Consider the following 55,377-nt stretch of genomic DNA (forward strand, 5'->3'; position numbering starts at 1 on the left):
GCAGTTTCGAGGTCTATCCGCTGCAGGTGCGCACGGCAGGCGCCACCCCGGTCCAGGTGGCGCTGCGCGACCACACCCACGACCTGGACGCCATGCTGGCCGCGATCACCGACCGGACCCGGCTGATCTTCGTGTGCAACCCGAACAACCCGACCAGCACGGTCGTCGACCCCGAGGCCCTGGCCCGGTTCGTCGCCGCGGTCCCGTCGCACATCCTGATCGTGCTCGACGAGGCGTACATCGAGTACATCCGCGACGGATTGGCACCCGACAGCTTCGGACTGGCCCGCACCCATCCCAACGTCGTTGTGCTCCGCACGTTCTCGAAGGCCTATGGACTCGCGGGGCTGCGGGTCGGCTACGCCATCGCCGACCCGGACGTCGTGACGGCCCTGGGCAAGGTCTACGTGCCGTTCAGCGCCACGAGCCTGTCGCAGGCCGCCGCGGTCGCCTGCCTGGACGCCGCCGACGAACTGCTGGCCCGCACCGACACCGTCGTCGCCGAACGCGACCGGGTCAGCGCCACTCTGCGGGACGCGGGATTCACGCTGCCGCCGTCCCAGGCCAACTTCGTCTGGCTGCCGCTCGCCGAGCGCACGGGCGACTTCGTCGCGCAGGCCGCCGACAACCGGCTCGTCGTTCGCCCGTACGGTGAAGACGGTGTGCGCGTGACCATCGGCGCCCCGCACGAAAACGACGCGTTCCTCGAATTCGCCACGCGCTGGATAGGACAACGATGACCGACGCCCGCAACACGTTCGATGCGTTCAAGAATCGCGACGGGCAGATTCCCGATGCCGAACTCGACGCACTGTGGGCTGTGCTGACGCCTGCGAGCATCGATTTCATGCTCGGCGAGTGGCGGGGCGGGGAATTCCAGACCGGCCACAAGGCCAACGGATTCATGAAGCGCCTCAACTGGTTCGGCAAGACGTTCAACTCGGCGTCGGACGCAAAACCGCTGGTGTGTCTGGACAGCGACGGCAACAAGTTCTCCAACACCGAAGCCATGAACGGCGAGGCCAGCCTGTGGCTGGAGGAGTTCCGCGGCGAGGTGACCGCGACGATGGTCTACGACGGCAAGCCAGTTCACGACCATTTCAAGGTTGTCGACGACAAGACCGTGATGGGCATCATGAACGGCAAGGGCGCCGTCGTAGAGGGGCGTTATCTGTATTTCTTCCTGGAACGCCTCTAGCGCGGTCGGCGTCCGGTAAAGGCAAGCAGCCGATCCAGCGCCGACGCGTCCGCGGGCACCTCGATCGGATCGTCGAAGCCGGCGCGCACCCGACCGTCCGGCGTGATGATGCCCTGCGCCCACTGCAGGACCGATTCGGACCGCGCGTCGGGCACCTCGACGGGCTTTCCCACCGCCGCGGCGTAATCCCAAGCGTGGACCAGGAATTCCAGCGAGAGGATGCGAGCCATCATCGCTGCGGGAGCCTCGCCGTCACCGAACGGGACGGTGCCGTCGACCCCGCGCTGACGCCACGCCAGCACCGCCGGACGCGCGGCGGCGAGAACCTGATCACGCAGCGGCGCATGCGGGTCGCGCTCCGGGATGTCGGCGCCCGCGGCGCCGCCGATCACGGTGACGGAATTCAGCAAGTGATCGGTCAACGCGGCCACGTCGAATTCACGACACGGCGTCTGTCGCCCCAGATCCTCGTCGCTGATGCCTTTGAGCACCCCGTCCAAGACCCCTAGCGTGGCTTCGGCAGATTCGACTTCGTCCATATCCGTAGTGTGCCCCGCGCGCCGCGACCGACCTCGCATTTTGCGCGTCACCTTACGATGGGCGTTGCGCACCGCCGCCGCAATCTTCAGGACGGAGCCGCCATGGCTGCTCGAACCACTCTCCGTGGTCCGCTCAGCCGTGACGAAATCATCACGGCTGCACTAGATCTCGCTGAGAGCGAGGGCTTGGAGAAACTGTCGCTGCACCGAATCGCCGCGGCCGTGGGAGTCAAGACGACGTCGCTGTACCACCATGTCGCCGACAAGGCCGATGTGCTGGACGCTATGGCCGACCGGGTTTTGAGCTCGGTCGTGATACCCGATGTCGATTCCATGGACTGGCCCGACGCTGTGCGCGCGACGTCGTACGCGTTCCGCACCGCTGCCATGCGGTACCCGAGCAGCGCGCCGCTGCTGCTGGTGCGCAGCCCCGACCGCCCCGCCCTGCTGCCGATCGTCGACCTGGCGCTGCGAGCGCTGCGGCGGGCCGGCCTCGAGCGCTCGCTGGCCGTGCACGTTATGCGGGCACACATCGCATTTCTGGTCGGTTCCTTGCTGCGTGAAAGTGGCATCACGGCCAACGGATCCGCGGCGACGGTGATCTCCGGTCCGCACGCCGACCTGCTGTCCGTCGGTTTGCCCGCCGTCGCGGAGTCGGCGGACGAACTGGCATCGTGCGATCACGACGCCGAGTTCGAGTTCGGTCTCGATCTGCTGGTGTCGTCCGTGCGCCAGCGGCTGAATGCACGACCCGACCGACCGGTTGGGTAGTGTCACGTGCATGGCTGACACCTACGAGTCCGTTTCGGTCGACGTCAAGGACCACGTCGCCCAGGTCACCCTGCTGGGGCCCGGTAAGGGCAACGCGATGGGGCCGGCGTTCTGGGCGGAGCTGCCGGAGGTGTTCGGCACGCTCGACACCGACCCGGAAGTCCGCGCCATCGTGCTCACCGGCTCCGGCAAGAACTTCAGCTACGGGCTGGATCTGCCCGCCATGGGAGCCACTCTGCCCGGCCTCGACGCGGGCGCCAAGGCGCGCGCCGACTTCCACAAGAAGCTGCAGGCCATGCAGGCCGCGATCACTGCCGTGGCCGACAGCCGGACCCCGACCGTGGCCTCCATCCACGGCTGGTGCATCGGCGGCGGTGTCGACCTGATCAGCGCCGCCGACATCCGCTACGCCAGCGCCGACGCGAAGTTCTCGGTGCGCGAGACCAAGCTGGCCATCGTCGCGGACGTGGGCAGCCTGGCCCGCCTCCCGCTCATCCTGTCCGACGGGCACCTGCGGGAACTGGTGCTGACGGGCAAAGACATCGATGCCGCCCGCGCCGAGAAGATCGGCCTGGTCAACGACGTCTACCCCGACGCCGACGCCTCTCTCGCGGCCGCACATGCCACCGCCGCCGAGATCGCGGCCAATCCGCCGCTGACCGTCGCCGGCGTCAAGGACGTGCTCGATCAGCAGCGCATCGCGCGGGTGTCGGAGAGTCTGCGCTACGTGGCGGCGTGGAACTCGGCGTTCCTGCCGTCGAAGGACCTGGCCGAGGCGGTCACCGCGATGTTCCAGAAGCGCCCGCCGCAATTCACCGGCGAATAGGCGTCCACCCCAGCTCGGCCTTGGCTTTCGCGTTGGAAACCGGCAGCCAGGTCGTACCGAACGCGGTCGCCGGGTACGGCGCGAGCAGCCCGACGAGCCGATGCGATATCGGCCAGGGCCGCAGCCGGTGCAGCCGCGCGTTGAGCTCACGGACATAGTCGCCGAACGACTGCGGCCGGTCGTCGACGATGTTGTAGAGCTCGCCGCCGCGTCCCCGCTCCAGGGCGTCGGCGGTGGCCTTGGCAACGTCGTCGATGTGCACCCATGACAGCATCCCGGTTCCGGTTATCGCGGGCAGTGCCCACCAGCGGGCCAGCCTGCGAAACAGATCGTCGTGGGTGACGCCGGGACCGTAGAAAACGCCGTAGCGCAACACGATTCCCTGGGTGTCACTGTGCTCGCCCGATCCCATGACGGCGCGTTCCATGCCGCGCAATGCGGCGAGCATCTCCGCTCCCCCGCGCGGCGGCGGACCCGGATACGGGTCGGTTTCATCCATCAGGGCGGGGCCGGTCGCGCCGTAGCCGTAACCGAAGATCACCGATTCGGCGACCACCCGCGGCACCCCGGCCTGCTGGGCCGCAGCGAGCAGATTGCCTGCACCGCGGCTCCACAGGCGCTTGGCCGGCTCGAAGTCCTTGATCCGGATCGGCCCGAGCTTGGGCAGCGTGGTCAGCAGGCTCACCACCGCGTCGGGCGTGAATTCCTTGACCACCGAGGCGATCTGGGCACCGTCGAGAACATCGGCGATCACCGGTTTGGCACCGCGGGCAGAGATCTGCTCTGCCTTGGCCGCCGAACGGGTCACGCCGATCACCTCGTGCCCGCGCTCGGCGAGTTCACGCAGCAACGGAATGCCCGGCACACTGGTCGCACCGGCCACCAGGACCCGCATCTCACTGCCTCCTGTCATCGGACATGCTGGCGCGCAACGCCATTGCCAGCATCACGGTGGTGACCACCAAACCCGCCGCCTCCAGCCAGCCGACCCACGTGCCCGCCGCGTGGTGGGGGTCGATCAGATGGCTCAGCGCATGAAGGGCCCAGTGCGCGGTCGCGAAGGCCAACGTCGGCACCCGCCACGTCGGCCGGCGCAGGGCGCCCAGCATGAGCAGGCCGAGCGGCAGCTCGAACGAGGCGTTGTCGAATATGTAGTGGTCGTTTCGGACTCCGAAGGCTCCCAATGTGTCGAAGAACGCACCCGGCGCCGCGAGCATGAACAGGCCTAGCAGCACCGAATAGGTCCCGAACACCGCCAGGACCACCACGGCGTACCGCGAACGGGTGCGAACCGCTGTACTGACCATGCCAAATACGCTAACCCCGTAGTGGTCTCAGCGTAGGCTCCACTTCCATGACAGTTTCGGGTACCACTTCCGGACCCGAACTGCTTGTCGTCCTCGACCGCTCCAGCCGCGAACCGCTGCACCGTCAACTCGCCGACGGACTGCGCGCGGCCATCCGCACCGGGCGCCTGGCCCCGGGTGCCCGGATGCCGTCGACCCGGGTACTGGCCGTCGATCTGGGAGTGTCCCGGCGGCTGGTGGTCGATGCCTACGGCCAGCTCACCGCCGAGGGCTTCCTGCACAGCACCCAGGGCGCGGGCACCCGCGTCGCCGACCTGACATCGGTGTCGGGGGCACCCGATACGTCCGCCGAGTCAAAGCACCGTTACGACGTCGACTTCGCGCCTGGCGCACCGGATCTGGCGAGCTTCCCGCGCCAGGCGTGGCTGCGTGCGCTGCGTCAAGGGCTGGCAGGCATCGAGTCCAGCGCATTCGGTTACGTGCATCCGCACGGGCTGCCTGCGGCCCGCACCGCGATTGCCGACTACCTGCGCCGTACCCGCGGTGTCGTCGCCGATCCGCGGCGAATCGTGCTGTGCTCCGGGGCAACCCAGGCCATCGCACTGCTGGCCCAATGCACCGAAGGCGCGGTGGCCATGGAGGATCCCGGATTCTGGCTGCACCGAACGGTGCTTCGCCGCAACGGGATCGATCCGATAGCCATCCGCGTCGACGAACAGGGCCTCGACGTCGACGCGCTGGCCGACAGCCGGGCCGACATCGTCCTGACCACGCCGGCTCACCAATCCCCGACGGGCGTCGTGCTGTCCGCCGCACGGCGCACCGCACTGCTGGAATGGGTGCGCGGCGGAGGCCTGGTCATCGAAGACGACTACGACGCCGAATACCGCTACGACCGAGCCCCTGTCGGCGCGTTCCAGGGCGTGGCGCCCGACCGCGTGGTGTACCTGGGATCGACGAGCAAAACCCTCGCGCCTGGTCTGAGAATCGGCTGGATGGTGCTACCGGAATCGCTCCTCGCGCCCATCCGTACCGCGAAAAGCCTTGCTGACACCGGAAGTTCGGTCATGGACCAGATCGCGTTCGCCAGGTTTCTGACGTCCGGTGACTACGATCGGCATCTGCGGCAGATGCGCCGGCGCTACCTGGCGCGGCGCAACACCATGATGCTGGCGCTCGCCGAGTACCTGCCGCAGGCCACCGTGCTCGGCGCGGCCGCCGGAGTGCATCTGACCGTCCGATTCCCTGCAGATTTTCCGATCGACGCGTTGATCCAGCAGACCACGGCGATGCGGATCCGAGTCGAGGCGCTGGGACCCTGCTATGCCGACCCCGCGACGGCTCGGCCGGGGCTCATTCTCGGTTACGCCAACCAGCCTGAATCACAGATCATCACGGGCGTGCAAGCGCTGAGCCAAGCCGTCTCTGCCGTGTCAGGGCAGTAGGCGGTAGGTGAAGGTGAGGCGGAACTTGCCGATCTGGATCTGGTCGCCGCTCGACAGCGGCTGAGACTGCACCCGAACGCGATTGACGAACGTGCCGTTGAGGCTTTCGGTGTCGACGATCCAGTATTCGTCGTCGAGCCAACGGAATTCGGCATGATGCCGGCTCACGGTGATGTCATCGAGGAAGACGTCGCTGTTGGGATGGCGACCGGCAGCGGTGACCGGCTGGGTCAGGACGAACTGAGCGCCGACGATCGGCCCGCGGGTGACGGCCAGAACACCGGAGCCGAGGAACGCTCCCTCGGCCGCCGGCGCCCTGTACGGGCCGGGTTCGGCGGCGGGCTCGGAAAGAGCGTGGTGCACCGCGGTGGCGTCGTCATCCGGCTTCCGTGACGGGTCGGCTTGGCTCATGTCGGATTCCTCGTGTCGGTGGGTATGTGGAGGTTCCCCGGGTTTCGGGGATGGCGGGCCCGGCTCCTATCGGGGCGTACCGATAGGCGGTAGTATAGGAGAAAGGGCGAGGCGATCGCGTTGGGCGGCAAGGGTATCAGCGAGAAACGTCCGGGCGATGAGCAGCAGTTCGGCGATCTTGGGGTGGGCAAGCGCGTAGAACACGGCGTTGCCTGCGCGGTGTCCCCTGACGACATGGTGACGCTTGAGCACCGAGAGGTGCTGGGAGAGCAGGGTCGGTTCGAGATCGGTGGCGGCCAGTATTTCACTGACGGGCGTGGGGCCCTCACTCGTGGACAGGATCTCCAGTACACGGATCCGCGCCGGGTGCGCCAAGGCCTTGAAGAGATTGGCCTTGATCTCGTACAGCGGCCGGTCGGGACCGTCAAGGATACTGTCCACCACCGCTACCCTCCGTTATTGATGAATTGAGAAAACTCGCAATCCATCATACCGAGCGATACCCTTCAGCAATGCCCACCGGTCACACCCCGCGTACGAAACCGGGCCCACTCCAGTATGTCGCGTACTGCTACGGCAGACGACTACCTGATTCGATGCGCGACTGGGTCGCCAACGACTTGGCAGGGCCCGGTGCGACCGTCCGAATGATGATCCGGGTGGCGATCCCCGCGATCCTGGTCTTGGCGCCGATCTGGTTCATCCCGATGTCGCTGTACCTGCACGCGAGCATGACGCTGCCGATCTTCATCCCGTTCGTGTACTTCTCTCACGCGCTGAACAAGGTCTGGCGGCGCCACATGCTCGCCAAGCACGGCCTGAACCCAGGCCTCGTCGACGAGCTCTCCCGGAAGAAGAACGCCCACATCCACCGGGCTTACGAAGAGCGGTACGGGCCGCGCACCGGCCCCACCAGCAGCCACGACGTCTGACCACCACGCCATCAGCGGCGCCGCAGTCTCCACAGCCGAGCCCACCACCCCGACCTCCGGCTGACGGACCCCGCGTGCGCATCGCGTTTGTGCCGGCACACTGCGCCTGCCGCGGCCACCGCCTGCGGATCGAATCCCTGCGGCACCGGGCCGCCGGCCACCAGTGCTCGCACCAGCGCTTCTTGCCGCTGCGCCAAGTTGCCCGGGCCGGTCATACCCACACCTCACGTGCGGAGGCGGTGATCGACGCGGTGCCGGACGCCGCCGCGATCGCGTCGAGCTCGTCGAACAGCTCGGCGGCAGGCGGGTACCGGCCGTCACGTTCGAGCATGAACGGGGTGTCCACCCGCTGCCGCAGCGCCGTCACCAGGTCCAACACCTCCTGCGGAGTCCGGGCGGTGTGGGTGTCGTGGTAGAAGTCGCCGTCGTCATGCCCGCCCGCGACGTGGCTGTAGGCCACTTGCGCGACCGGCAGCCGCGCGAGTTCCCGCTGCGGGTCGCGCCCCCGGTTGCGGGCATTGGCATAGACATTTGCCACGTCGAGCACCAGCAGCACCCCGGTGCGTTCCACCAGTTCGCAGAGGAACTCCGATTCGGTGAGGTCCGATTCGGGCCACTCCACGAAGGCCGCGATGTTCTCCACCGCCAACGGCACGGGCAGCTCGTGCCTGGTGCGCTCGATGTTCGCGGCCAACGCATCCAGCGCCTCGCGGGTCCGCGGTACCGGCAACAGATGCCCCGCCTCGATGCCTCCGGCGCGGACGAACGCGATGTGTTCGCTGACCACCGGAGCGTTGAGCGCCTCGGCGCACGCCGCCAGGTGCTGAATTCGTTTGCGCTGCACGGGTTCAGCACCACCGAGGGACAGCGCCACCCCGTGCGGCACCACGGGCACACCCGCGCGGGCCAACTCGGTCAGAGCCGAGTGCGGCCGCGCACGGCCGCGGCGAACGGGCACGGACTCCGCGATCACCTCGCAGAATCCCGGCCGCAGATCGCCGATCACTCCGGCGATCTCACGCCGCCACCCGATACCAACGTCGCCCAGCGCGGGCACGTTGCGGCACGCGACGCTCATCCGCCGCACCCTCCACCACAGCCGCCACCGCATCCGCTTCCGCAGCCGCCGCCACCGTCACTCCCACACGACGTGCCGCAACCGCCTCCGTCGGAGCCGCCCCCTGCGGACGAGTCACCCGACAGTTGCACCGCGCTCGAGTAGTCGGCGTCGACCAGCCACAGTGCGCCGGTGCCGAACAGGGCCGCTGACAGTGCCACCGCGGCCGGACCGTACGTGCCGAACGCCGGGCGCTGCGCCGGCCGCAGGTACGCCAGCCGCTGTTGCTCCCCGGCGAGCAAACGGCGACCCGCACCGGTGAGACGATCCACCCTGAGCAGGAAAGGCAGCACCGCTGCCGCGTACACCACCGTCGCGGTCAGCAGCACCGCGAACGACGTAGCAGCATCGGACAATTCGGACAGTCGCGTCGCCAGGTACCCGCACGCGCCGAGTCCCATCGCCAACACCGCGACTGCGGGGCCCGCACCCCAGCGGATCCGGCGGCGTTCGGCTCGACTCCGCATCAGCCCGCGCCGGCTCAGTCGTTCCTCGAGGGCAGCCAGATCATCCTGGGCTTCGGCGAACAGGCTGGGCACAGTGTGCTTCGGATCGCCGGCCACCCGCTGCAGCACCTGCACGGTGAAGTGGTCGGTTTCCGGGCCGGGCGGCGCGGAATGGTCCACCCGTCCCCGCTCGGTGATCCGCCCGCCCGCGCGCAGACCCGCCAGCGCGGCCACCACCGGGGCGACTGCCGAGCGCAGGAAGGCCAGCTCCGTCGGGCTGATCGGCTGGGTCACCGCGGGTCGCCGCGGCGTCACCAGGATCCGCCACAGCACCCCGTAGACCGTGGCCACGGCGAGCGCAGCCACATATCCGACGGTCGGTCCGGTCACCTGGTCCGAGTACCTCTCGATCACGCCGCCTCCTGTGTGTCTGAGTCAGTACATCTTGACCGGGTCGCCCTTGCTACCGGTCCCAACTTTTCGCAGAGACTTCGCCATATGTATTCGCCTGGACGCAGCCAAGATTGGTGCGCAAACCCCGACGCAGCCAGGCACGGTGCTCGACAGTGACGTTAATATAACGGAGTGTTTGCTCAACATCCGTGCGGCAGGCCAGTGTGACGAGCCGGTCCGACACCGGCGATCGACATACATCGGCCGGAAACACCATTGAAGGCCAACCACTTCGGGATGTCAGTTTTCCGGGTATGACGATCGGCTTCGTCACTCAGCAGTTCGAGAAAATCGTCGAATGGTCGTTTTCTGCGACGCAACCCATGGTGCTGGTCTGGCGGCGCGGTGGCGCGTCGTCCAAAGAGGTCGACTTCGAACAGGGCCCCGCGGGGCGCATCACCCCACGGACGAGCAATGTGTGGGTCATACCCGCCGACCAGCGGTCAGCTGCCGAGGCACGGAATGTGGCCTGCGAATTCGCGCAACTGACGCTCTCGCCAACCATCCTCGGCGACAGCGATTTACGGTCGGCGGCCGACGAGCAGGACCCGTTGTTATATCACCTGATAGAGAGGATCGCCCACGTCGCCGAACGCGGCGACGTTCTGGCTCGATTGTTGAGAGATACGCTGGCCCAAGGGCTTTCACTGCATATCCGTGATCACTACGGGCAGTTGCCATCCACTCCACCACGAGCGCGGTTCCTTGACTCCGACGAGCAACGGCGGCTCATCGAATTCCTGCACGACAGCCTGGACACCGACATCGACATTCCCACTCTCGCAGGGCTTGTCGGCATGACCGTGCATGGCTTCCGGCGCGCCTTCATCCGCAGCTTCGGCGTGACGCCGTACCGATACGTACTCGACCAACGTGTCCAGCGAGCCAAGACACTGCTGGCAACCACGACTCTGCCCATCACCGAGGTCAGCCTTGCTCTCGGGTTCGCCACCCCCAGCCACTTCACCACGATGTTCAAGCAACGTGTCGGTGTCACCCCAACGGTCTACCGGCGCAACACCTGAGGCCGTCGTACCAAAAGGCACCTACCCCGCGGCGGCAGTCGGGTCCGCCCAAAAGATCTGCCACGCATGACCGTCTGGGTCGCTGTAGCTGCGGCCGTACATGAAATCGAGATCTTCGGTGTCTCCCGCGGTACCGCCGGCGGCGATGGCGCGGTCCACCAAAGCGTCCACGGCCTCACGGCTCTCGACGCCCAGGCAGACGACGCACTCCTTGATCTTCGAGGCATCCGCGGTCTCCAACGGGTGCAGGGCGTCGAATGCGTCGCGCTGCAGCAGCATCGCGAATCGGTTCTCACCGAGCACCACCGTCACAGCCGTCTCGCCGCTGAACTCCTCGTTGAACGTGTACCCGAGCTCGCTGAAGAACTTCCGCGACCGCTCGATGTCGGCGACGGGCAGGTTCACGAACATCACAGTGTGCATCGGCAGGCTCCCTGCGGTCCGCGGCAGCCGCGGTCGGCTGCCGTCACATGGTCGGACCAGGTACGCCGCCGAAACTCATCGCAACCCAGAGCATTACCTCGCCGTGGGTGGATCAGAAGGACCAGCTGCCCGATGGCTGCAGGACGAAACCGTGCACACCGTTGGTGCAGGCGGTCACGCCGCCTGCGAGCACCCCGCACACGCTCGGCCCGTAAGTCACCTTCTGCCCGGGACTCAGGACGGGATTGGTCGCCGGCCCCCGGCACGCGTCCCTGCCGCGCTGCATCCGCGCGAGGTCGGGCTCGCCGCTGACATAGTCCACCTCGCAGGGGCCAGTCTCGTATCCCACGCTCACCGGCACGCCCGTCATCCCCGGCAGCACTCCCCCGCAGGACACCATCGTCGCGCCACCGCTGCACGCGTAGCCGTCGGCGGTGAACACGAAGCCGTCCACCGTCGATGGGTCATGCGGCGCGCGCAGCTGATGGCTGGACGTGACGTCGGTCAGTCCACTCAGGTCAGGGAAACCAGACGGGTCCGCTGCAGCGATAGGGGCGCCGGCGACGGCAAACCCGGCGGCAACCACCACATGGAGGACAGCGCAGATGACGGCCCGGAAGGTCATAGCCGTCACAGCCTACTCGCGGTAATCATCGTTTTGGTTGCGGCTCAGGTCATCTGGGTCAACGTCATCTCACACCGAGATTTCTACCGTCCAACGGCAGCACTACAACGCGCCGAACACGTTGTGGGCGGCCATCCAATCATCGATATGAGCCATTGTCGTCGGCAATACCTCTCCGGAGAATACGAGATGGTCGCAACCTGGAATCTCGACATATGTGCCGTTCCGATACCGGGCCGCAGTCTGACGCCCGAGCCGAGCGGGCACTATACGGTCGGCCCCGGCACCGATAACCAGTACCGGACCCGTGATTGCGGTGAAGTCCACCTTGGCCGACTTCGCCCTGTCCAGCCACGGAAGTGCCAGCTCGAAAAACAACATGCGCCCGGATTCGCAAACCAACCCGTCGAACACCTCGCGGGCGGTGTCGGCAGTGTGGGCGTGGGCAATGCCCTGTCGAAACTGTTCCCAGGACGGCGGATACACCGGCTTTGACCACGGCCGGGGTTGCAACGCATGCGGGAGAGAGATTCTGGCCGTGGTGCGGTTCAGCCCTGACGGCCCTACCGCAGGTGGGCATGCCGCGATCAGGCCGGCGTGTGAGGTGCGCGCAGCGACCAGTTGAGCGATGAGACCGCCCTGGGAGTGTCCGACCAGAAGCGGCGGCGAACTCAAGTCTGCGACCAGTGCCACAAGGTCGTCGGTGTAGTCGCGAATGCTCAGGGACGCGATCTTGCCGGCACCTTCGTGCAACGGCAGCTCGTGGTGGCGCAAGGTGGGGCTGTGCACGACGTATCCGCGGTCTTCGAATGCCGCCCGGGCGGCGGCCAATTGGTCACCACGGCTCCATGAGCCGTGGATGAGTACCACGTGCTCGCCGGCGGACATGCACATCAGCGTGGCACCGATCGGCTCAGATGTCCTTGGTATCCGTCGCTCTGGTGGCGGAAATCGTTGCGGCATACCGCGTAGCCGTTTGCTGCATCTGCGAGTTCTGCTGGGCGGTGGATAGACTCCGCCGCGTGCGTGTTGCCAGAGTCGTGGGCCATGTCAGCTGGTGGGTGTTCGTCGTCGCCCGACTGATGTCGGACTGGGGACTCGCGACGGGCGGGATGCCTAGGCGCTACGCCGACTACGGCTGGAGCGCTTACGAACCGCTCACTGATCGGCCACCGTCGGGCATCAGCGAGCACTTCTTCAACACGAACGTCATCGCGACCGTCGCGGTGGCCGCTCTGGCGGCGACCGTCATCGCAGCGGTGGTCGAGGCGATTCTCTGTCGGCGATGGCTCCTGGGCGCCGGGACCGTTCTGGCCCCGGTCACCGGGGCGGCGATCATCCTGACCGCGCTGTACGAACGAGCGGGATACCTCGGCGGTGGCCAACTCCACCTACCGCTGCTCACGGTGTTCATGCTGGTGCTGCTCGGTGTCGCCGTACGCGAGGTGTGGAGTCGGGGCGTCGTACCGCGGTGGTTCCGGCCCACCTGAAGGCCGTTTCTCGAAAGGCTGTGATTTTTCTGGAAGCGAGCCGGACTTTCGCTGGATACGGTTCAGGCTCTTTGCTCGGGCATCTGTTCCGGGCCACGAGGCTGAGGAGAGATCGCATGCTGAAGAGATTGGCCGCTGCGGTCGCGGTCCTCGTAGGCTCGCTGGTCGCCCCGGCCGTTGCCGACGCTGACGAGATCCTGACCGTGGGACCGAATGGGGTCACCTACATCAGGACCGAGTCGGGTCACACGTTGTGCGGCGTCGAGGGCGATCACGTGAACTGCACGGTGCAGTTCGTCAATCCGCCGACGACCCGCACGGGCGACGCCGCGAACTCGCTGACGCTCAACCAGAACGGCACCTTCACCTACCTCGCCGCCGATCTCGGAGTGATCGACCCGCCGCACCTCATCCGCTACGACCAGACCTACACCGTGAATGGCTGGGCGGTGGAAGCGTTCAACGACGGAACCCGATTCACCAGCAACCGGACCAACGAAGGCTTCTGGGTCAGCGTCACCGAGGTCGACGCGCTCGGACAGATGTGACCGCAGGGATCGGTGTCCGTCAGGCGGTTGGGCCCGGAATGCGGACGACTCCGCGACCTTCGGTGCGGTCGATGCGCCAGATCGAGTCGATTTCGAGGTGTGGATCGGGCGCCTCAACACCCGCAGCCGGCCCTAGGGGCACATGAATTGCCAGGGCTGACACACGAATGTGCCTTCCGGCAGTCCCCCTTCGACCACGTGCGCTTCCGGACCATTGACCACCTGATACCAGTCGTGGCAGACACTCTGATCCCACGTGTTCGCGAGATCGCGGATCAGGTACTCCACCGGCTGCCCTGGGCACCAGGTGCCGTGACAGCTGGGATTGCAGATTGCCTGCGCCGTGCCGAGTCCAGGCCCCAAGGTCGCCAGACCGACGGCTGCGACCGCGCCGAATGCGGTTGCCGCAGCGGCAGCGAAGGTTCGCCTCAGAGGGCGGAAGATCGTCATCGTGCTACCTCTCATGCGGGTTCGGGTCTTCATCGCCACTCGATCCAGCTGTGAATCGTCTGAGCGAACGCTGTCACCGGGCAGGCCTCTCCGACAGTGTGTGTGGCGGATCGGTGACAGCGCATGAGGTATTTGCCGCATTTTGGCGACCGGGAGGGCCCACCAGCTGCACTTCGCGCTGACGCAACGGTGCCGACGCCTCATCACGGCAACAGCACGAGAATGTGCCAAATCGCCCCCAAGAGACACACCGCAGCCGCTTTCATGGCAGCTTGTTCCAGTACAAGCGGCATGGCGAAGACGGAGAATTGCTTGAGTAGGGCCGAGTTCAAGTTTGCTACGGACGCTCTGCGTGACGGCCGGTTCATGAGCGCCTTCAGTACGGTGACGGCGCTGAGCTGTTTCGCGCTGGCGGGGTTGGGCATCGTCGTCCAGTTCAATCCGGCAGGGCCGACCGGTGTGGTGTCCCGATCGGTGCAGGCCGCGGCGGTGATCTCGGGTGCCGTGATCGGGTGCCGGTGGTTGCGGCGGCCCTGGCCGCAGTACGAGGCCGCGGTCGCCTTCGTGGTGTGGGCCGACGTCACCGCGGCCGCCGTCGCAGCGACCATGTCCACCACCGAGGCGCGTCTGTGCACCACCGTGTACCTCGGGATGACAGGAATCTTCGTCGGATTCCTCCTCGGGGCGCGACTGCTGGCCGTGCACTGCGCCTTCGGCGCCATGGTTATCGCCGGCATCACTGGCTGGGCAGTCCTGCGACAGGACGTCAGCCTGTGGGGTCTGTTCACGATCTACATGCCGGCACTGATGTGGGTGGTGCTGCTCCCGCTGACCGGTTGCGTCCTCATCGAGAGCGGCCGCCGCGCGGTCGCCCAGGTCGCGCGGTCCGCCCACCGCGATCAGTTGACCGGGCTGCTCAACCGTCGCGGCCTCCACGCGGCCGTGCGTCGAGTCGTATCGAGCAGGACGCCGCCGACGAACCTGGTGGTGGCGGTGTGCGACATCGACCGGTTCAAGCGGCTCAACGACGACGAGGGCCACGCGGCCGGCGACGTGGCGCTGATTGCGATGGCGCAACGACTGCGGTCCATCGTCCGCCCAGGGGAGATCGCCGCGCGGCTCGGTGGTGACGAACTGGTTCTGGTGACGATGATCGACGACCCCGCCATGTCGGAACTGCTGGATCGACTAGAGGTACTCACCCGTATCGACGTCGGCGACCGGAAACTGTCCGTGAGCGTCGGTGTCGCGTCGATGGCCGCGACGGAACCGCACTTCTCGCTGGACAACGTGATCCGTCACGCCGATGCCGCCATGTACGGGGTGAAGCGGTCCGGCGGCGGGGCGTGCGCAGTGCACCGCCGGGAGACCGACGGCACCGTTCAGGGTTTCCACGCCGGCGCATAGCCCCGCACCGGTACGACGAATCACCCTGACCGACAGTATCTTTCACGCGAAAGCATGCACATCCGCCCATCCTCGTCGAACATTGTTCCGTGGCTGACCAACCAATGGACACATCGACCCGGCTCGCGGTGGAACGCACCCGCCTGGCACTTGAACGCACCACCATGGCGTGGATCCGCACCAGCACGTCACTGATCGCGTTCGGCTTCACCATCTTCAAGTTCTTCCAATACCAGGCCGAGCAGAATCACCGCACCGTGGTCAGCCCGTGGATCGTGGGCATGGTGATGATCGGCATCGGGCTGACCGCGCTGATACTGGCCTGGTTTCAGCACCGCCAGGAAGTCGCGGCGCTGCGCGCGCAAGACCGCAACCTGCCGTACTCCCTGGCCGGGATCATGGCCGGCCTGATCGCGATGCTGGGCGTCCTGGCCTTCGTCACCGTCGCCTGGCGGCTGTAGCGGCCATCGCACGCACCTGAACCGCTTGAGCGCCAAGGTGTTCCACGGCCACCTGGTCAGTCCCACGGTTCCCGGCGGAGCCACCACGGAGCAGAGGCCCAGGCGTCGCGCTCCACGGTGACCGCGCGGAAGCGGCCATCGAGGCGCTGCACCTCAACCCGGAGCTTGTGGGCGTGCTTGCCGCGACGTCGGATCAGGGCCTCGAGCCGGTCACGGGAGTCATCCCAGATCTGCCCGTCGCAGCAGGGGCAGCCGATGGGGCCGCGGTAGACGTAGCCACCGGACCGGTGGAGGCGTTCGGCTCTCTCGACTTCCAGCCGCCACAGCGCGAGGTACCGCAGAGCTGCGCCGTCTTTCCGAGGACGGCGGGGACGATGCCGGTTCACCGGCGTGGAAGGGGTTGCCCCTTCGTTTCGATGCGTGTCATGCGCGGCGCCGTGACGTGGCGCGGTCGGTGAGACGGGACACGAACCCGGTCAGCCTACCGCCGCAAGGACTTCCGTCGATAGCCCGCCTTGACAAGTTCGATAGCCCCCGGTTTTCGAATAAGTTCGAGAGTGCAGCCTTGACCCTCACGCGACGTGAGGCGCCAGTCTGATCGATGTGACGCAGGAGCAGCAGGTGGACGAACTGACGGTGGGCGAAGTCGCGGAGCGATTCGGCATCACGGTCCGGACGCTTCACCACTACGACCAGATCGGGTTGTTGACACCCAGCCGCCGTGCTGCCTCGGGCTATCGGGTGTACACGGCGGCGGACCTCACGCGCTTGTCCCAGATCATCGTCTACCGCCGGCTCGAGCTGTCTCTCGACGAGATCGCGAACCTGCTCGACGAGGGCAACGAGGTCAGCCACCTGCTTCGCCAGCGCGAACGCGTCATGTCCCGGCTCGATGAGATGAAGAACCTCGTCGAGGCAATCGATCAGGCATTGGAGAAAGCGATGACCAACACCCCCATGACCGACGACGACATGCGCGAACTCTTCGGCGACGGCTTCGACGACTACCAGGCTGAGGCCGAGCAGAAGTGGGGCGACACTCCGGAGTGGAAAGAGTCGCAGCGCCGAGCAAAGTCCTACGGCAAGGACGAGTGGATTCAGATCAAGGCCGAGGGGGAAGCCGTGGAGAAAGCCTTGGCCGATGCCTTCCGTGCCGGGCTACCACCCGACTCCGAAGAGGCGATGAATGCGGCGGAGCAACACCGGGTTCAGGTAAATCGCTGGTTCTACGACTGCCCGCCGGCCCTCCATCGCAAGCTGGGCGACATGTACGTGAGCGACCCCAGGTACGTCGCCACCTACGACGAATCAGTCGGGCTGCCAGGCCTGGCGGCCTACTGCCGCCAGGCGATCCACGCGAACGCGGACCGAACGGGCCACTGATGTGATCGCGGGGTGGCGACGTGATGTTTGGTTGATTCGAGCCGCGCAACGCAGCACGGCTCAGAACCCGCGCGACACGTACCCGCGGAGATGCTCAAGCGACGACCGCAGCCCCTCCAGGTGGTCGGCCTCGCCGATGCCGGGCGGCACGTCCGAGGCGGTCACCGTGACGCGGGTGCCGTCGCCGTCGGGCTGTGTCGTCCACGTCATTGTCATCGTTCCGGCGAAGCGGGCGTCTTCCGAGTCGAAGTCGACCTGCCACACCAGCCGCGCGTCAGGGTCCACCTCTGAAATCCGCGCCTCGACCACGTCAGCGTCGGCACCTGACTTCGGATCGGCCCCGGCCGGGTCCTGGTACGTGAGCACGATCCGGAACTGCCCGCCCGGACCGGGCACGAAGTCGGTGAGTGTTCCCGCCATGCCGTCCGGCGGCAGCCACGCGGCGAGGGCGTCAGGGTCGACCAGCGCAGCGAAGACCATGCCGGGTATCGCCGGGATGTGGATAGAGGCCGTGTCGGTTCGGGTCACCAGGTCCTCCTCTGAGTGAAGCGCAGCCATCGCACGCCGCGCTCCTCGGCGGCCTCCAAGTCTTCCCGGTCTGGGGTGCGGTCGGCCAGCAGACGGATGCCGGCGTACTTGACATGGGTTCACCTCCGCCGCCGCGGTGACGTGCCGTTCGGTCAGCCCATGCGGGCGTCGAACCAGGCGATGAACCTCTCGGAGAAGGCACATGCCCCTGCTGCGGGCACGCAGATCTGCCCTCTCCCTCCGCCACACAGTCGCCGATGCGGCGCCACCGGAATGCACAGCGGCGCACCGGATTCCACTCCCGAACGCCCGCGCTCACCGCCCTCGAGCTCACGGTAGGTCCGAATCGATTCCAGCCCAACGAGTTTCGACCTCAAGCTGCTCGACGAAACCCTCGGTCTGCTCAAGGCCGCCCCGTACGCGGTCCGGAGCTGTCCGAGTTGGCGGAGCCGGAACGCTGACCGCGTGATGATGCGTATGGCCAGCCGCCACCTCGGGAAGCATGAGCAGGTAACAGCACCTCACGACAACCATTCTGAAATCCAAGAGGCGCTGTAGAAACCGGCTGCCCCAGGATCCGAAATCCTTCCCTGACCGGTGGGAGCAGTTGACTCCCGAGGAAAGGTGTGGCTCTACTCCCAAGACGACTTCATCGGCAATCACGACGGTATGCCGTTCGTGGACCGGAACATGTTCAAACACAAGGCATCTCGGAGACCGAAACCCGCCGCACAGGCCGAAGTCGACCGATTGCGCGCCGCGCACCGGGACTGGGCAGCCGGCAACACACCCACCAACAAGGGAAAGGGCAAATGGAAGCAGTGGAAGCGGCGTGGGACAACTCGATGAAATGCCACGTTCGTCCCTGGGACGGGTCGAGACCTCACACGGCTGGAGTTCAGCCGGATAAGTCCAAGACCATGTACGAAGAGCAACGGTGTCTCACTGCCGGAGTAACAACCAACGTGGAGATGGACGATGAACTTGAAGTCAGTACGGCGGTCCGTTCTCCACGGCGGCAAGGGCTCATCTGGCAATCCACGGATCTGGGATCGTTCTACAATGCACCTGTGTCGGGCTATACCCACGTCGTCGAATACAACGGTGGTACGAGCATTGCCGAAATCGGGCATGCCGACGTCCGACGCTTCGCTCGGCCATTGCACGCCTTCAACTGCTCGGACCGGTTTGCCCTGACGCTATGGGCCCTCCCAGACGGCATGGACTACGAGAAAGCGCGAGCTACCGGTCACGACGCGTTGGCATACCTCCAAGCGGGCGGCAGCGCCGATACGTTGACCCTGGACATTCGGAAAGACGGCGGTTCGGAGTGGGGAGCCGACTGGGTGCGCTACGTGGTGGGTCACCCGCCTGCCGAGGAACGTCCGCGTCTTGTTGTGCCAATCCCTTTGCCGCGTGGCGCCGAGATGGTGGCCCAGAATGAGTTGTTTGGCGCTGATGAGGCTGCCGACTTGTTCTACAGCTACTTCAAAACCGGTGATATTCCTGGTGAATACAGTCTTCGGCCCGTCGAGGGGTATACGAAAGACGGCGGGTTGATCGACCTGCGAGATGAGGTTTCGAGGTCTGTCTAGCTGAATGCTTCTAGGCCACTGGGGATTTGGTTGAGTGGCCGCTCATCGGGGGTATTCGTCAGGCACACCGTCACCCATGACCGGAAGGTCAGGATCGCCAGCCATGTGTCCGGGCGGATACACCGACATCGGACCCATCGGCTCCGGCGCACCAACCAGTGGTGGCACCGTGCTGTCGAAAATCCGCTGAGTACGGGTTAAGTCGGCGCCGCCGGACTTGACCTCGAGACCAACGAACTGTCCCGGCTTACCGGTTGGGTCAAGCGCGTCATAAAACCCAGCCTTCCCTCGGGCAGCCATGGCCGACTGTCAGTCGTCGCGCAAGGGGATGGCCTCCGTCAACTCCCCGGACAGCCGCCACCGGGCCTGGTGGCCGTCAGCAACCGAACCCCCGGTGCTCAGAGTGATATGGGCCGCGACGCAGAAGTCATCAGCAGGATTCCACTGCACTCCGGTCCTACCGAACGGCGACAAAAGTCGCCTTCCCCCGAGGGCGGCCCACCGTCGATCGAGAAGCTGATCCGGTAGCGTCTCGCTCGATCCGAGCCCTGCCTCCTCGAGCCGCTGGGCTTCGACGTGTCCGTCGGAGCCCTCGTGGCTGTGATAGGCGCTGATGATGCCGTCCAGCGTCGGCTTGACGATGTAGACCAACGAGTTCGCCGGCCTGGTCTCACTCGTGTCCGTTACATGGAGGTTCAGGAGGAATTGCGATGGCGCACCGGCTGTCTCGACGGGTGGCGCCGCGAAATCCCGGATCGCCTTCCACACCGCCGCAGGCTTGTCGTCGACGGAGCCCACCGGGACGCCGTTGAACGCGGCCAGCTGCCTTCCCGGTCTCCAGAACTCGAACGCGTTGTCGCGTGCCTCGCGGTAGCGCTGGTAGTGCAGGGCCGCACCTTCGGTCAGCCCACTCGCCGGCGGTGGCAATGGCATCTCGTAGCCGCGTTCGAAGGTCACCGAGCGTGCCATCAGCGGCCGGAGCGCGCCGCTGCCCACGTTGTAGAGCAACACGTTCTCGGTGTCGACGAACGCGCCGTCGTCGGCTGCGCTGTACACGGCGTGAAGGCGCCCACCCGATCTGGGAGCTGAGTCCCGCAGCGCTCGACATAGGTCGTTACGCATATCGAGCACCCAGTCGCGCGGTTGATACGGCAAGCGGACCGGTGACCACAGTTCGACGACGTCGGGTGCGGCTCGCAACACGTAGGGGGCTGGCGGCATGTGGGGAGCTTGCCACGGACCGGTGACACGGTCGGTCTGCTCGTGGAGCGGCCCTACTGACCGTAGGTGTAGCGCAGGTTCGCGTGGATCAGCGTGTTGATGCGCCTACGCATGTGGCCGGTCATGCTCTCGCCGGGCGCCGGCTCGTCGACCGTCAGCGTCCACCGCAGGTCGGTGCCACCGCCCGCGCCGCCCCGCGCTCGCTCGAAGATGATCAGCGTGTCAGCCCGACGCGGCCACAGCGAGGACCACACCACCCGACCCGGTTCCTCGGACTCCAGCACCTCGGGTGCCACCTCGTCATCGAGCAGGTTCAGCCACGGACGGATACCGGCGCTCCGCGGCGACACCAAGTCGCCGAACACCACGCGCGGCGGTGCGGGGAGGTTCCGCTGCCGGGAGCCGATCTCGGGCATGCACCGGAGCATGGCACGGCGAGGTGGCGGAGGCGAGGGAGTTTCGAGGTCACCCACCGCAAATCCGCTGTCTTCGTGGTTTCAGAGAAGCTGGTTTCAGAGAAGCCCTCGTATAGCCACGAAGTTGTTCGCGGCCAGCAGACCTTGACGGTCGCCGATATCGAAGTACTGACCGTCAGTCACATGCACGACGGGCGGCAGGCCAACGTCCACCAGCCGCAGTAGTGCGTCGGTGATCCGGCGCTCTCCACTGTGCGGGTCGACTGGCAACTCGCGCACGAGATCTATAACCGCCGATGGAAGAACGTAGCGACTGATGTTGACGAGGGGATCGTAGGTGAGATCGGACGGCGAGACCTTCTCCCGAACCTCGGTCAATACCAACCGATCGTCCCGTTGCGACACTTCGACGACTCCGTACCGTCCCGCCTCAGGTCGATCACATGCCCGGGCGACGACGCCGCTGCCGCCAACCTCTACCTTTTCGGCGAGATTGTGCAGCGTCGATGTGGACGCGGCATCGATGAGGACGTCGTCGCCGGAGATGTAGTAGAACGACTCGTCGCCGACGAAATCCTCCACCAGGAGCAGGGGGACCGCCGTTCCGTAGTCATCGACATCAAGGCGCTGATGGAAGAACTCGAAGTCGATTCCCCGGCCGATGTCGTTGAGCACCTCTCCCTTCGACTGCCAGGAGTGCCGTGCCAGCAGCGATTCCAGGTTCGGATCTGGGGTGTAGTAGTCCTGCACCTGTGATGATCCGGCCCGTACAACGACTGCGATCTGGTCGACACCCGCAGTCCGGCACTCGTCGATGATCAAGTCGATGGCCGGCCGCGAACCGATGGGGAGCATCGCCTTGTCGATCGTCTTGGTGATCGGGAACATCCGAGTACCCAGCCCCGCGGCTGCGATGACGGCCTTGTGAACCTTCATGGCCAGAACACTAGGGAACCAGTCACGCCGACCGCGGGACGCAGCTCCGGGTGAGACGAGAGATCGACATGGCAGTGGAGGCTGGGGGTACCTGTCAGGAGCGTCACCTGTCCAAACCTTGACGGCCTGTCGGGCGCATCGGCTCCATTGGTATCAATCGACCCCCTCCCAAGCCTCTCAACGATGCTTAAATGGGAGGGGCCTTTTCCTATCTGGGGTGCCTGTGAAGCCGAGCCTGTCGTGGGGCGAGCAAGTCGCTCTTCTGGTCGGGCGCGGTGTTGTCGTCGGTGACGAGGGTGCGTGCGCTGCGTTCCTCGCCGCGCACAACTACTACCGGTTCTCTGGGTACATGCGGTACTTCCAGACGGCGCCGCACCTGGGTGACAACACGTTCCGGCCAGACACCCCCTTCGACGAGATCCGTGAGATCTACGACGCCGACGAAGCGCTTCGGGCGGCAGTCGCCCGGCAGCTCGCCCGGGCCGAGATCCTGCTCCGCACCCACACCGCGCATGTCATCGCCAACGAGCACGGGCCCAGCGGCCGGTACCTCAAGGTGGACTTCTACACCGATGCCGCCAACGCGGAACCCACCGTCGAGTCGTACTTGAAGGACATCGAGCGCAGCAGCGAACGACACATTCTGCGCTACACGGCAGGTGATCGCGGAGTGCCAACTTTCACAGACCTACCCGTCTGGTCGGCAGTCGAGGCGTTCTCGTTCGGCACGTTGTCCAAGTGCATCGAGCGCGGCGGGCAGGGGACGCTAGCGGATGCGGTCGCGACCAGTCGGCGTCGCCAAGGCCGGTTTCCCGTACCGAGTTCGAGCGCTGGTGTACCTCCGCAACCGCTGCGCGCACCACAACCGGTTGTGGAACCACTCCGTCATCGACGGCGGCCCGACGCCAAACAACGTGCGCGTGAAGGCCAAGAGACTCGCCGGACAGTTCGCGCCGAGATCCGTGCTCGACGTCATCGCTTCACTCGACGACATCGTCGTCCGAGGGAAGGCGGCTGACTCCGTGTTGCCGAAATTGCTTGAGCAGCACGACCGGAACTCCGCGTTCTGGAAGGGGCTGGGCCACCCTGTCAACCCGCGCGACCGCGGGGCGTAGTCCCCGACCGCGAACTCAGTGTTGTCCCGCGCCTCTGGCCGTAGTCTCCTCCCTGTGAGAACCCAGGATGTGAAAGATGCCGGCGACGAGGGCGATTCCGCTGGCGCCACCGCTTTCCTGACACTCGGCCACGTGCTGGAAGCGATCGGCGCCCAGCACGACCCGCCCATCGGCCTGCGCGACATCCGCGTGATACGGCACGCCTTCAACACCGGCCAAGAGTCGAGTCTGCGCGGGCCGGAGGAGACCGAGGACAAGGTCCGCGAATACACACGGTTCCAAGGCACCGCACCCCGACAGTTCCCTGCCGAACCTGAGCGGTACTGGGTGGTCCTGGTCGCCGACGGCAAGCGACGGTCCCGGTTGTGGGGAGTGTTCGAGAACCACGGCGAGATCACCGCCGAGCGCACGGCGGAGAACCGCTTCTTCGATCTGCGCCGCAGCGACATCCTGGAGCCGCTCGTCAACCGACTCGTCGTGGAGTGGGACACTCCGCGGGTCTGGCACCGCCGCGCCGCCAGCACAGCGGCCATGCCCGTCCTCGAGATCGCCGACCGCGATCACGTGCCGTTCCCGACCACGCCCGGCATTTTAGATTCAGCATTCTGCGGGTGTTCGGCCCCAGCACATCTCCTTCGGAAGTGGATGACGCCGAGTCCCACTACAAGCGAGCGCTGATGACTCGCGAGTTCGGCCTCAACCGAAACTGAGATAGTCCGCAGCGGCGCTGAATCGCCCGTCCACTTGGGGTGTACCCCAACGCGTGGCGCACTCGTTCCTGTCAGTGCGTACACCTAGAGACCGAATCACATTGTTCGACAACGTGTCTACGCAACTCCTCGACGTCACCTGTACGGGAGGGCCGCGATGGGCGAGCGTGTCGGGTACCAGCGAGTCAGCACCCTGGATCAGAAGCCCGAGCGGTAACTCGAGGGGGATCACGGTGGATCAGATGTTCACCGAAAGGGCATCGGGAAATGCACCGACCGGGCGGCGCTCGCCGAAGCCCTGCGGTACCTGCGCGACAGCGACACGTTCGTGGTGCACTCGATGGACCGCCTCGCCGCCGTCCGCGTGCTCACCAGCCGCGGGGTGCGGGTCGAGTTCGCCAAGGAGGCGATGACGTTCACCGGTGACGACTCCCCGATGGACACCTTGCTGCTCTCGATGCTCGGCGCCGTGCCGAGTTCGAGCGCTCCGTGATCCTGGAGCTCCATTGGGAAGGTACCGCGTTGGCGAAGGCGAAGGGCGTGTACAAGGGACGCAAGGCGAAACTAACCGAGGACCCCACTGCCGGTAGATACTCCGGCATCGCAAACCAACCGACTGAAGGAGTCCACTGCCGGATCCACCGCAGCTGGCTGAACCGCTACCTGGAGCAGTCGCGGTGACCACCCTCGACCCCGCGACCTCCGGCCGCGCTGTGTCTTGACCCGTTACGCGCCGCGTCGGGATGCCGCCGCCGTCGCGGCGGGGGCGGTTCCCGGTAGAGGGCTCGGTTCCGGGGTACGCAGACCGTCCAGGAGCAGGGTGAGTATTCGCAGCGGGGTCTGCTCGCCGGCGACGAGCCCGAGGCAACGGGAGCCGGAGGCAGCCGACTTCGGCAGGAAGACGACGTCGGTCCAACTCACGTCGGGCCGCAGTGCGCCCGCGCTTTGCGCCCGCTGTGTCAGCCGGCGAATCAGGCTGCGCACCTTGCGCTGACCGGCCGACGCGGCGGGTGTCGAGACCGATTCCAGCGCCTCTGCCAGTCCGGAGTTCTGCACTGTCATCTCGGTGATCGCGGTGACGAAGTCGACGAACCCCGACCACGGGTCCGGGTTCTCCAGTGCACGCTGGCCCGCCGCATCGAGTCTGGCGAACACGTCGAGCAGTATCTGCTCGATCAACGCCTCTTTCGTCTCGAAGCGCCGGTAGAGGGTCGCGACTCCTACACCGGCGCGTTCGGCGATGTCCAGAGCGGCGACGGACAGTCCTCGTTCGGCGACACAGACGGCCGCAGCGTCCAGCAGCAGTTGCCGATTGCGGCGGGCGTCGGCGCGTTCGGCCGGCGCGCCGTGATCTTCGGTGGCAGGCATCGAGCTAAGTGTACGACGCCCGTCCGTTTCCGCTACCGTGGTAAACGGACGGTAATCATCCGCTTTCTGGTGAATTGAAAACCGTCGCGCAAACACGCGGCGGCACAAAGGCGAATGGAGAAGTCAGTGCGAGTTGTCACCGCGTTGGAATATGGTCCCGCCGAGGTGCTGCACATCGAGGAGCGGCCGACCCCCGCACCGGCAGAAGACGGGGTCGTGGTCGCAGTGAAAGCCGCCGGGGTGAACCTGATGGACACCTACTCCCGGCGTGGCCTGGTCCCGGGGATCCCACTACCGCTGGCGGTGGGTGTCGAAGGCGCCGGGACGGTAATCGCCGCCGGTGACAGATCCGGCGCGCAGGTCGGTGACCGAGTTGCATGGGAACGCGTTCCGGGCAGCTACGCCGAGCGGGTGGCAGTTCCGAATACTCGACTCGTGCCCATCCCCGATGGCGTCCCCTTCGAATCCCCCGCCGGTGGACTCATGCAGGCCCTGACTGCTCACTATCTCGCGTGCGTCGCGGTTCCGGTGCCCAAAGGCGCTCGGGTATTGATCCATTCGGCGGCCAGCGGCGTCGGACGGATGCTGACACAACTCGCAGCCCACCGCGGTGCACAGGTGCTCGCCACAGTGTCTCAACCCCACAAGGCCGGCGTTGCACTCGAAGCCGGCGCTCACCACGTACTGGTCCGCAACGACGTCGCAGACCTCGGCGCCGCCATCGCGGACCTCACGGGCGGACGGGGTGTGGACATCGTGTTCGACGGCACCGGGAAAGCCCTGTTCGAGACCAGCGTGGCAGCACTGCGCGTCGGCGGGACCTTCGTCACTTACGGCTACGCGGGAGGCCACATCCCGCCGATCCGGCTGTGGGACCAGCCCCATGGAGTCCATCTTCTTCGCCTCCGTGGCGATGCACCGGAGCAGTCAGCCGAGCAGTGGCGCCGACGCGCCGAGCAGGTCATGAGCTGGATCGCCGACGGCACCCTCACGGTGCTCATCGACCGCACCTACTCCCTGGACGAGGCCCCTACCGCGCACCGGGACATCGAGTCCCAACACACCACCGGCAAGCTCCTCCTGATTCCCGGAACCTGAGCGCTCGAAAGTACCTTGCGACCTCATATCCGCATCGCCCGCCACACGAACAGAAGCACCCCGCCACCGGGGAGGTCGCGGGAACGCATCACGGGTGCGCCGAGACACCCCGTACTCGGCGGCGACGGCGGCGAGGGATTCGCCGGCCAGTGCCCGCTGCGCGATGCGCAGGGGATCGTTGGGATCTGTGACTTGCGTGAGGGAAGTACTTCCCGGGCAGCCCTTCTGGAATCTGAGCCATGCACCAGCGTGACATGCTGCGTACCACATCTCCAGTGCGACAGCGCATTTCGGATGCAGGCGCGTTCCGCCGGGATTCGACGGGGGCACTGTGGTGTTCGGGCTACCGGTACTCGACGGTGCAGCTGGTCCAGCCGTCGCGGGGCAGGGAGTGGAGCAGCGCGTGCACCACGGCGGTCTGCGCATCGCCCAGCTGCACCAAATATGGCTGTTCGTCCGTCATCTCGGTCTCTGCCCGATGCCGACTCTGGTGGCCGCACGTACCGTCATGGCGCTCCGAGGAGCTGGTACTGCGTCCAGGTCCCGTCTTTCCAACGGAGATAGACCCCAGTCGGCGTCCCGTGAAAGTCGCACGGACGGCCATCCGGGCCTCCGACCACGTCCGCGGCGATCGGGTAATCGAACGGGAACATCGTGTCGATGATGCAGTAGTGCGGTGTCGGCGGGTTGTGGAACCGGCCTCGCTCGTAGTCTCGGCCGAGAACCTTCACGAAGCGGGGCTGCGCGGACCACCAGTCGAAGACGCCGTAACGCTGCCACATCGAGTACTGCCCCCACATCGCGGCGAACGCAATGAGGATCACGCCACCGGCGAGGATGCGGTTGCGGCGGCGCACCGATCGCTGCGTCATCGCCGACTCCTGATCGACCGCATCAAGGGCTGCACCGATGCCAGGTCATCTGATGTGTCACCCATGACCCGACTCATCACAACAGCGGAAGGACCGGGATGGCTTTCGAACCTGTCTCCGGAGACGAAACGCCTGCTAGACGGGCACGCCCGGTCTTGACAGATGACGGTGGGCGGTGTCCACCAGCCTCAGCGCGTCGCTTCATCAACTCCTCGAGCCCAACGCTATGAATTGCACGGAACTGGAACTGAGAACCTCGTTCATCGGCGACGCCAATGATCAATAACCCCGACGAAGCTCAATGAAATGCCACGTTCGTCCCTGGGACGGGTCGAGACCTCACACGGCTGGAGTTCAGCCGAATAAGTCCAAGGCCATGTACGAAGAGCGGCGGTGTCTCGCTGCCGGGGTAACAACCAACGTGGAGATGGACGATGAACTTGAAGTCAGTACGGCGGTCCGTGCTCTACGGCAGCAAGGACTCATCTGGCAATCCACGGAATCTGGCGTCGCTCTACAATGCACCTGTGTCGGGCTATACCCACGTGATTGAACAAGACGGGAAGAGCGTCGTATCGATCGCAGGCTGGGCTGACGTTGACGAGTTCCGCCGCCGCCTTCAACGATTCAACGGTGTGGAGCGGTTTACGTTGCTGCTGTGGACGCTGCCGTCTGACATGGACTATGTCGAGGCGGTACGTGCAGGTCTCGACGGATTGGCATACATCCAGGCGGCGGGAAGCGCCGATACGTTGACCGTGGAACTGCGCAAACCCGGTGGACAGCAGTGGGGAGCCGACTGGGTGCGCTACGTGGTGGGTCACCCTCCCGCCGAGGAACGTCCGCGTCTTGTCGCGCCAATCCCTTTGCCGCGTGGCCCCGAGATGGTGGCCCAGAATGAGTTGTTTGGCGCTGATGAGGCCGCTGACTTGTTCTACAGCTACTTCAAAACCGGTGATATTCCTGGTGAATACAGTCTTCGGCCCGTCGAGGGGTATACGAAAGACGGCGGGTTGATCGACCTGCGAGATGAGGTTTCGAAGTCTGTCTAGCTGAATGCTTCTAGGCCACTGGGGATTTGGTTGAGTGGCCGCTCATCGGGGGTATTCGTCAGGCACACCGTCACCCATGACCGGAAGGTCAGGATCGCCAGCCATGTGTCCGGGCGGATGCACCGGCATCGGACCCATCGGCTCCGGCGCACCACCCAGTGGTGGCAACCCGAGCGGCGGACTGCCCACCCGCGCCGACGGCACCGGAGCTTTTGGTTCAACCGGAACCGCAGGCGCAACCGCCGTAGTACCAGCCCCGCCGCGTGCTGCTCCGCCAGGGCCCTCACCGGGCGACGCGGATGGTGTGTCGGCGGGCATGTACAGCGGCGCGCGCAATTCACGTGCACCGATGATCTGGATCGGTTGACCGTTCAGTGTGCCTGTCGCTGGTTTGCCGGAGTTCACCGTGCTATCGAAAATCTTCTGTGTCCGAGTTGGTTGTGATTCCCCAGATTTGACTTCGATACCGATATAGCGTCCGGGTGTTCCAGTCGGTTCGAGCGCATCGTAGAACCGATATAGAGGCTTGCCTGTTTTTTCGTCCACGATAGGTTTGCCGGTTGCTGGATCGATGATGGCCACTCGAATCTGTTGCCGGTCGAAGGTCTTGCCCGTGTTGACCTCTTCCTCGGCAATGCGGCGTTCGGCTGCAATGGCACCGTCCAAAGCCCCCGAATTGTTCGGAAGGTAACGGCCTTTGACATCCCGGCCCGGAAAGTCAGGGTGAGGCTCACGGCCCGACCCTCCAGGATCGTCGGGTGTTCCAGGCGTCATGTATGGCGACTGCTTGAACTCGTTGCTCACCAGCTGCACGTGGCCGGACGGCCCGTCCTCGCCCTCGAACCGGATACCTTCGAGCTCACCAGCTTTCGTCTTCAAGCGCTCACCGACGAGAGCGTCGGCCTGTACCAGTCGCTCGGCGTTCCAGCGGATGTCCTCGGCGTGTTCAGCAGCCGCGGCGTAGCGGGCTTGGGCATTGGTGAGATCGACTTTGCGGGTGTCGGTCACTGATAGGTCTTCGCCGACACGGAACCCGTCGTCCTCAGTTTCCTGGATCGCCGCGAGCACATCACGCTTGGCAGCCTCGATATCACCGGCGCCGTTCTCGGCAATGCCGGCTGCCTCCCGCAGAACGGCGCCGTGGCTTCCGACCACCCCGATATCGTTGGTGACGCGGTCGAGGGCGGCGTCCTTGGCATCACCCTCCCAGGTGGTTCCGCCTGGCGAGGCGATGTTCTGCCGGTGCTGGTCAAAGGCACTCTCGGATTCGATGGCTGCGGTTCGCCAGTTGGCTGCAGCATCGGCGAGGTCGGTGGTGCTCCAGGCTTCGAGCTCAGAGCGAGTCGGAAGCGCGACGGCGCTGGCGGGCGTCGCGCTCACACAGATACCACGGTGATGGCGTCGGAGCCGTCGGAGTCCGTGGTGTCGTAGCGGGCGCTGCTGGTCGACATAGCATCGGACTGGCCGGTGATTCGGTTCGCGTGGCGACCACGGACGGAGGCGAGCGCGGCGTTTACCGCAGCGATGCCGGCGCTGCTCGGCTGCGAGGAAGACGCGGCATTAGAGACGCCGCCGGCGAGCGTCCCTGAGATGGTGTAGCTGCTGGCCGAGGCCGACCTCAGGCCTGCCGCATCTACTTGCAACTCGTTTGCCATGACTATCCCCCACGGGCTCACTTGCTGGCAGTGAACTTACCGCAGCGTTGCTGCGGTAGGCAGCCGCGAGGCAAGCCGGAGTTGCCAACGTCGGCCGCCAACACGCCAGCCACCCAGACCGCAACCACTGGCCCAACCAACAAAAAACCCCGACCAAAGGCCGGGGGTTTCTGTAACCGATGACGCGACTCATGTGTAACCCATGACCCGACTCATCACACAGCGGTGGCGGAGGGATTTGAACCCCCGGACGGTGTTAGCCGTCTCTCGCTTTCAAGGCGAGTGCATTAGGCCGCTCTGCCACGCCACCGCCGATAAGCGTAAAGGGTCTATACGCGGCCCAGCTTGGCGGGCGGCGCTCCGGACTGCAAAGCGACGCTGATGCGTCGGCAGTTCTCGCCCATGGCCGCGATCTGGGGCCGCGACAACCTGCCGAGGAAGTGCGCACGGACGCACTGCCCGTAGGTGACCATCGCGCCCCGGACCGCCATCCGGCCGTCGTCGGTGATGGTCGCGACCACGCCGCGGCCGTCGTCGGGGCTCGCACACCTGGTGACGAGGTTCTGCACCTCCAATCGACGGATCTGTCGCGTGACCCGGCTGGGGAGGGACATCAGGCGCTCCGCCAGGTCCCCCATCCGTGCCGAGCCGGTGGCGGACTTATCGAGCATGTCGAGAAGCCGGACATCGTTGAGCGTGAGGTGATGCTCATCGACAAGCGACCGGTTCAGAGTCGCGTACAACCGCAAGGCCGAGTCGAGATAGTGCTGCCACGATCTCTGCTCGGCAATATCCAGGCCCGGCATATCGCCCGCCGTGCGCCCGGCAATCATGCCTGACATGGGCGCAATCGTAAGCGACGTCAGTATTGCTGGGTGCCCGAAACCGAAGGGTTGTAGCGTTCAAGAAATGCATGCAATTTCCGCCGCCGCGGACGGCTCGCTGACCTGGGAAAACGTCGCTGACATCAGTCCCGGCAAAGGTGAGGTTCTGATCCGCGTCGGTGTCGCGGGTGTCAACCGCGCGGACTTGCTGCAAGCAGCCGGTAAGTACCCACCCCCTCCGGGGGCCAGCAGCATCATCGGACTGGAGGTCTCCGGCGTCGTCGCCGCCCTCGGCGACGGGGTCACCGAGTGGGCTGTTGACCAGCCCGTGTGCGCGCTGCTGGCGGGCGGCGGATACGCCGAATACGTCGCGGCGCCCGCCGCACAGGTGATGCCCGTGCCCGACGGCACCACCCTCGACGAGGCCGCTGCCCTGCCCGAGGTGGCCTGCACCGTGTGGTCGAATCTGGTAAACACGGCGGGTTTGTCCGCGGGACATCTCGTTCTGCTGCACGGGGGCGCCAGCGGCATCGGAACCCACGCCATCCAGGTCGCCCACGCGCTCGGCGCGAGGGTCGCGGTGACCGCCGGATCAGCCGAGAAGCTCGCCCTGTGCCGCAGTCTCGGGGCCGACATCACCATCAACTACCACGACGAGGATTTCGTGGCGGTCGTGCAGGCCGAGGGCGGCGCTGACGTGATCCTCGACATCATGGGAGCGTCCTACCTGGACCGCAACGTCGACGCCCTGGCCGTCGGCGGCCGGATCGCCATCATCGGCATGCAGGGAGGCGTGAAGGGCGAGCTGAACATCGGCAAGCTCATCGCCAAGCGGGCCGGTGTGATCGGCACGTCACTGCGGCCGCGGCCGGTCGACGGCCCGGGCGGTAAGGCCGAGATCGTGGCGGCCGTCGTCGACAACGTGTGGCCGATGGTCGCCGACGGGCGGGTGCGCCCGATCATCGGCGCCGAGTTGCCGATCCAGCAGGCTCAGCGGGCCCACCAGCTGCTGGCTTCCGGCGAAATTGCTGGGAAGGTGCTGTTGAGGGTGTGATCAGCCCAGCGAGGCCAGTGCTCGAACCAGCTGGTCGACTTCGGCGATGGTCGAGTAGTGCGACAGGCCCACTGTCACCGCGCCACCGATGTCGTTGACGCCGATCACGTCGAGCACGCGCGAGTTCACGTTGGAGACCGCCAGGATGCCGTTGTCGGCCAGCCGCTGCACCACCCGCTCGGCGGGCACGTCGCGCACTGCGAAGCTCAACACGGGAATGTGGGCCTCGGGCCTGCCGATCACCATCACCAACGGCAACGAGCGCAGCGACGACAGCATGTAGTCGAACAGCCGGCTCAGGTATGACGATGCGGATTGCATTGAGACGGCGAGTCTTTCGCGCCGAGTGCCCATCGCGGCCTCATCGAGGTTGGACAGGTACTCGATGCTGGCGACCACCCCGGCCAGCAAGCCGTACTGATGCACGCCCATCTCCAGGCGCTCCGGCCCGGTCGCGTACGGGTTCAGCGACACCGAACCGAACGAATCGATGATGGACGGGTCGCGGAAGACCAGTGCGCCGATCGGCGGACCGCCCCATTCGACGGCGTTGAGCGCGACGACGTCGGCGTCGGTCTCGTCGAGGTCGAACAGCCGGTACGGCGCGGCAGCCGAATGGTCGACCACGACGAGGCCGCCGACCTCGTGGGTCAGTTTGGTGACTTCGCCCAGGTCGGTGATGGTTCCCAGGGTCGACGACGCCGATGCGATCGCCACGAGCCGGGTGGGCTTGTCGATCAGCCCCTCCCACTGCCAGGACGGCAGCTCACCGGTCTCGATGTCGACCTCGGCCCACTTCACCTTGGCGCCATAACGATTCGCGGCCCGCAGCCACGGCGCGATGTTCGCCTCGTCGTCGAGGCGCGTCACCACCACCTCGTAACCCAGCCCGACGCGGGCCGATGAGGCCTCGGCCAGGGCGGTCAGCAGGTGGGAGCGGTCGGGGCCGAGCACAACACCGCGGGGATCCCCGTTGACCAGATCTGCAACCGCCTGGCGAGCCGCGATCAGAACGGCCGCACTGCGGCGAGCCGAAGGGTGGGGTCCGACCGGTGTGGGCATGGATCCGCGGAATGCGGTCGAGACCGTCGTCGCGACCGCGTCCGGAACCAACATGCCGTTCTGGGTATCGAAGTGCACCCACCCATCGCCCAACGACGGATGCAGACCACGCACCCGGGCGACGTCGTATGCCATGCCAGCCACCTTAGAGCGTTCGCAAACAACACAAGCTGAGACGATCGGGGTGAGCGCCCGACCGCGAGTTTCTGCCGCATAGGCCGCGCCGGACCAGGTCGCCCTGGGCAGCCATACTAGTCCAGTGGGCTTCGGGTTCGGAGTGCTAATCGCACTGTTGTTGCTAGTGATACCCGGGGCGCTGACCGCACGTGCGGGTGGCCTCACCCTGCCGGCGGCCGTGGCGATGGGCCCGGCCTTGACCTACGGCATCGTTGCGCTGTTCATCGTCCCGTTCGGCGCCATTGGCGTGCCCTGGAACGGCTGGACAGCGCTGTTTGCTGTGGCCCTCACAACGGCCGTTGCGGCCGGATTGCGGAGACTGCTGGGGCGGTATCGGGACCGCGACGCCGAACAGCTGACGCCGTCGCGGGGGCCTGTTCTGATCGTGGCTGCCGGCGTCGTGCTCGGCGCCCTGCTGATCATGTGGGCGGCGGTGGCGGGCCTGGTGCACTGGCAGTCCGCCCCCAGCACGTGGGACTCCGTGTGGCACGCCAACACCGTGCGGTTCATCCTCGAAACCGGTCAGGCCTCCCCCACCCACATGGGTGAGCTGCGCAATGTGGAGACGCACGCCGTCTTGTACTACCCGTCGGCGTTCCACGCGCTGGCCGCGGTGTACAGCCAGATCACAGGGGCCGCGGCGACCACCGCGTACACGATCGGGACGGTCGCGGCATCGGTGTGGCTGTTCCCCCTCAGCGCCGCGATGCTGGCCTGGAAGATGGTGCGTCCGCTCATGTGCCCGACGCGCACCGCCATCGTCGCGGCGACGGCGGCCGCGCTGACGGCGTCGTTCACGGCGGTGCCCTACGTCGAGTTCGACGTGGCGGCCGTGCCGAATCTGGTGGCCTACGGCCTGGCGGTGCCCGCGTTCGTGCTCGTTGCCTCGACACTGCGGCACCGCGACCGCATACCGCTGGCGATCCTGGCCCTGGTCGGGGTGTTCTCGGTGCACATCACCGGCGGCGTCGTCACGGTGCTGCTGGTGGGCGCGTGGTGGCTGCTGGAATGCCTGCGCAATCCCGTGCGTGGACGGGTGCCCGACTTCGTGACCCTGCTCGTGGTCGGGATACCTGCCCTGCTGGTGATGCTGCCCCAGTTCCTCAGCGTGGCCGACCAGGCCGACATCATCGCCGGGCACGCATTCGTCAACCATCTGGGCCGCAAGCGCTCGCTGTTCGCCGCGGTCGTGCAGCACACGCGTCACCTCAACGACTTCCCGATCCAGAACATCCTGATCGCGCTCGCCGCCATCGGCGGGCTGGTCATGCTGATCAAGAAGATCTGGTGGCCGCTGGCGCTCTGGGCCCTGTTGATGGTCGCGATCGTGCATTCCGGCGCGCCGTTCGGCGGCCCTGTCGGGGCCATCACCGGCAAGTTCAGCGACCTGTTCTACAGCGACCCGCGCCGGCTGTCGGCGGTGGTCACCATGCTCTATGCGCCGATGGCGGCGATCGGGCTGTGCACCCTGGTAGTGGGCCTGACGATGCTGCTGGCCCGCGTGACGCAGCGGCAGACGGTGCTCCGCGCGACCGCAGGCGTCGTGCTGGTCGCCGCCACGGTCGGGCTGGCGTGGCACTACTTCCCCCGGCACCGGTTCCTGTTCGGCGACAAATACGACTCGGTGATGGTCGCCGACCACAAGCTGCGCGCCTTCGCCTACCTGGCCGGGCTGCCCGACGCCCACACCACGGTGATCGGCGACGCCAACACCGACGGCAGTGCCTGGATGTACGCGATCGCCGGGCTGCACCCGCTGTGGACGCACTACGACTACCCCGTGCAGCAGGGTCCTGGGTATAACCGGTTCATTTTCTGGGCATACGCCGATGATGCCGACACCGATCCGCGGGTTGCCGAGGCCGTCAAGGCCCTCAACATCAAGTACGTGCTGACCAGCACACCGGTGGTGCGCGGGTTCACGATGCCCGACGGGCTAGTGTCGCTAGACAAGTCGAAGTCGTGGGAGAAGATCTACGACGACGGCAAAGACCGCATCTACCGCTGGCGCGGAGACCAACAGACGACGGGAAGGCAATGACCATCAACCCCGATGACGACAACATCGAGATCCTGGCCGGCAACGTCGATCAGGACGCGGACGCCGAAGCCGACGGCAAATCGCTGACCGACCTCGTCGAGCAGCCTGCCAAGGTGATGCGCATCGGCACGATGATCAAGCAGCTGCTCGAAGAGGTGCGGGCCGCTCCGCTGGACGACGCCAGCCGCAATCGGCTGCGCGACATCCACCGGACCAGCATCCGCGAGCTCGAGGACGGGCTGGCGCCCGAGCTGCGCGAAGAGCTTGAGCGGCTGACGCTGCCGTTCACCGACGACTCCATCCCCTCGGATGCCGAGCTGCGCATCGCGCAGGCGCAGTTGGTCGGCTGGTTGGAGGGGCTCTTCCACGGTATTCAGACCGCGCTGTTCGCCCAGCAGATGGCCGCACGCGCCCAGCTCGAGCAGATGCGCCAGGGCGCGCTGCCGCCCGGCATGGCCGGGCCGGGCGGACCCCGTGGCGGATCGGCGCACCCGGGCACCGGACAGTACCTCTAGGTTCCGCCGTTGTCTGATCCACACATTTCCACGCGCGAGGCGTGGGTCGAGTTCCCCATCTTCGACGCGAAGACGCGTTCGCTGAAGAAGGCGTTCCTCGGTAAGGCCGGCGGCGCCATCGGGCGCAACCAGTCCAACGTCGTCGTCATCGAGGCGCTGCGCGACATCACGATGTCGCTGGAGATGGGCGACCGGGTGGGGCTGGTCGGGCACAACGGCGCCGGGAAATCAACCCTGCTGCGCCTGCTCTCGGGCATCTACGAGCCGACCCGCGGTTCGGCCACGGTCCGCGGCCGGGTGGCGCCGGTCTTCGACCTGGGTGTGGGCATGGACCCGGAGATCTCCGGATACGAGAACATCATCATCCGCGGACTGTTCCTGGGGCAGACCCGCAAGCAGATGCTGGCCAAGGTCGACGAGATCGCCGAGTTCACCGAGCTGGGCGAATACCTGTCGATGCCGCTGCGCACGTACTCGACCGGTATGCGGGTCCGGCTGGCGATGGGCGTGGTCACGAGCATCGACCCAGAGATCCTGCTGCTCGACGAGGGCATCGGCGCGGTGGATGCCGACTTCTTGAAAAAGGCCCAGTCACGGCTGCAGAGCCTGGTCGAGCGCTCCGGAATCCTCGTGTTCGCAAGCCATTCCAACGAATTCCTGGCCCGGTTGTGCAAGACCGCGATGTGGATCGACCACGGCACCATCAAGATGACCGGTGGTATCGAAGAGGTCGTCCGCGCATACGAGGGCGAGGACGCAGCGCGCACCGTGCGTGAGGTGCTGGAGGAATCGGCGCGTGGCACCTGACACCGTCTGCGCGGTGATCGTCACCCATCGACGCCGCGAACTGCTGGCCAAGTCGCTCGAGGCCGTGGTGAACCAGGAGCGTCGTCCCGACCATCTCGTCGTCGTCGACAACGACGACGACCCCGCCGTGCGGGAACTGGTGACCAGCCAGCCGGTGCCGTCGACCTATCTCGGTTCCCGCCGGAACCTCGGTGGCGCAGGGGGTTTCGCGCTCGGCATGCTCCACGCGCTGGCGCTGGGGTCCGACTGGATCTGGCTGGCCGACGACGACGGCCGGCCCGCCGACGCCACCGTACTGGGCACGCTGCTGGCCTGCGCCGAGCAGCACTGCCTGGCCGAGGTGTCGCCGATGGTGTGCAACCTCGACGATCCCCGACGGCTGGCCTTCCCGCTGCGCCGCGGCCTGGTGTGGCGCCGGCTGGTCTCGGAGCTGCAGACCGACGACTCATCCCGCTCCGGCGATCTGCTGCCGGGGATCGCGTCGCTGTTCAACGGCGCCCTGTTCCGGGCCGCCACCGTGGAGGCCGTCGGCGTCCCGGATCTGCGGCTGTTCGTCCGCGGCGACGAGGTGGAGGTGCACCGCAGACTGGCGCGCTCCGGGTTGCCGTTCGGAACCTGTTTGACAGCAAGCTATCTGCACCCCTGTGGCACCGACGAGTTCAAACCGATCCTCGGCGGCCGGATGCACACCCAGTATCCCGACGACGAGACCAAGCGGTTTTTCACCTACCGCAACCGCGGCTATCTGCTCTCCCAGCCCGGGCTGCGCAAACTCCTCCCACAGGAATGGATGAGGTTCGGCTGGTACTTTCTGGTGTCCCGCCGCGACCCCGCGGGTCTGCGCGAATGGATCCGCCTGCGGCGCTTGGGCAGACGCGAGAGATTCGGAAGGACCGGACAATGACCTTCACCGACGCTGCGGCGCAGTCCAAGACCATGACCCGGGCCTGGCGCGACATGGCCGAAGGATTCGGCAAACGCGAGCTGTGGCTGCACCTGGGCTGGCAGGACATCAAGCAGCGCTACCGCCGTAGCGTGCTCGGGCCGTTCTGGATCACGATCGCCACCGGCACCACTGCGGTCGCGATGGGCCTACTGTATTCGAAACTGTTCAAGCTGCCGCTCGCCGAACACCTGCCCTACGTGACGCTCGGGCTCATCATCTGGAACCTGATCAACGCGTCCATCCTCGAAGGCTCCGAGGTGTTCATCGCCAACGAGGGCCTCATCAAACAACTTCCGACCCCGCTGTCGGTGCATGTCTACCGCCTGGTGTGGCGGCAGATGATCCTGTTCGCGCACAACATCGTGATCTTCGTGGTGATCGCGATCATCTACCCCAAACCGTGGAAGTGGATCGACCTGGCGGTCATCCCGGCGCTGGGTCTCATTGTGCTGAACTGTGTTTGGGTGTCGCTGTGCTTCGGCATCCTGGCCACGCGGTACCGCGACATCGGGCCGCTGCTGGCCTCGGTGGTGCAGCTGCTGTTCTTCATGACCCCGATCATCTGGAACGAGTCCACGCTGCGGCAGCAGGGCGCCGGATCGTGGGCCAAGATCGTCGAATTGAACCCGCTGCTGCACTATCTCGACATCGTGCGCGCGCCGCTCTTGGGTGCCGATCAAGAGGTCAGGCACTGGGTCGTGGTGCTGGTGCTGACGGCGGTTGGCTGGGGCTTCGCGGCAATCGCCATGCGCCAGTACCGCGCCCGCGTGCCCTACTGGGTGTAGCCCGTTACGAGAGGCCCTCGGTCGAGGCCGGCACACTGGCGCGGTCAGGCGATGACGATCCATAGACCGAAGGCCATTTCGGTGAAGTGCACTGTGCACACGCCGACGATCGCGCAGGATCGCGGTATGAAACTGGCTGCCATGCTTGCCATCGGCGGGTTCGCGTCCCTCGCCATCGCCATCGCCGTCCCGACCGCTGCCGCCGCACCGCCGTGCTCGGCGAGCGGGCTGGCCACCACCGCCAGCGGGGTGCTGGCCCAGGCCGGGTCCTACCTTGACGCACATCCTGACGCCAACGATGTGCTGACCGCGGCGGGTACGCAGTCGACCGGCGAGGCCGAAGGAGCCATCCGGGCGTACTTCCTTGCTCATCCGGGGGAATTCCTGGACCTGCAGAACATCGCGCGTCCGCTGACCTCGCTGCGCGGACAGTGCGGAGTCTCGGTGTCGCCGGGACAGCTGGCGACATTGTTCGACGCGCTGGCCTGAGCCCGCGACACACGCTAACCGTTCGTTCCCTTGGCGTTTCGTGCTATCGCGTGACGCCCAATCGCGGGCCGCGCCCGGGTAGCGCTGCGGCCTGCAGCAAAACCAGGTGCGGGAGAGCCCGCCTACACCATTTGCACCATTCGCGCCCGCAATAGACGCATTTTTCGCCCGATGCCGGGGTGTTCGTGAGGGCCATAACTTTGCCTTCAAGCCAGTCAGCAAGCTGGCAAAACACCTGAAAGGCAAGGGAATTCATGAGCACCATCAGCACTTTCAAGAAGCTCACCGCATCGGGTGCCATGGCAGGCATCGTCGGCCTGGGCGCGCTCGGTCTCGGCAGCGGCTTGGCTGCCGCCGCACCGGCAGCACACTCGGGTGTCGGCCCCACCTCGTCGGGCAGAAACTCCGCGCGCAACAGCTGGGACCCGAACAGCCCGGTGACCACGGGCGACGAGGCTCATCCGGCGGCGCACCTGGTGTTCCCGAGCCGCCCGGCCAGCCCTCACGCAAGCCATGGCCACAAGGGGATGAACGAGCCGGTCGCCCCGGTGGGCATCCACGATTCCTTCACGTCGGGCAAGGACATGACGATGCAGACGGCCACCCCGTCGACCACGGGTGACAAGTCCGGGCCCAAGAAGTTGGAAACCTTCCCTGTTCAGCTCGGCGACATGACGTTCAACTAGGCGATTTTGGAGTCCGAACGAGCGCTAGTACAGCCCGTTCGGACATGTGACATCGACATAGACGGTGTCGCCGGGCAGCGGCTCCGGATTGGAGGAGGGATTGTTGACCCTCACCACAGTGCAATCCGACAGCTGCTGATTGGCCCCGTTGACCCAGTTGATGTTGACGTTGTACCCCTCGGCCTGCAGATCGGCGATGACAGCGTCGGCTCCGTGGGCGGCGGCGACCGGCGCGCCGACGCCGGCACCGACAAAGGCGGTGCCGACCACGGCGAACACCGCAACGGATCTGGCTCGCAGTGCCACACCGCGATGATGACTGACGTCGTCGTCAGTCATCCGGTTTCAACCAAATTCGCCGTCGGTGGATCAGCGCCGCGGTGGCGGCATCTTCACCGCCGCATTGATCCGGTTCCACGCGTTGATGGTCACGGCCATCGAAATCACCTGGCCCAGTTCCCGTTCGGTGAATGCCGCGGCGGCCCGGGCGTAGACCGCATCGGAGACCGGGCCGTGGCTCAAGTCGGTGATGGCTTCGGTCAGCGCGAGGGCTGCCTGCTCCTGCTCGGTGAACAGATCGCCTGCCTCTTCCCAGGCCGCGACCAATGCCAGGCGCTGCTCGGTCTCGCCCTGCTTGCGCGCATCGTGCACGTGCATGTCGAGGCAGAAGGCGCACCGGTTGAGCTGTGAGGCGCGGATCTTGATCAGCTCGGCGATGGTCGGGTCGACGTCCTTCTTCGAGGCATTCGACAGCGTCATCATCGCGTCGTACAGCTCGGGTGAGGCCTTGTAGATCTTGACGCGTCCGGTGGTCTGGGCGGGTTCGAGTGTCTGTGTCATGTCTCCAACGCTAACGGCGAAAGACCCGTCTAGATGGTTCAATCTGATAGTGATTTCGCGGGCCAATTCTGGTAGTCGAGACCTTCACCTGGGATTGCGGGCCGTCATCGAACCGGGCAGCCGCACCGCACGTGAGCAGCTGATCAACGCTCTGCGTGATGGCATCCGCTCGGGCCGGCTCGCCACCGGCGCGGCGCTGCCCCCGTCCCGCGCCCTGGCCACCGACCTCGGGCTGGCCCGCAACACCGTCGCGGAGGCCTACGCCGAGCTGGTCGCCGAGGGCTGGCTGGTGTCGCGGCAGGGCGCGGGCACCTGGGTGGCCCGGGCCAGCACACCCCGCCCCGCACCGCGGCCGCGCCGCATACCCGTCACACCACGGCACAACCTGATGCCCGGCTCGCCCGACCTGTCGGAGTTCCCGCGCAGCGGGTGGCTGGCATCGGCCCGTCGCGCCCTGACCGAAGCGCCCGTGGCCGCGCTGCGGATGGGTGATCCACGCGGGCCGCTCGCGCTGCGCGAAGCACTCACCGAATATCTGGGCCGGGTCCGGGGTGTACGGACCACACCGGAGTCCATCGTCATCTGCGCCGGGGTGCGCGACGGCGTCGAACTGCTCGCACGGGCCTTTGGGTCCGGTCGCCCCATGGCGGTAGAAGCCCACGGCCTCTTCATCTTTCGCAACGCGATCACCGCGACCGGTGTACCGACCGTGCCGATTGGACTGGACGACGACGGGGCCGTCATCGACGATCTGGATGCGCTCGACACCCCGGCGGTGTTGCTGACGCCCGCTCACCACAACCCTTTCGGCATGGCCCTGCACCCGAAACGGCGCAGCGCCGCGGTGGCCTGGGCGCAGCGCACCGGCGGGTACGTGCTCGACGACGACTACGACGGCGAGTTCCGTTACGACCGCCAGCCCGTCGGCGCGTTGCAGGCGCTGGATCCCGAACGGGTCGCCTACCTGGGCTCGACGAGCAAGAGCATGGCGCAGACGCTGCGCCTGGGCTGGATGGTGCTGCCCGAGGCGCTGATCGATCCGGTGATCGATGCGGCCGGCGGGCAGCAGTACCACGTCGACGTCATCAGCGCCCTGACGCTGGCCGACTTCATCGCCACCGGCGGCTACGACCGGCACATCCGCCGCATGCGCAACCGGTACCGACGCCGCCGCGACGCCTTGGTCGCCGCACTGGACGGTTTCGACGTCGGCATCCGTGGCCTGGCCGCGGGCGTCAACGTCACGCTCACGCTGCCCGACGGCGCCGAACCCGAGGTGCTGCGCCGGTGCGGCGAGGCCGGGATCCAGCTGCAAGGGCTCTCGATCATGCGTCATCCGGAGGCCGGCCCCGAGATCCCCGATCCTGACGGCATCATCGTGGGCTTCGGCGCGCCCGCCGAGCATGCGTTCGTCCCGGCCGTCGAGGCGCTGCGGGCGGTGCTCGCCGAGGTGTTGCGCTAGGTACGGTCGCTAAGCTGCCGGGGTGGACACCGCACCCGCGAACCCGCGCCTGAGCCTGCGAACCCAGGTGTTCCGGTTCATCGTCACCGGCGGGATCTCCGCGGTCGTCGACTTCGGCCTCTACGTACTGCTCTACAAGGCCATCGGCCTGCCGCCCGACATCGCCAAGGCGATCAGCTTCGTCGCCGGCACCACCACCGCCTACCTGCTCAACCGCCGGTGGACCTTCCAGGCGCCGCCGAGCACAGCCCGGCTGATCGCGGTGTGGGTGCTCTACCTGGTGACGTTCGTCGTCCAGGTCGGCCTCAACCACCTGTTCCTGCACCTGCTGAACTACACCCCGGTAGCGGTGGTCGTGGCCTTCGTCATTGCCCAGGGCACGGCGACCGTCATCAACTTCGTCGTCCAGCGGGCGGTCATCTTCCGCTTGCACTGAGGGCCCGGACGCGCGAGTTCGACGGAAATGTCGCGCTCGGGCCCGCGCAGCGACATCTGTGTCGAATTCGGTGCGTGGTTCGGGACTCGACTGCGACGGAGTGGACGCCTGGGCGCGGTACCCTCCTTAGCGATGTCGACCACCGATTTCCCGACCACGGACAAGCGCCTGATGGGCTGGGGCCGCACCGCACCGACCGTCGCGCAGGTGCTCTCCACACCTGATCCCGAGATCATCGTCAAGGCGGTCACGCGCGCTGCTGAGCAGGGCGGACGCGGCGTGATCGCGCGTGGTCTGGGCCGCTCCTACGGCGACAACGCGCAGAACGGCGGCGGCCTGGTCATCGACATGCCCGCCCTGAACCGGATCCACTCGATCGACGCCGAGACCCGGATCGTCGACGTGGACGCCGGGGTGAACCTGGACCAGTTGATGAAGGCGGCGCTGCCGTTCGGGCTGTGGGTCCCGGTGCTGCCGGGCACCCGTCAGGTCACCATCGGCGGGGCCATCGGCTGTGACATCCACGGCAAGAACCACCACAGCGCGGGCAGCTTCGGCAATCACGTGCGCAGCATGGATCTGCTGACCGCGGGCGGCGAGGTGCGCACGCTGACGCCGGACGGGCCGGAGGCCGAGCTGTTCTGGGCCACCGTGGGCGGCAACGGGCTGACGGGCATCATCCTGCGCGCCACCATCGAGATGACGCCGACGGAGACCGCGTATTTCATCGCCGACGGCGACGTGACGCACACCCTCGACGAGACCATCGCCTTCCACAGCGACGGCAGCGAGGACAACTACACCTACTCGTCGGCCTGGTTCGACGCGATCAGCGCCCCGCCGAAGCTGGGCCGCGCCGCCATCTCCCGCGGATCGCTGGCCAAGCTCGACCAGCTACCCACCAAGCTGCAGAAGAATCCGCTGAAATTCGATGCGCCACAGCTACTTACGCTGCCCGACGTGTTTCCCAACGGGCTGGCCAACAAGTACACCTTCGGCCCCATCGGCGAACTCTGGTACCGCAAGTCGGGCACGTATCGCAACAAGGTGCAGAACCTGACGCAGTTCTATCACCCGCTCGACATGTTCGGTGAGTGGAACCGCGCCTACGGCCCTGCCGGGTTCGCGCAGTACCAGTTCGTGGTGCCGACCGAGGCCGTCGAAGAGTTCAAGGGCATCATCTACGACATCCAGCGTTCGGGGCACTACTCGTTCCTCAACGTCTTCAAACTGTTCGGCAACGGCAATCAGGCGCCACTGAGCTTCCCGATCCCGGGCTGGAACGTCTGCGTCGACTTTCCGATCAAGCCGGGCGTCGGCGAGTTCCTCACCGACTTGGACCGCCGCGTGCTGGAGTTCGGTGGGCGGCTCTACACCGCCAAGGATTCGCGCACCACGGCCGAGACGTTCCACGCCATGTACCCGCGCATCGACGAGTGGATCGCGGTGCGCCGCAAGGTCGATCCCGATGGCGTGTTCGCCTCGGACATGGCCCGGCGGCTGGAACTCCTGTAGTCAGAAAACCCCCGGCAGTCCCCCCAGAAGTTTTTCTTGACTAATTCCAGATAAGGGACAAGACTGCAGGACGTGGCGACGACTGCGGACTTCCAGCAGATGCTGCGGACCGCCGATATGCGGGTCACCCGCCCCCGGGTGGCGGTGCTCACAGCGGTCCACGCGCATCCTCACGCCGACACGGATTCCATCATTCGTGCGGTGCGTGACGAGCTGCCCGAGGTGTCCCACCAAGCCGTCTACGACTCGCTGCACGCGTTGACCGCAGCCCGTCTGGTGCGGCGCATCCAACCCTCCGGATCCGTGGCTCGCTACGAGTCCCGGATCGGCGACAACCACCACCACGTCGTATGCCGCTCGTGTGGCGCCATCGCCGACGTCGATTGTGCGGTCGGTACAGCCCCCTGTCTGACCGCGTCAGAAGACCATGGCTTCGAGATCGATGAAGCCGAGGTCATCTACTGGGGCACCTGCCCCGAATGTTCCATTGCTCCAAGTAGATAACCATTTTCAATACCGCCAGCCCGGAAAGGATTTGTCATGGCCGAAGCCGATACCCATCCCCCCATTGGTGAAGCTCAGACCGAACCCGCCGAAAGCGGTTGCCCCATGCGGATCAAGCCTCCCGTCGAGGGCGGCAGCAACCGCGACTGGTGGCCCAACGCCGTCAATCTCAAGATCCTGCAGAAGAATCCGCCCGCCATCGACCCGACCGATGAGGACTACGACTACCGCGAGGCAGTCAAGACCCTCGACGTCGAGGCCTTCGAGCGCGACTTCGACGAGCTGCTGACCAACTCGCAGGACTGGTGGCCCGCCGACTTCGGGCACTACGGGCCGCTTTTCGTCCGTATGTCGTGGCACGCGGCAGGCACCTACCGGGTCGAGGACGGCCGCGGCGGCGGCGGGCGCGGCATGCAGCGCTTCGCTCCGCTGAACAGCTGGCCGGACAACGTCAGCCTGGACAAGGCGCGTCGTCTGCTGTGGCCGCTGAAGAAGAAGTACGGCAAGAAGATCTCGTGGTCCGACCTCATCGTCTACGCGGGCAACCGCGCGATGGAGCACATGGGCTTCAAGACCGCAGGCTTCGCCTTCGGTCGCCCCGACTACTGGGAGCCCGAGGAGGACATCTACTGGGGCGCCGAGCACGAGTGGCTGGGCTCGCAGGAGCGCTACGCCGGCAGCAGTGACCGCACCAAGCTCGAGAACCCGCTCGCGGCCAGCCACATGGGTCTGATCTACGTCAACCCCGAAGGCCCCGAAGGCAATCCGGACTACCTGGCAGCTGCCATCGACATCCGCGAGACCTTCGGCCGGATGGCGATGAACGACATCGAGACCGCGGCACTGATCGTCGGTGGCCACACCTTCGGCAAGACCCACGGCGCCACCGACATCGAGAACGGCGTCGAGCCCGAGGCCGCCCCGCTGGAGCAGATGGGCCTCGGCTGGGCCAACCCGGGCGTCGGCAACGACACCGTCAGCAGCGGCCTCGAGGTGACCTGGACGCACACCCCCACCAAGTGGGACAACTCGTTCCTGGAAATCCTCTACAGCAACGAGTGGGAGCTGACCAAGAGCCCCGCGGGCGCCAACCAGTGGAAGCCCAAGGACAACGGCTGGGCCAACTCGGTGCCGATGGCCCAGGGCAACGGCAAGACCCACCCGTCGATGCTGACCACCGACCTGTCGATGCGGTTCGACCCGATCTACGGCGAGATCACCCGCCGCTGGCTCGATCACCCCGAAGAGCTGGCCGAGGAGTTCGCCAAGGCTTGGTTCAAGCTGCTGCACCGCGACATGGGACCGGTGGCCCGCTACCTCGGACCGCTGGTGCCGAAGCAGACCTGGTTGTGGCAGGACGTCGTGCCCGCGGGCAAGACGCTGTCCGACGCCGATGTCGCCACCCTCAAGGCGGCCATCGCGGATTCGGGTCTGACCGTGCAGCAGTTGGTCGACACCGCGTGGAAGGCTGCGGCGTCGTACCGTTCCAGCGACATGCGCGGCGGTGCCAACGGCGGCCGCATCCGGCTGCAGCCGCAGCTCGGCTGGGAGGTCAACGAGCCCGACGAGCTGGCTCAGGTGATCCGCAAGCTCGAGGAGATCCAGGCCGCGTCCGACACCGGTGTGTCGTTCGCCGACCTGGTGGTCCTCGGCGGTGTCGTCGGCCTCGAAAAGGCCATCAAGGACGCCGGATTCGATGTCGCGGTGCCGTTCACCTCGGGTCGTGGCGACGCCACCCAGGAGCAGACCGACGTCGAGTCGTTCGCCTACCTGGAGCCCAAGGGCGACGGTTTCCGTAACTACGTCGGCAAGGGCGACAGCCTGCCTGCCGAGTACCGGCTGATCGACCGGGCCAACCTGCTCGGCCTGACGGCTCCCGAGATGACCGTGCTGATCGGTGGCCTGCGGGTGCTGGGGGCCAACCACGGTGGCTCGGACCTCGGCGTGTTGACGGACAAGAAGGGTCAGCTGACCAACGACTACTTCGTCAACCTCACCGACATGGGCACCAAGTGGGCGCCGGCCCCGGCCGATGACGGCACCTACGTCGGCACCGACCGCGCCACCGGTTCGCCGAAGTGGACCGCCAGCCGTGTCGACCTGCTGTTCGGCTCGAACTCGCAGCTGCGGGCCCTGGCCGAGGTGTACGCCGAGGACGACTCACGCGAGAAGTTCGTCAAGGACTTCGTCGCGGCGTGGACCAAGGTCATGAACAACGACCGGTTCGATCTGACCGCCTGATAACTGAATCACCTGGACGCCCAGGCCGGCACTGCGCCGGCCTGGGCGTTCAGCGTTCGGCAGTGGCGAGGTGGCCGCACGGTACCCTCGTCACGATGTCCCCCGAGGCTTGGAGCTGCGTTAGATGGTGTTCGACGCCGTAGGTAACCCCCAGACGATCCTGCTGCTCGGCGGCACTTCTGAGATCGGGCTGGCGATCTGTGAGCGCTATCTGCGCGACGCCTCCGCCCGTATCGTGCTGGCCGCGCTGCCCGACGATCCGGGCCGCGAGGCCGCGGTCGCCCAGATGCGCGCCGCAGGCGCCAAGGATGTCGAGGTGATCGACTTCGACGCCGTCGACACTGCCAGCCACCCCGCGGTCATCGACAAGGCGTTCGCCGGTGGTGACGTGGACGTCGCAATCGTGGCGTTCGGCCTGCTCGGCGACGCCGAGGAGCTGTGGCAGAACCAGCGCAAGGCCGTGCAGATCGCCGAAATCAACTACACGGCAGCCGTTTCCGTCGGCGTGCTGCTCGGTGAGAAGATGCGGGCCCAAGGTTCGGGCCGCATCATCGCGATGAGCTCGGCCGCTGGCGAGCGGGTGCGTCGCTCCAACTTCGTCTACGGCTCCACCAAGGCCGGTCTGGACGGCTTCTATCTCGGCCTCGGGGAGGCGCTGCGGGAGTTCGGTGTCCGCGTGCTGGTGATCCGGCCGGGCCAGGTGCGCACCCGGATGAGCGCGCACGTCAAGGAAGCCCCGCTGACCGTCGACAAGGAATACGTCGCCGAGCTCGCGGTCACCGCATCGGCCAAGGGCAAGGAGCTGGTCTGGGCGCCAGGGGCGTTCCGCTACGTGATGATGGTGTTGCGGCATATCCCGCGGCCCATCTTCCGTAGGCTTCCTATCTGATGCGGGCCGGGCCCCGCACGCGAGGAGGACCGACGGCTCTCGCACGTCCGGCCGGGGTGATCGGCCAGATGGTCGTCGCCGTGCTGATCGCCTCGGTGGTCGCCGGAGTCTCCATCACCGCGATCGCCCGGGTCCAGTGGCCGGCCTACAACACCTCCAACCAACTGCACGCTCTCACCACCGTGGGTCAGTTCGGTTGTCTGGCAGGTCTTTTCGTGTCGGGACTGGTCTGGAGGCGGGGCCGGAAAACCGTGGCCCGGCTCGCCGCGCTGGTCTTCCTGTCGGCGTTCTCGGTGGTGACGCTCGCGATGCCGCTCGGTGCCACCAAGCTGTACCTGTTCGGGGTCTCGGTCGACCAGCAGTTCCGCACCGAATACCTGACGCGGCTCGCCGACAGCCCCGGCCTGCACGACATGACCTACTTCGGGCTGCCGCCGTATTACCCGGCCGGCTGGTTCTGGATAGGCGGCCGGATCGCCGCAGGCACCGGGACTCCGGCCTGGGAGATGTTCAAGCCGTGGGCCATCAGCTCCATCACCATCGCCGCAGTACTGGCCCTCGTGCTGTGGGCGGCGATGATCCGGTTCGAGTACGCGCTGATCGTGACGACAGCGAGCACCGCGGCGATGCTGGCCTACGCCACCACCGAACCGTATGCCGCGATCATCACGGTGCTGCTGCCGCCGGTGCTGGTGTTGGCCTGGTCGGGGCTGCGGGCCGCGCACGCGAGGAGCACAGAAGGAACCCAGACACGCAACGGCGGGTGGGCCGCCATCGTCGGCACCGGCATCTTCCTCGGCGTGGCCGCACTGTTCTACACCCTGCTGTTCATCTACTGCGCCTTCACGCTGACCCTCATGGCGCTGCTGCTGGCCGCCACCCGCAGGCACTGGGACCCGCTGGTGCGGCTGGCTGTCATCGCGGTGATCTCGGGGGCAATCGCGCTGCTCACCTGGGGGCCGTACCTGGTGGCCGCGGCCAAGGGCCACCCCGCCGACAAGGGCACCGCACAGCACTATCTGCCTGATGCCGGAGCCCAGCTGACCTTCCCGATGCTGAGCTTCACGCTGCTCGGGGCACTGTGCATGCTCGGGACGGTGTGGCTGGTGGTGCGGGCGCGCACGTCCACCCGCGCGGGTGCGCTGGCCTTCGGCGTGGTCGCGATCTACGCGTGGTCACTGCTGTCGATGCTCACCACGCTCGTCGGCACCACGCTGCTGTCGTTCCGGCTGCAGTCGATGCTCACGGTGTTGTTGACCACGGCGGGCGCGTTCGGGTTCATCGAAGCGACGCTCGCGATCGCCCGCCGCTATGACGCACCGACCCGGCGGCGCGTCATCGCCGTGGCCGCGACGATCGGCACGATCGGCGGGCTCACCTTCAGCCAGGACATCCCCGACGTGCTGCGGCCGGACATCAACGTGGCCTACACCGACACCGACGGCACCGGGGTGCGGGCCGACCGCAGGCCGCCCGGCGCCGAGCAGTACTACCGCGCGGTCGACGCCAAGATCCTGGAGGTCACGGGTGTCCCCCGCAATCAGACCGTGGTGCTCACGGCTGACTACAGCTTCCTGTCGTACTACCCGTACTACGGCTTCCAAGGATTGACGTCGCACTACGCGAATCCGCTGGCCCAGTTCAAGGAACGCGCAGGCACCATCGAGGGCTGGGCCACGCTGAGCAGCGCCGACCAATTCATCAAGGCGCTCGACGGACTGCCGTGGAAAGCGCCCACCGTGTTCCTCATGCGCCGCGGCGCGGGCGACACCTACACCCTGCGGTTGGCCTCCGACGTCTACCCGAACCAGCCCAACGTGCGCCGCTACCACGTCGAACTGAACTCGGCGCTGTTCCACGATCCGCGGTTCGACGTGTCGGATGTCGGTCCGTTCGTGCTGGCCATCCGCAAGCCTGACCAGAAAGCGACTCCCGATGGCCGTTGACGCGCCGATAGCATCAAACCCCGTGATCGCTACGGGCGCCAACCACCGGACTGCGCGGCTGATCGCCATCGTGGCCGGTCTGCTCGGCGCGATCATGGCCATCGCGACCCCGCTGCTGCCGGTCACGCAGACCACCGCGCAGCTCAACTGGCCGCAGAACGGCACCTGGCAGAGCGTCAACGCCCCGCTGATCGGATATGTCGCGACGGACCTGACCATCAACGTGCCGTGCCAGGCCGCCGCGGGGCTGGCCGGCCCGGACAACCGCGACCGCACCGTGCTGCTGTCGACCGTGCCCAAGCAGGCGCCCAAGGCCGTCGACCGCGGACTGCTCATCGAACGCGTCAACAACGACCTGCTGGTCATCGTCCGCAACACCCCGGTGGTCAGCGCCCCGCTGGACAGGGTGCTCAGCCCGGCCTGCAAGTACCTGACCTTCACCGCCCACGCCGACAAGGTGACCGGCGAATTCGTGGGCCTCACCCAGGGCCCGTCGAACGATCCGTCCCGGGATCCCAACGCGCCGTTGCGCGGTGAGCGCGGCGGCTACGACTTCCGCCCGCAGATCATCGGCGTGTTCACCGACCTGTCCGGCCCCGCCCCGCAGGGGTTGACCTTCTCGGCCACCATCGACACGCGCTACAGCAGCTCACCCACGCTGCTCAAGATGCTGGCGATGATCATCGGCGTCGTCATGACCGTCGTGGCGCTGGGTGCGCTGCATGTGCTCGACGCCGCCGACGGGGTCAAACAGCGGCGCTTCCTGCCCCCGCGCTGGTGGTCCATCTCGGTGCTGGACGGACTGGTCAGCGCCGTGCTGGTGTGGTGGCATTTCGTCGGCTCCAACACGTCCGACGACGGCTACATCCTCACCATGGCCCGGGTTTCCGAACATGCCGGCTACATGGCCAACTACTACCGCTGGTTCGGCACCCCGGAGGCACCGTTCGGCTGGTATTACGACCTGCTGGCGCTGTGGGCGCATGTCAGCACCGCCAGCGTGTGGCTGCGGTTGCCGACGCTGCTGATGGCACTGGCCTGTTGGTGGGTGATCAGCCGGGAGGTCATCCCGAGGCTCGGACACGCCGTCAAACAGAACCGGGCAGCGGCCTGGACCGCGGCCGGATTGTTCCTGGCGTTCTGGCTGCCGCTGAACAACGGGCTGCGCCCCGAGCCGATCATCGCCCTCGGCATCCTGCTGACGTGGTGTTCGGTGGAACGCGGGGTGGCCACCAACCGGATGCTGCCGGTGGCCATCGCGATCATCATCGGCGCGTTGACCCTCTTCTCCGGGCCCACCGGCATCGCCGCCATCGGCGCCCTGCTGGTGGCAGTCGGGCCGCTGAAAACCATTGTGGCGCGCCATACTTCGCGGTTCGGGCATCTGGCGCTGCTGGCACCCATCCTGGCCGCGTGCACGGTCACCATCATCTTGATCTTCCGCGACCAGACGCTGGTCGGTGAAATCCAGGCCAGCTCCTTCAAGTCGACCGTGGGCCCGAGCCTGGCCTGGTTCGACGAGCACATCCGCTACGAGCGGCTGTTCACCACGAGCCCGGACGGCTCGGTGGCCCGGCGCTTCGGCGTGCTGACTCTGCTTCTGGCGCTTGCCGTTTCGGTTGCCATGTCGCTGCGCAAGGGCCGCGTGCCCGGCACCGCGGCCGGTCCGAGCCGACGCATCATCGGCATCACGATCATCTCGTTCTTCGCGATGATGTTCACCCCCACCAAGTGGACGCATCACTTCGGTGTGTTCGCCGGCCTGGCAGGGTCGCTGGGCGCGCTGGCCGCGGTGGCGGTGACCGCCGCGGCGATGAAATCCCGGCGCAACCGGGCCATGTTCGGCGCGGCCGTGCTGTTCGTGACGGCACTGTCGTTCGCGACCGTCAACGGCTGGTGGTACGTCTCCAACTTCGGCGTGCCGTGGTCGAACTCGTTCCCGCAGTGGCACTTCGGCTTCACCACGATCCTGCTGGGCTTTTCGGTGCTGGCCCTGCTGCTGGCCGCGTGGTTCCACTTCACCGGACGCGACGAGTCTCCCGACGGTCCACCGGGCAGGTGGCAGCGGCTGGCCCAGGCCCCGCTCGCGATCGCGACATGGGCGCTGGTGATGTTCGAGGTGGTGTCGCTGACGCTGGCGATGATCAACCAGTACCCGGCGTGGTCGGTGGGCCGCTCGAACCTGGAGGCCCTGACGGGCAAGACCTGCGGGCTGGCCAGCGACGTGATGGTCGAGGAGAACGCCAACGCGGGTGCGCTGACGCCCGTCGACCAGCCGTCCGGCCAGGCGCTCGGTGCTGTCACCTCACAGGGCTTCACCCCCAACGGCATACCGTCGGACGTGTCGGCGGATCCGGTGATGGAACAACCCGGCTCGACCAACTTCGCCGACACCGAATCGGGCACCACGACCGCCAGTGAGGGCGGCACCGAGGGCGGGACCACCGCCGCGGCAGGCGTCAACGGTTCGCGTGCGCGGCTGCCCTTCGGGCTGAACCCCGCGACCACCCCGGTGCTGGGCAGCTGGCGGGCGGGCACCCAGGTTCCGTCGTCGCTGCGCTCGGCGTGGTACCGGCTGCCCAACCGCGACACGGCCGGGCCGCTGCTGGTGGTCTCGGCGGCCGGGCGGTTCAACGCGGGCGAGGTCGTGGTGCAGTGGGCCACCGACGAGCAGGCCGCGGCCGACCGGCCCGGCGGCAGCCTCGGCTTCGCCGACGTCGGCGCCGCCCCGGCGTGGCGCAACCTGCGCGCGCCGATGGCGGCCATCCCGCGCGAGGCCACCCAGATCCGGCTGGTCGCCACCGACGACGACCTCGCCCCGCAGCACTGGATCGCGGTGACCCCGCCCCGGATCCCCACCTTGCGCACCCTGCAGGACGTGGTGGGTTCGACCGATCCGGTGATGCTGGACTGGCTGGTGGGCCTGGCCTTCCCGTGCCAGCGGCCGTTCGGCCACCAGTACGGCGTGATCGAGGTGCCGAAGTGGCGCATCCTGCCGGACCGGTTCGGCGCGGAGGCCAACTCACCGGTGATGGACTACCTGGGCGGCGGGCCGCTCGGCATCACCGAGTTGATGTTCCGGGCCGCGACGGTGCCGACCTATCTCAAGGGCGACTGGTTCCGGGACTGGGGTTCGTTGCAGCGGCTGACGCCGTGGTACACCGACGCCGTGCCGGCCCGGCTCGATCTGGGGACCGCCACGCGCAGCGGGTGGTGGAGTCCTGCTCCACTGCGGCACAGCTGAAAATAGTGTCAGGCGCGGTGCTGGTTCGGCCTTACGGTTGGTATGTAAGGTCCGAGCCGGCACTGGGTTGAGAATTTGACCGAAACGCATCAGCGATCCGCACTCCCTAGGGCTGTTCTTTGGCTGCTGGTCGTATTCACGCTGGTTGTCGGTGCCGTTACATCCGTCCCGATTACTTCGGCCGACCCAACGGATGAGGTCTGTCCAGGCCTTGCGGCTGCCTGGGCCTCCTGGAACCAGCGCGCCGATGCCCATAACGCAGCGCCGCATACTTTCAGCCCGTCGCAACAGGCTCAGTTCGATGCATACAATGCCGAAAAGCGACAACTCGAGGCCGAACGCGATGCGCTCAACAGCCGCCAGGCCGCATGCGATTCCGCCGCAAACGCGCTTGTGCCGCAAACGCCGGGCGGCCCCCCGGTAAAAACACAAGCCCCGCCGACAAAACGCGCAGCGTTGGTCAAGGCGATAAACGACATCCCGTCAGGATGGCAACCGCCGGCCCGAATACCTGGACAAAGAGCGACGGTTCCAAACGAATCACCCGTCCGGCCAATCTATGACATCCTTCGATCGGGGAGCCCGAAATCAGCGCGTGAGCTCGGGGACGTTCTTCTTCAGGGGCAGCCAAGACCCAAACCGGGCGATCCCGACCCCGCATATGACGGCGGAACGATTCAAGGAAAAGCGGGACAGCCCAAGGTGTCGGCCGATCATATAATTCCGCTCTCGGAATTAGTTCAGATGCCCGGTTTCACACGTCTCACGCCAGACCAGATGTATCTACTCGCGAATACTCCAATGAATCTGCAATGGCTGTCGTGGAGGGCAAATCAGGCGAAGGGCTCCGGCGCCGCAGCTGATCTTCTACCGAAAGTCACCGAAGCCTGGGCTCAAAGTCAACAACAACTCGAGGACAGTACGAGAGCCGCCCTGATAGACATCATCAACAAACTCAACGCAGCCAATGGCTAGGGAGGGAGGCATGATGGCTGGACTGGAAAGCGAAATAGTCGACGCGATTGATGACGAATACACCTCGGCGCAAGTACTGACCGGAGATGCCGACGACCGACTGTCGGTGCCAGTTAATTGGCGGCCAATACTCGATTCCGACGATCCAGCCGAGCGGTGCCGTATCGCCCTGTCGCTCTGGAGTCCACAATTCCTCGACAAGCTGCCGAAATTTTCGATCCTGCTACCGGAGCGTCTGGCAGATGTGCGGGTACTTCGGATTCGCACGGGTGGTGAAGCGCCTGCTGAGCACATAGTCCTGGCCTACGCGGCCGGCCACAATGCCGATGGCGAGCTCATTCTGTGGATAGGACATGATCCCGCGAACTTCGCGGACACTGTGCCCAAATACTTTGAAACGGTTCCGCAGGCCGCACGCGATTTCTTACAGCAGACGCATGCGGGGTTCACCAGTGAAGATATGGAGTCCTACGGTCTCATGCCTCCGCGGGACATGCAGACCTTGGCGGAAAGTGTCGGCGCACCGCCCGATGAAGGATGGCAGGTCGGCTACAGCGGCATCCAGATAAACTCGACTCGATTGCTCTGGCTGACACGAGACAGCGGCGAATTGCTCTACTGCACATCACCAGATCTTCCTGCCGAAACGATGGCGTTGGTCTATGAAGGCGACATCGATGTTCCTCCGCCGCAGTTCTGGACAGCTCTCGATAAAATCCTCGTCGAACGCTGGGACGAATAATGACCTGGCCACCACCGCCCAACGGGCCTGCCGGTCCCTTCTCCGGGCCTCCGAACGGTTCATGGGATCCGTTCGGAGCTCACTCTGCACCTGCGCCCCAGCAGCCTGCATGGACCTACCCCGCACCGCCCTATGGCACGCCGCCCCCACCCCGCAAGCGACGGACGGTGCTGTGGATTCTTGGCTGTGTCGCTGTGCTGCTCGTCGTCGCCCTGGCAGGCGTCGGCGGCTGGATCATGTTCGCAAACAAGGATGAGGACCAGATCAAAGATGTCGCGGCGCGGTTCGCAGCGGCAGTCGATGCTCAGGATCAGTCGGCGATGCTGGCCGAGCTGTGTTCCGAAGAGGCCGACGAGCTCACCAGCGACGAAGACTACGTCGCTGATGACGGAGGTCCCGTCGACGAATCGAGCAAGGTTCCGTTCAATGTAGAGACAGTCACCGTCAAAGGTGACGTGGCGGCGCTCAGCTTCACCCGACCGACTTTCGACACCTCGGGGACGCTCTATCTGCGCAAGGAGTCCAACACCTGGAAGGTCTGCAAGCCGGCTGCGCAACAGTTCAACGGATAGCCACCCGTCGCTTGCCACGCGGCAGGGGAAACCGGGGTTCACATGTGGGTCGCATACCATCGAGCCTCGTGCCGGGCGATGAGCGACATGAACCAGAGACAGCTAGTGCAGCCACTGACCGGTCCCACATCGCACGCCTGATCGCCATCATCGCCGGCGTCGCCGGTGTGGTGCTGTGCGGTTTGGTACCCCTGCTGCCCGTCAGCCAAACCACCGCGACCATCCTGTGGCCACAGGGCACCGGCAGCGACGGCAACATCACCGACATCACGGCGCCGCTGGTGTCCGGGGCCCCGCAGTCCCTCGACGTGTCGATCCCGTGCACCGCTGTGAGCACCCTGCCGGCGCCCGGCGGGCTGGTGTTCTCCACCATCCCGCCCGGCGGTATCGACGCCACCCGCAACGGGCTGTTCGTCCGGGCCACCGCCGACACCGTCTTCGTGGCGTTCCGCGACACCGTCACCGCGGTGGCTCCGCGGGCCGCGGTGGCCTCCGGCGCCTGCAGCGCCCTGCATGTCTGGGCCAACATTGGCGGCGTCGGCGCGGATTTCGTCGGCATCCCCGGCGCCACCGGCACCGCGGCTGTCGAGAAGAAACCCCAGGTCGCCGGAATGTTCACCGAGCTCAAGGTGGGGCCGCAGCCCGGCCTGTCGGCCCGCGTGGACGTGGATACCCGGTTCATCACCAAGCCGACCGCGCTCAAGATGCTGGTGATGGTGCTCGGAGTGGTCTGCGTGGTGGCCTCGATCGTGGCGCTGGCGGTGCTCGACCGCCTCGGCGGCAGGCGCGTCCCGAATGCGTG

General features: G+C 66.3%; 62 protein-coding genes, 1 tRNA gene and 1 pseudogene (2 of these 64 cut by a window edge). 38 read left to right on the forward strand and 26 right to left on the reverse strand.

The features are described 5' to 3' along the window. Together hisC and RMCB_RS24580 are read left to right on the forward strand one after the other, a co-directional pair. Positions 1–740, forward strand: partial view of a histidinol-phosphate transaminase gene (gene hisC / locus RMCB_RS24575; RefSeq protein ID WP_062830858.1) — the 3' portion only. It extends 316 nt beyond the left edge of the window; the window shows 740 of its 1,056 coding nt (coding positions 317–1,056); the start codon falls outside the window, past its left edge; its stop codon occupies positions 738–740. Beyond that, positions 737–1,198, forward strand: coding sequence for a DUF4334 domain-containing protein (locus tag RMCB_RS24580; protein WP_062830859.1), 462 nt, complete (start codon positions 737–739; stop codon positions 1,196–1,198). Before hisC ends, RMCB_RS24580 begins: the two co-directional genes overlap by 4 nt. Here the strand turns inward: RMCB_RS24580 and RMCB_RS24585 are convergent. Then, positions 1,195–1,737: a TIGR03086 family metal-binding protein gene (locus RMCB_RS24585; RefSeq protein WP_109784416.1), complete on the reverse strand. Its 543-nt coding sequence runs from the start codon at positions 1,735–1,737 to the stop codon at positions 1,195–1,197. The two genes, RMCB_RS24580 and RMCB_RS24585, sit on opposite strands and share 4 nt — an antisense overlap. A 102-nt stretch (positions 1,738–1,839) precedes the next feature. On the opposite strand from RMCB_RS24585, the gene RMCB_RS24590 reads away from it, so the two are divergent. Together RMCB_RS24590 and RMCB_RS24595 are read left to right on the forward strand one after the other, a co-directional pair. After that, complete coding sequence (locus RMCB_RS24590) at positions 1,840–2,508, forward strand: TetR/AcrR family transcriptional regulator C-terminal domain-containing protein (protein ID WP_063979673.1); 669 nt, start codon at positions 1,840–1,842, stop codon at positions 2,506–2,508. A gap of 10 nt (positions 2,509–2,518) precedes the next feature. Continuing rightward, positions 2,519–3,334 carry a crotonase/enoyl-CoA hydratase family protein gene (locus tag RMCB_RS24595; RefSeq protein WP_062830991.1) on the forward strand — a complete coding sequence of 272 codons (816 nt, stop codon included), beginning with the start codon at positions 2,519–2,521 and terminating at the stop codon, positions 3,332–3,334. On the opposite strand, the gene RMCB_RS24600 is transcribed toward RMCB_RS24595, so the two are convergent. Further along, complete coding sequence (locus RMCB_RS24600; protein WP_234792226.1) at positions 3,321–4,247, reverse strand: NAD-dependent epimerase/dehydratase family protein; 927 nt, start codon at positions 4,245–4,247, stop codon at positions 3,321–3,323. The two genes, RMCB_RS24595 and RMCB_RS24600, sit on opposite strands and share 14 nt — an antisense overlap. Beyond that, positions 4,231–4,641: a hypothetical protein gene (locus RMCB_RS24605; protein WP_029370900.1), complete on the reverse strand. Its 411-nt coding sequence runs from the start codon at positions 4,639–4,641 to the stop codon at positions 4,231–4,233. Before RMCB_RS24605 ends, RMCB_RS24600 begins: the two co-directional genes overlap by 17 nt. 47 nt (positions 4,642–4,688) lie before the next feature. Here RMCB_RS24605 and pdxR (RMCB_RS24610) point away from each other — a divergent pair, with 47 nt between their 5' ends. After that, positions 4,689–6,086: a MocR-like pyridoxine biosynthesis transcription factor PdxR gene (gene pdxR / locus RMCB_RS24610; RefSeq protein WP_062830862.1), complete on the forward strand. Its 1,398-nt coding sequence runs from the start codon at positions 4,689–4,691 to the stop codon at positions 6,084–6,086. Here pdxR (RMCB_RS24610) and RMCB_RS24615 read toward each other — a convergent pair. Beyond that, a complete protein-coding gene (locus RMCB_RS24615) occupies positions 6,075–6,497 on the reverse strand; it encodes an FHA domain-containing protein (protein ID WP_062830863.1) in 423 nt (140 codons plus the stop codon). The genes pdxR (RMCB_RS24610) and RMCB_RS24615 overlap by 12 nt on opposite strands. Positions 6,498–6,563: 66 nt before the next feature. Continuing rightward, entirely contained in the window at positions 6,564–6,941 is a 378-nt protein-coding gene (locus RMCB_RS24620; protein ID WP_407662141.1) for an ArsR/SmtB family transcription factor, read from the reverse strand. 68 nt (positions 6,942–7,009) lie between these two features. Between RMCB_RS24620 and RMCB_RS24625 the strand changes: the two genes are divergently transcribed. Further along, the gene (locus RMCB_RS24625) at positions 7,010–7,429 is read left to right on the forward strand and encodes a DUF5313 domain-containing protein (RefSeq protein ID WP_029370896.1); all 420 of its coding nucleotides are present in this window, start codon (positions 7,010–7,012) and stop codon (positions 7,427–7,429) included. 11 nt (positions 7,430–7,440) lie between these two features. On the opposite strand, the gene RMCB_RS24630 is transcribed toward RMCB_RS24625, so the two are convergent. Genes RMCB_RS24630 through RMCB_RS24640 form a run of 3 tightly spaced genes read right to left on the reverse strand, consistent with a single transcriptional unit; the run spans position 7,441 to position 9,406 of the window. Next, on the reverse strand, positions 7,441–7,644 hold the full coding sequence (locus RMCB_RS24630; RefSeq protein WP_062830864.1) for an SCO6045 C-terminal-like domain-containing protein: 204 nt from the start codon (positions 7,642–7,644) through the stop codon (positions 7,441–7,443). Beyond that, positions 7,641–8,507 (reverse strand): MbnB/TglH/ChrH family RiPP precursor modification enzyme, encoded by an 867-nt coding sequence (locus tag RMCB_RS24635; protein ID WP_062830993.1) that lies wholly within the window; start codon positions 8,505–8,507, stop codon positions 7,641–7,643. The genes RMCB_RS24630 and RMCB_RS24635 overlap by 4 nt, the downstream gene beginning before the upstream one ends. Further along, positions 8,504–9,406 (reverse strand): TIGR04222 domain-containing membrane protein, encoded by a 903-nt coding sequence (locus tag RMCB_RS24640; protein WP_062830865.1) that lies wholly within the window; start codon positions 9,404–9,406, stop codon positions 8,504–8,506. The genes RMCB_RS24635 and RMCB_RS24640 overlap by 4 nt, the downstream gene beginning before the upstream one ends. A 293-nt stretch (positions 9,407–9,699) precedes the next feature. Here RMCB_RS24640 and RMCB_RS24645 point away from each other — a divergent pair, with 293 nt between their 5' ends. Continuing rightward, positions 9,700–10,470: a helix-turn-helix domain-containing protein gene (locus tag RMCB_RS24645; RefSeq protein WP_063979666.1), complete on the forward strand. Its 771-nt coding sequence runs from the start codon at positions 9,700–9,702 to the stop codon at positions 10,468–10,470. Positions 10,471–10,491: 21 nt separating this feature from the next. On the opposite strand, the gene RMCB_RS24650 is transcribed toward RMCB_RS24645, so the two are convergent. From RMCB_RS24650 to RMCB_RS24660, 3 genes are all read right to left on the reverse strand, one after another. Further along, positions 10,492–10,893 (reverse strand): VOC family protein, encoded by a 402-nt coding sequence (locus RMCB_RS24650; protein ID WP_062830866.1) that lies wholly within the window; start codon positions 10,891–10,893, stop codon positions 10,492–10,494. A 112-nt stretch (positions 10,894–11,005) separates the two neighbouring features. Then, entirely contained in the window at positions 11,006–11,527 is a 522-nt protein-coding gene (locus RMCB_RS24655) for a hypothetical protein (RefSeq protein WP_131805571.1), read from the reverse strand. Positions 11,528–11,620: 93 nt separating this feature from the next. After that, positions 11,621–12,406 carry an alpha/beta hydrolase gene (locus RMCB_RS24660; RefSeq protein WP_062830868.1) on the reverse strand — a complete coding sequence of 262 codons (786 nt, stop codon included), beginning with the start codon at positions 12,404–12,406 and terminating at the stop codon, positions 11,621–11,623. Between the two features lie 134 nt (positions 12,407–12,540). Between RMCB_RS24660 and RMCB_RS24665 the strand changes: the two genes are divergently transcribed. Both RMCB_RS24665 and RMCB_RS24670 read left to right on the forward strand, forming a co-directional pair. Beyond that, the gene (locus tag RMCB_RS24665) at positions 12,541–13,008 is read left to right on the forward strand and encodes a hypothetical protein (RefSeq protein ID WP_234792227.1); all 468 of its coding nucleotides are present in this window, start codon (positions 12,541–12,543) and stop codon (positions 13,006–13,008) included. 116 nt (positions 13,009–13,124) lie between these two features. Beyond that, positions 13,125–13,556, forward strand: a complete 432-nt coding sequence (locus tag RMCB_RS24670) for a hypothetical protein (RefSeq protein WP_062830869.1) — start codon at positions 13,125–13,127, stop codon at positions 13,554–13,556. Between the two features lie 132 nt (positions 13,557–13,688). Here RMCB_RS24670 and RMCB_RS24675 read toward each other — a convergent pair whose 3' ends face one another. Then, positions 13,689–14,006: a hypothetical protein gene (locus RMCB_RS24675; protein ID WP_029370888.1), complete on the reverse strand. Its 318-nt coding sequence runs from the start codon at positions 14,004–14,006 to the stop codon at positions 13,689–13,691. Between the two features lie 366 nt (positions 14,007–14,372). Between RMCB_RS24675 and RMCB_RS24680 the strand changes: the two genes are divergently transcribed. After that, entirely contained in the window at positions 14,373–15,413 is a 1,041-nt protein-coding gene (locus RMCB_RS24680; protein ID WP_062830870.1) for a GGDEF domain-containing protein, read from the forward strand. An 89-nt stretch (positions 15,414–15,502) separates the two neighbouring features. Next, positions 15,503–15,874, forward strand: coding sequence for a YidH family protein (locus tag RMCB_RS24685; protein ID WP_131805572.1), 372 nt, complete (start codon positions 15,503–15,505; stop codon positions 15,872–15,874). A 56-nt stretch (positions 15,875–15,930) separates the two neighbouring features. Here the strand turns inward: RMCB_RS24685 and RMCB_RS24690 are convergent, their stop codons facing one another. Continuing rightward, positions 15,931–16,260, reverse strand: coding sequence for a hypothetical protein (locus RMCB_RS24690; protein WP_062830871.1), 330 nt, complete (start codon positions 16,258–16,260; stop codon positions 15,931–15,933). Positions 16,261–16,495: 235 nt separating this feature from the next. On the opposite strand from RMCB_RS24690, the gene RMCB_RS24695 reads away from it, so the two are divergent. Continuing rightward, the gene (locus RMCB_RS24695; RefSeq protein ID WP_062830996.1) at positions 16,496–17,257 is read left to right on the forward strand and encodes a MerR family transcriptional regulator; all 762 of its coding nucleotides are present in this window, start codon (positions 16,496–16,498) and stop codon (positions 17,255–17,257) included. Between the two features lie 60 nt (positions 17,258–17,317). Here the strand turns inward: RMCB_RS24695 and RMCB_RS24700 are convergent, their stop codons facing one another. Further along, a complete protein-coding gene (locus tag RMCB_RS24700; RefSeq protein ID WP_072278542.1) occupies positions 17,318–17,785 on the reverse strand; it encodes an SRPBCC domain-containing protein in 468 nt (155 codons plus the stop codon). An 812-nt stretch (positions 17,786–18,597) separates the two neighbouring features. Between RMCB_RS24700 and RMCB_RS24710 the strand changes: the two genes are divergently transcribed. After that, complete coding sequence (locus tag RMCB_RS24710; RefSeq protein WP_131805573.1) at positions 18,598–19,380, forward strand: hypothetical protein; 783 nt, start codon at positions 18,598–18,600, stop codon at positions 19,378–19,380. A 309-nt stretch (positions 19,381–19,689) separates the two neighbouring features. On the opposite strand, the gene RMCB_RS24715 is transcribed toward RMCB_RS24710, so the two are convergent. The 3 genes from RMCB_RS24715 to RMCB_RS24725 form a co-directional block, all read right to left on the reverse strand. Further along, positions 19,690–20,601, reverse strand: coding sequence for a hypothetical protein (locus tag RMCB_RS24715; RefSeq protein WP_062830874.1), 912 nt, complete (start codon positions 20,599–20,601; stop codon positions 19,690–19,692). Between the two features lie 53 nt (positions 20,602–20,654). Then, the gene (locus RMCB_RS24720) at positions 20,655–21,017 is read right to left on the reverse strand and encodes a hypothetical protein (protein ID WP_062830998.1); all 363 of its coding nucleotides are present in this window, start codon (positions 21,015–21,017) and stop codon (positions 20,655–20,657) included. A gap of 96 nt (positions 21,018–21,113) precedes the next feature. Continuing rightward, positions 21,114–21,953, reverse strand: coding sequence for a sugar phosphate nucleotidyltransferase (locus RMCB_RS24725; protein WP_062830875.1), 840 nt, complete (start codon positions 21,951–21,953; stop codon positions 21,114–21,116). A gap of 217 nt (positions 21,954–22,170) precedes the next feature. Between RMCB_RS24725 and RMCB_RS24730 the strand changes: the two genes are divergently transcribed. The 3 genes and pseudogenes from RMCB_RS24730 to RMCB_RS35890 all read left to right on the forward strand — a co-directional run bounded on the left by RMCB_RS24730 (position 22,171) and on the right by RMCB_RS35890 (position 24,459). Then, positions 22,171–22,971, forward strand: coding sequence for an Abi family protein (locus tag RMCB_RS24730; RefSeq protein WP_234792228.1), 801 nt, complete (start codon positions 22,171–22,173; stop codon positions 22,969–22,971). A gap of 151 nt (positions 22,972–23,122) precedes the next feature. Further along, positions 23,123–23,746 carry a hypothetical protein gene (locus RMCB_RS24735; RefSeq protein ID WP_234792229.1) on the forward strand — a complete coding sequence of 208 codons (624 nt, stop codon included), beginning with the start codon at positions 23,123–23,125 and terminating at the stop codon, positions 23,744–23,746. A gap of 189 nt (positions 23,747–23,935) precedes the next feature. After that, positions 23,936–24,459: pseudogene (locus RMCB_RS35890) on the forward strand (recombinase family protein). Between the two features lie 45 nt (positions 24,460–24,504). On the opposite strand, the gene RMCB_RS24750 reads toward RMCB_RS35890, so the two are convergent. Continuing rightward, positions 24,505–25,146 (reverse strand): TetR/AcrR family transcriptional regulator, encoded by a 642-nt coding sequence (locus tag RMCB_RS24750; protein ID WP_062830877.1) that lies wholly within the window; start codon positions 25,144–25,146, stop codon positions 24,505–24,507. Positions 25,147–25,272: 126 nt separating this feature from the next. Between RMCB_RS24750 and RMCB_RS24755 the strand changes: the two genes are divergently transcribed. Further along, positions 25,273–26,244, forward strand: a complete 972-nt coding sequence (locus RMCB_RS24755; protein ID WP_165606320.1) for a zinc-binding dehydrogenase — start codon at positions 25,273–25,275, stop codon at positions 26,242–26,244. A 506-nt stretch (positions 26,245–26,750) separates the two neighbouring features. On the opposite strand, the gene RMCB_RS24760 is transcribed toward RMCB_RS24755, so the two are convergent. After that, on the reverse strand, positions 26,751–27,116 hold the full coding sequence (locus RMCB_RS24760; protein ID WP_062830879.1) for a hypothetical protein: 366 nt from the start codon (positions 27,114–27,116) through the stop codon (positions 26,751–26,753). A 434-nt stretch (positions 27,117–27,550) separates the two neighbouring features. On the opposite strand from RMCB_RS24760, the gene RMCB_RS24765 reads away from it, so the two are divergent. Further along, positions 27,551–28,168: a hypothetical protein gene (locus RMCB_RS24765; protein ID WP_131805574.1), complete on the forward strand. Its 618-nt coding sequence runs from the start codon at positions 27,551–27,553 to the stop codon at positions 28,166–28,168. 42 nt (positions 28,169–28,210) lie between these two features. Here the strand turns inward: RMCB_RS24765 and RMCB_RS36655 are convergent, their stop codons facing one another. From RMCB_RS36655 to RMCB_RS24785, 4 genes are all read right to left on the reverse strand, one after another. Next, entirely contained in the window at positions 28,211–29,548 is a 1,338-nt protein-coding gene (locus tag RMCB_RS36655; RefSeq protein WP_063979667.1) for a hypothetical protein, read from the reverse strand. Further along, positions 29,545–29,823: a hypothetical protein gene (locus RMCB_RS24775; protein ID WP_062830999.1), complete on the reverse strand. Its 279-nt coding sequence runs from the start codon at positions 29,821–29,823 to the stop codon at positions 29,545–29,547. The genes RMCB_RS36655 and RMCB_RS24775 overlap by 4 nt, the downstream gene beginning before the upstream one ends. 223 nt (positions 29,824–30,046) lie before the next feature. After that, positions 30,047–30,133, reverse strand: a tRNA-Ser gene (locus tag RMCB_RS24780). A 19-nt stretch (positions 30,134–30,152) separates the two neighbouring features. After that, positions 30,153–30,665, reverse strand: a complete 513-nt coding sequence (locus RMCB_RS24785) for a MarR family winged helix-turn-helix transcriptional regulator (protein ID WP_029370875.1) — start codon at positions 30,663–30,665, stop codon at positions 30,153–30,155. 67 nt (positions 30,666–30,732) lie between these two features. On the opposite strand from RMCB_RS24785, the gene RMCB_RS24790 reads away from it, so the two are divergent. Continuing rightward, positions 30,733–31,701: an NAD(P)H-quinone oxidoreductase gene (locus RMCB_RS24790; RefSeq protein ID WP_062830881.1), complete on the forward strand. Its 969-nt coding sequence runs from the start codon at positions 30,733–30,735 to the stop codon at positions 31,699–31,701. Here RMCB_RS24790 and RMCB_RS24795 read toward each other — a convergent pair whose 3' ends face one another. Continuing rightward, positions 31,702–32,898 carry a cysteine desulfurase-like protein gene (locus RMCB_RS24795; RefSeq protein ID WP_029370873.1) on the reverse strand — a complete coding sequence of 399 codons (1,197 nt, stop codon included), beginning with the start codon at positions 32,896–32,898 and terminating at the stop codon, positions 31,702–31,704. A 124-nt stretch (positions 32,899–33,022) separates the two neighbouring features. Here RMCB_RS24795 and RMCB_RS24800 point away from each other — a divergent pair, with 124 nt between their 5' ends. The 7 genes from RMCB_RS24800 to RMCB_RS24830 all read left to right on the forward strand — a co-directional run bounded on the left by RMCB_RS24800 (position 33,023) and on the right by RMCB_RS24830 (position 39,209). Next, positions 33,023–34,981: a DUF6541 family protein gene (locus RMCB_RS24800; protein ID WP_062830882.1), complete on the forward strand. Its 1,959-nt coding sequence runs from the start codon at positions 33,023–33,025 to the stop codon at positions 34,979–34,981. Beyond that, positions 34,978–35,496 (forward strand): bacterial proteasome activator family protein, encoded by a 519-nt coding sequence (locus RMCB_RS24805; RefSeq protein ID WP_029370871.1) that lies wholly within the window; start codon positions 34,978–34,980, stop codon positions 35,494–35,496. Before RMCB_RS24800 ends, RMCB_RS24805 begins: the two co-directional genes overlap by 4 nt. Before the next feature lie 9 nt (positions 35,497–35,505). Beyond that, the gene (gene wzt, locus RMCB_RS24810) at positions 35,506–36,303 is read left to right on the forward strand and encodes a galactan export ABC transporter ATP-binding subunit Wzt/RfbE (RefSeq protein WP_029370870.1); all 798 of its coding nucleotides are present in this window, start codon (positions 35,506–35,508) and stop codon (positions 36,301–36,303) included. Next, the gene (gene glfT1, locus RMCB_RS24815) at positions 36,293–37,207 is read left to right on the forward strand and encodes a galactofuranosyltransferase GlfT1 (RefSeq protein WP_062830883.1); all 915 of its coding nucleotides are present in this window, start codon (positions 36,293–36,295) and stop codon (positions 37,205–37,207) included. Before wzt ends, glfT1 begins: the two co-directional genes overlap by 11 nt. Further along, positions 37,204–38,034, forward strand: coding sequence for a galactan export ABC transporter permease subunit Wzm/RfbD (wzm, locus tag RMCB_RS24820; RefSeq protein WP_062830884.1), 831 nt, complete (start codon positions 37,204–37,206; stop codon positions 38,032–38,034). The genes glfT1 and wzm overlap by 4 nt, the downstream gene beginning before the upstream one ends. Before the next feature lie 51 nt (positions 38,035–38,085). Continuing rightward, entirely contained in the window at positions 38,086–38,523 is a 438-nt protein-coding gene (locus RMCB_RS24825; protein WP_322788710.1) for a heme-binding protein, read from the forward strand. Positions 38,524–38,777: 254 nt separating this feature from the next. After that, positions 38,778–39,209 carry a hypothetical protein gene (locus tag RMCB_RS24830; protein WP_062830885.1) on the forward strand — a complete coding sequence of 144 codons (432 nt, stop codon included), beginning with the start codon at positions 38,778–38,780 and terminating at the stop codon, positions 39,207–39,209. A 24-nt stretch (positions 39,210–39,233) separates the two neighbouring features. Here the strand turns inward: RMCB_RS24830 and RMCB_RS24835 are convergent, their stop codons facing one another. Next, positions 39,234–39,548: a hypothetical protein gene (locus tag RMCB_RS24835; RefSeq protein WP_062830886.1), complete on the reverse strand. Its 315-nt coding sequence runs from the start codon at positions 39,546–39,548 to the stop codon at positions 39,234–39,236. 30 nt (positions 39,549–39,578) lie between these two features. Then, positions 39,579–40,049, reverse strand: a complete 471-nt coding sequence (locus RMCB_RS24840) for a carboxymuconolactone decarboxylase family protein (protein ID WP_062830887.1) — start codon at positions 40,047–40,049, stop codon at positions 39,579–39,581. Positions 40,050–40,098: 49 nt separating this feature from the next. Between RMCB_RS24840 and pdxR (RMCB_RS24845) the strand changes: the two genes are divergently transcribed. The 12 genes from pdxR (RMCB_RS24845) to RMCB_RS24895 form a co-directional block, all read left to right on the forward strand. Beyond that, on the forward strand, positions 40,099–41,511 hold the full coding sequence (pdxR, locus tag RMCB_RS24845; protein WP_062830888.1) for a MocR-like pyridoxine biosynthesis transcription factor PdxR: 1,413 nt from the start codon (positions 40,099–40,101) through the stop codon (positions 41,509–41,511). Between the two features lie 22 nt (positions 41,512–41,533). Continuing rightward, a complete protein-coding gene (locus RMCB_RS24850) occupies positions 41,534–41,947 on the forward strand; it encodes a GtrA family protein (RefSeq protein ID WP_029370862.1) in 414 nt (137 codons plus the stop codon). Positions 41,948–42,079: 132 nt separating this feature from the next. Continuing rightward, positions 42,080–43,462, forward strand: a complete 1,383-nt coding sequence (locus tag RMCB_RS24855; protein WP_062830889.1) for a decaprenylphosphoryl-beta-D-ribose oxidase — start codon at positions 42,080–42,082, stop codon at positions 43,460–43,462. 99 nt (positions 43,463–43,561) lie between these two features. Continuing rightward, the gene (locus RMCB_RS24860) at positions 43,562–43,966 is read left to right on the forward strand and encodes a Fur family transcriptional regulator (protein WP_062831001.1); all 405 of its coding nucleotides are present in this window, start codon (positions 43,562–43,564) and stop codon (positions 43,964–43,966) included. A 36-nt stretch (positions 43,967–44,002) separates the two neighbouring features. Further along, entirely contained in the window at positions 44,003–46,207 is a 2,205-nt protein-coding gene (gene katG, locus RMCB_RS24865) for a catalase/peroxidase HPI (protein WP_062830890.1), read from the forward strand. 124 nt (positions 46,208–46,331) lie between these two features. Further along, entirely contained in the window at positions 46,332–47,096 is a 765-nt protein-coding gene (locus RMCB_RS24870; RefSeq protein ID WP_029370858.1) for a decaprenylphospho-beta-D-erythro-pentofuranosid-2-ulose 2-reductase, read from the forward strand. Beyond that, positions 47,096–49,042, forward strand: coding sequence for a galactan 5-O-arabinofuranosyltransferase (locus RMCB_RS24875; RefSeq protein WP_062830891.1), 1,947 nt, complete (start codon positions 47,096–47,098; stop codon positions 49,040–49,042). The genes RMCB_RS24870 and RMCB_RS24875 overlap by 1 nt, the downstream gene beginning before the upstream one ends. Further along, entirely contained in the window at positions 49,032–52,286 is a 3,255-nt protein-coding gene (locus tag RMCB_RS24880) for an arabinosyltransferase domain-containing protein (protein WP_062830892.1), read from the forward strand. The genes RMCB_RS24875 and RMCB_RS24880 overlap by 11 nt, the downstream gene beginning before the upstream one ends. A 75-nt stretch (positions 52,287–52,361) precedes the next feature. Then, positions 52,362–53,261, forward strand: coding sequence for a hypothetical protein (locus tag RMCB_RS35895; RefSeq protein WP_131805575.1), 900 nt, complete (start codon positions 52,362–52,364; stop codon positions 53,259–53,261). A gap of 13 nt (positions 53,262–53,274) precedes the next feature. After that, a complete protein-coding gene (locus RMCB_RS24885; RefSeq protein WP_131805576.1) occupies positions 53,275–54,003 on the forward strand; it encodes a hypothetical protein in 729 nt (242 codons plus the stop codon). A gap of 167 nt (positions 54,004–54,170) precedes the next feature. Then, complete coding sequence (locus RMCB_RS24890; protein WP_131805577.1) at positions 54,171–54,575, forward strand: Rv0361 family membrane protein; 405 nt, start codon at positions 54,171–54,173, stop codon at positions 54,573–54,575. A gap of 68 nt (positions 54,576–54,643) precedes the next feature. Next, positions 54,644–55,377, forward strand: the beginning of a protein-coding gene (locus tag RMCB_RS24895) for an arabinosyltransferase domain-containing protein (RefSeq protein WP_201028346.1). It continues 2,557 nt past the right edge of the window; 734 of the gene's 3,291 nt are visible here — the first part of the coding sequence; the start codon lies at positions 54,644–54,646; its stop codon lies off the right edge, out of view.

The organism is Mycolicibacterium brisbanense, from assembly GCF_001570425.1.
GTDB classification, from domain to species: domain Bacteria; phylum Actinomycetota; class Actinomycetes; order Mycobacteriales; family Mycobacteriaceae; genus Mycobacterium; species Mycobacterium brisbanense.

Coding starts and splice junctions, on each gene's coding strand:
- RMCB_RS24580 (WP_062830859.1), top strand. CDS start 737: ATGACCGACGCCCGCAACACGTTCGATGCGTTCAAGAATCGCGACGGG.
- RMCB_RS24585 (WP_109784416.1), bottom strand. CDS start 1,737: ATGGACGAAGTCGAATCTGCCGAAGCCACGCTAGGGGTCTTGGACGGG.
- RMCB_RS24590 (WP_063979673.1), top strand. CDS start 1,840: ATGGCTGCTCGAACCACTCTCCGTGGTCCGCTCAGCCGTGACGAAATC.
- RMCB_RS24595 (WP_062830991.1), top strand. CDS start 2,519: ATGGCTGACACCTACGAGTCCGTTTCGGTCGACGTCAAGGACCACGTC.
- RMCB_RS24600 (WP_234792226.1), bottom strand. CDS start 4,247: ATGACAGGAGGCAGTGAGATGCGGGTCCTGGTGGCCGGTGCGACCAGT.
- RMCB_RS24605 (WP_029370900.1), bottom strand. CDS start 4,641: ATGGTCAGTACAGCGGTTCGCACCCGTTCGCGGTACGCCGTGGTGGTC.
- pdxR (WP_062830862.1), top strand. CDS start 4,689: ATGACAGTTTCGGGTACCACTTCCGGACCCGAACTGCTTGTCGTCCTC.
- RMCB_RS24615 (WP_062830863.1), bottom strand. CDS start 6,497: ATGAGCCAAGCCGACCCGTCACGGAAGCCGGATGACGACGCCACCGCG.
- RMCB_RS24625 (WP_029370896.1), top strand. CDS start 7,010: ATGCCCACCGGTCACACCCCGCGTACGAAACCGGGCCCACTCCAGTAT.
- RMCB_RS24630 (WP_062830864.1), bottom strand. CDS start 7,644: ATGACCGGCCCGGGCAACTTGGCGCAGCGGCAAGAAGCGCTGGTGCGA.
- RMCB_RS24635 (WP_062830993.1), bottom strand. CDS start 8,507: ATGAGCGTCGCGTGCCGCAACGTGCCCGCGCTGGGCGACGTTGGTATC.
- RMCB_RS24645 (WP_063979666.1), top strand. CDS start 9,700: ATGACGATCGGCTTCGTCACTCAGCAGTTCGAGAAAATCGTCGAATGG.
- RMCB_RS24650 (WP_062830866.1), bottom strand. CDS start 10,893: ATGCACACTGTGATGTTCGTGAACCTGCCCGTCGCCGACATCGAGCGG.
- RMCB_RS24660 (WP_062830868.1), bottom strand. CDS start 12,406: ATGTCCGCCGGCGAGCACGTGGTACTCATCCACGGCTCATGGAGCCGT.
- RMCB_RS24670 (WP_062830869.1), top strand. CDS start 13,125: ATGCTGAAGAGATTGGCCGCTGCGGTCGCGGTCCTCGTAGGCTCGCTG.
- RMCB_RS24675 (WP_029370888.1), bottom strand. CDS start 14,006: ATGACGATCTTCCGCCCTCTGAGGCGAACCTTCGCTGCCGCTGCGGCA.
- RMCB_RS24680 (WP_062830870.1), top strand. CDS start 14,373: ATGAGCGCCTTCAGTACGGTGACGGCGCTGAGCTGTTTCGCGCTGGCG.
- RMCB_RS24710 (WP_131805573.1), top strand. CDS start 18,598: ATGGAAGCAGTGGAAGCGGCGTGGGACAACTCGATGAAATGCCACGTT.
- RMCB_RS24715 (WP_062830874.1), bottom strand. CDS start 20,601: ATGCCGCCAGCCCCCTACGTGTTGCGAGCCGCACCCGACGTCGTCGAA.
- RMCB_RS24720 (WP_062830998.1), bottom strand. CDS start 21,017: ATGCCCGAGATCGGCTCCCGGCAGCGGAACCTCCCCGCACCGCCGCGC.
- RMCB_RS24725 (WP_062830875.1), bottom strand. CDS start 21,953: ATGAAGGTTCACAAGGCCGTCATCGCAGCCGCGGGGCTGGGTACTCGG.
- RMCB_RS24750 (WP_062830877.1), bottom strand. CDS start 25,146: ATGCCTGCCACCGAAGATCACGGCGCGCCGGCCGAACGCGCCGACGCC.
- RMCB_RS24760 (WP_062830879.1), bottom strand. CDS start 27,116: ATGACGCAGCGATCGGTGCGCCGCCGCAACCGCATCCTCGCCGGTGGC.
- RMCB_RS24765 (WP_131805574.1), top strand. CDS start 27,551: ATGAACTTGAAGTCAGTACGGCGGTCCGTGCTCTACGGCAGCAAGGAC.
- RMCB_RS24775 (WP_062830999.1), bottom strand. CDS start 29,823: ATGGCAAACGAGTTGCAAGTAGATGCGGCAGGCCTGAGGTCGGCCTCG.
- RMCB_RS24785 (WP_029370875.1), bottom strand. CDS start 30,665: ATGTCAGGCATGATTGCCGGGCGCACGGCGGGCGATATGCCGGGCCTG.
- RMCB_RS24790 (WP_062830881.1), top strand. CDS start 30,733: ATGCATGCAATTTCCGCCGCCGCGGACGGCTCGCTGACCTGGGAAAAC.
- RMCB_RS24795 (WP_029370873.1), bottom strand. CDS start 32,898: ATGGCATACGACGTCGCCCGGGTGCGTGGTCTGCATCCGTCGTTGGGC.
- RMCB_RS24805 (WP_029370871.1), top strand. CDS start 34,978: ATGACCATCAACCCCGATGACGACAACATCGAGATCCTGGCCGGCAAC.
- wzm (WP_062830884.1), top strand. CDS start 37,204: ATGACCTTCACCGACGCTGCGGCGCAGTCCAAGACCATGACCCGGGCC.
- RMCB_RS24825 (WP_322788710.1), top strand. CDS start 38,086: ATGACGATCCATAGACCGAAGGCCATTTCGGTGAAGTGCACTGTGCAC.
- RMCB_RS24830 (WP_062830885.1), top strand. CDS start 38,778: ATGAGCACCATCAGCACTTTCAAGAAGCTCACCGCATCGGGTGCCATG.
- RMCB_RS24835 (WP_062830886.1), bottom strand. CDS start 39,548: ATGACTGACGACGACGTCAGTCATCATCGCGGTGTGGCACTGCGAGCC.
- RMCB_RS24840 (WP_062830887.1), bottom strand. CDS start 40,049: ATGACACAGACACTCGAACCCGCCCAGACCACCGGACGCGTCAAGATC.
- RMCB_RS24855 (WP_062830889.1), top strand. CDS start 42,080: ATGTCGACCACCGATTTCCCGACCACGGACAAGCGCCTGATGGGCTGG.
- RMCB_RS24860 (WP_062831001.1), top strand. CDS start 43,562: ATGCTGCGGACCGCCGATATGCGGGTCACCCGCCCCCGGGTGGCGGTG.
- katG (WP_062830890.1), top strand. CDS start 44,003: ATGGCCGAAGCCGATACCCATCCCCCCATTGGTGAAGCTCAGACCGAA.
- RMCB_RS24870 (WP_029370858.1), top strand. CDS start 46,332: ATGGTGTTCGACGCCGTAGGTAACCCCCAGACGATCCTGCTGCTCGGC.
- RMCB_RS24875 (WP_062830891.1), top strand. CDS start 47,096: ATGCGGGCCGGGCCCCGCACGCGAGGAGGACCGACGGCTCTCGCACGT.
- RMCB_RS24880 (WP_062830892.1), top strand. CDS start 49,032: ATGGCCGTTGACGCGCCGATAGCATCAAACCCCGTGATCGCTACGGGC.
- RMCB_RS24885 (WP_131805576.1), top strand. CDS start 53,275: ATGGCTGGACTGGAAAGCGAAATAGTCGACGCGATTGATGACGAATAC.